This window comes from Actimicrobium sp. CCI2.3 (genome assembly GCF_035019065.1).
Lineage (GTDB): Bacteria > Pseudomonadota > Gammaproteobacteria > Burkholderiales > Burkholderiaceae_D > Actimicrobium.
In genome coordinates this window covers 1-57,671 of sequence record NZ_JASJWR010000027.1, presented here as the reverse complement: position 1 = coordinate 57,671, position 57,671 = coordinate 1, and the positions used below count along the sequence as shown (strand labels likewise).

Sequence of the window (57,671 nt, the reverse complement as noted above, 5' to 3'; positions counted from 1 at the left end):
ATCAGGACCGATCCTTCGGCATGTTTGGTGTAATGGCGCGTGATGCGCACCGGACGCAATGCATCCGCGTTACGGGCGCTGGGACGAACTGGAAACGACATAGGAACTCAATTCTTGGGAAGAATACCTGCAGATTTTTCAATGGAGCACCGAATTTCTTCGATGGCTTTTTCTATTGCGCCGTCGTCATAGATATCGACCTGACCATCGATCGAACCGGCATCGGACTGCAATGTAGGCTGGATTGTCGTGGTCATATCGCCTGGCATCAGGACGTTGGTGGTGATGCTGTTGGGGTCGGCCAGGCTGGAACCGCTTTCCCACATCATCGCCAATGCGGTGACATTATCGCTGTTCTTGCCGGCGATGCTGGTGGCGCTGTTGATCAACTCCGGAATAGCCCGCACGATCGTGTTGTTTTGCAAGCTGTGCGTCAGTACGTTATCAGGCAACACGCCCCACAAACCGTCGGAACACAGCAAGATCACGTCACCTGCCTGCAGACTGGCACGTCGCGAAATTTCGACGATGGGCAGGTTGGGCGCACCGAGACAATTGAACAGTTTGTTGCGATCGGGATGCGTGGCACGCTCCGATGGATCGGCACGGCCTTGCGCGATTAGCGTTTCGATCTGCGAATGGTCGCGCGTGCGCGCCAGAAGCTGACCATCGCGCATCCAGTACAACCGCGAGTCGCCGCAGTGCGCCCAGAACGCGGTGTTGTGCTGGACCAGACACGCGACGATGGTGGTACGCGGCGTTTCCGGCATGCCTTGCGTGACACGGTAGCGGTGGATTTCGCGGTGGGCAGCGAAGAAACTGTCTTCAAGAAAGCGTTCAGGCTTCTTGATATACGCCTTGGCAAGCTGTTGAAACAACGAACCGATCGTCTCCATCGCAATGGTCGCGGCGATTTCGCCATGCAGGTGTCCGCCCATTCCATCGGCCAGCAACAGGAGCAAGGCATCGCGCGTATAGCTGTAGCCCATCCGGTCCTGGTTGACTTTGCGGCCGCCAATCTGGCTTTCCTGAAAAACAGAGAATCGCATTGTGAGCTCACAAAAAAAGAGAGGCCGGCTTTCAGGGCATCGTATTAATTCGACGGCCCGTTTCCGCCAAATAAGCCTTTGAGACGATCGAGCGTGACACTGAATTTCCCGCTGGCTGATTTTTCCGGCACCGGCTCCTGCAACGCTTTTTGCAGCGCAAAGACACTTTGTGGCCGTTCCAGCGGATCGATCATCAGGCTCCAGCGGATCACCTGAATGAGTTCTGAAGAGTAGATACCTTCGAGCTTGTGCAGGTGACCATCCATCTTGTCGTTGAGCTTGCGCTGGTCGGCCGGCTGTGGCGGCGCGCCGACCATACACGCAAACATCGAGGCCCCGATGCTGTAGCTGTCCGTCCACGGACCCAGGTTGCCGTTCCTCGAATACAGCTCGGGTGGCGCAAAACCGGGCGTGTACATCGGATACAGCTTGGGCAGGTCGGTTTTCAACGTCTGTCGCGCCGCGCCGAAATCGAGCAGGATCGGCGTGCCATCGACACGCAAATAAATGTTGGCCGGCTTGAGGTCGAGATGCAACAGTTTGTTGGTGTGAACTTCGCGCAAGCCATTCATGACCTGGCTGAACATCTTGCGGATGAAGCGTTCCGAGACCAGGGGCTTTTCGCCCTTGTCGCGCCGGCGCAGGATGTGGTCCTGCAACGAGCGTCCGGACTCGTACGCCATGACCATGTAGACCGTATCGTTAGCCCGAAAAAAATTGATGACGCTGACCACATTCGGGTGCGAGATACGCGCCAGTGCACGTCCCTCCTCGAAAAAGCATTTCAGCCCGATACGAAAGATCGGCAGGTTTTCCGGTGAGATGATTGGTGCCAGTTCGCCGGCTTCACGCAGCGCCAGCGAAGACGGCAGATACTCCTTGATCGCGACGGCGTTACCGTCTTCGTCATAGGCGAGGTAGACAATACTGAACCCACCGGAGGCGATCTTCTTTACAATGCGGTAACCGGAAATCTCCAGTCCGTCAGGCAAAGGTGCATTGTTTTGTGCTGCCATGTTTTCCTAAAACTTTGTTGGCCGTACAGCAGCAAAAACCGCAGCCAGCAAACCGCCGGACCGCCGCCAGGTTCGGTAGATTGTGTGGACTTATCCCTTATTTGTAAAGTACAACCGAGGACTCAATTTGGCTATCAGCAGCATGACCGGTTATGCCGTCGTCACCCGTGAAACGTCCGGTGGCACCCTGACCATCGAAATCAAGAGCGTCAACTCGCGCTTTCTCGACCTGCAATTTCGCATCAACGACGACCTGCGCGCCTTCGAGCCGATGTTGCGCGAAGCGATCATGGGTCGCCTGACGCGTGGCAAAGTGGAATGTCGTGTCAGCTTCGGCCGCAAGGCGGCCACCGGTGCAGCGCAACGCATCAACACCGAGCTGCTCAAATCGCTGGCGCTGTTGCAAGCGGAAGTGCGCTCGCAGGTTTCTTCAGCCACGCCCTTGTCGGTCGGAGAACTGTTGCGCTGGCCCGGCATGATTGAAGACGCCGAACTCGGTCAGGATACGTTACAGGCGGATGCGGCCGTCGCGATTGCCGATACGATCACCGCCTTCATCGAATCGCGCGAACGCGAAGGCGCCGCGCTGGCCACGACACTGATCACGCGCATCACCGCGATGGATGACATCGTTCATCGCATCGCGCCGCTGATTCCGAAAGTCATTGCCCAGTTCCAGCAGAAGTCCATCGAGCGCCTCGAAGAAGCGCTCGGCCTGGCACTGCAACAACCCGGCGCCGTCGCTAACCTGTCACGTGATGAAGTCATCGAGCGCATGCGTCAGGAAGTGACGTTGTACGGTATCCGCATTGATGTGGCCGAAGAACTGTCCCGCCTCGCCGCCCACCTCGACGAAACCCGGCACATTCTGAAGAAAGGCGGTCAGGTCGGCAAACGACTCGATTTCATGATGCAGGAACTCAATCGCGAAGCCAACACGGTCGGATCGAAAGCGGCACTGAAAGAACTGGCCGATGCCGCCATGGAACTGAAGCTACTGATCGACCAGATGCGCGAGCAGGTCCAGAATCTCGAATAAGTGTTGCCACGAGTTGGCATTCAGCATGACTTGATAGCGGGAATGACTTTCTTTCGGCCCCATATCGTGTAGCCTGAAGTGGGCTTTATTTTCATCGTGTTGCGCCCGCCATCACAACAACCGTTTTACTTTTGGAACCTATCCTATGCACGACGACAATACTTCCGCCGGTAGCCTGTTCATGGTGGTCGCCCCGTCGGGCGCCGGCAAATCGACGCTGGTCAACGCGCTGCTGGCCCGGGAGCCGGAGCTGAAACTCTCCATTTCGTACACCACGCGCCCGCCTCGACCCGGCGAACAGCACGGTCGCGAGTATTACTTCACGACGGCAGAAGACTTCCTGGTACGACGCGATGCTGGCGAGTTCCTCGAATCTGCCGAAGTGCATGGTAACTATTACGGCACCTCGCGCGTGATGATCGCCGACCAGATCCGGTCCGGCACCGACGTACTGCTGGAAATCGACTGGCAAGGCGCGCAACAGGTCAAGAAGCAATTCCCGTACGGTGTCGGCATCTTTATCCTGCCGCCGTCGATCGATGCGCTGGAAGAGCGACTGAAAAAGCGCGGTCAGGACGAGCCACACATTATTACCCGCCGACTGCTGGCGGCAGGCAGCGAGATCGCGCATGCCGGCGAGTTTGAGTATGTTATTATCAATCAGGATTTTGCACGTGCTTTGGCAGATCTTGCTGCAATAGTTCAGGCGACCCGCTGCAGATTCTCGCAACAAGCCGCACGCAATCACTCTCTATTTGCCCAATTGGGCATTCACGCCGTCTCACATTAACACTGCATACCACTACATTTTCAGGAGCACCCCATGGCCCGCATTACCATCGAAGACTGCACCAGACACATACCGAATCGTTTTCAGTTAACGCTTGCCGCAACGTACCGCGCACGTCAGCTTTTGCAAGGTCACACACCGAAAGTCGATGCCAAGGACAAGCCGACCGTCGTTGCCCTGCGCGAAATCGCAGCAGGAAAAGTCGGTATCGAAATGCTGAAGAAAGTCCCAAACTGATCGAACTCTCCCGCAACTCGAATGACACTGGCGCAGCGAACCAATAGGTATGAATCTGACTCCTGCAGACTCCCTGATTTCGGCTTTGACTAGTCGCAATGCGCCTGAGCGCCCGGCACCCAAAACGCCGGGCGCGTTTTTCTCTCCCGACCCCGGCACCCCGGTGACACCAGGCGTGGCCTCGGTCAGCCAGCTCAACGCCAAACTCTCCGAATACATGTCTCCTTCCGACCTGAAAAAGGTCAAGGAAGCCTATCGCTTTTCGGATGAAATGCATCTGGGTCAAATGCGTGTATCGGGCGAACCGTATATTTCGCACCCGATTGCCGTCGCCGAAATTTGCGCAGACTGGAAACTGGACGCACAAGCCATCATGGCAGCGCTGCTGCATGATGTGATGGAAGACCAGGACGTCAAAAAAGAAGAATTGATCGAGCGCTTCGGTGCGCCGGTCGCCGCGCTGGTCGACGGTTTGTCCAAGCTGGAAAAAATCGAATTCCAGAGTCAGGTGGAAGCACAGGCAGAAAACTTCCGCAAGATGCTGCTGGCGATGGCACGCGATGTCCGCGTGATCCTCATCAAGCTCGCTGATCGTCTGCACAACATGCGTACGCTGGGCTCGATGAAGCCCGAGAAAAAACGGCGCATCGCCGGCGAGACGATGGAAGTGTATGTACCGATCGCGCACCGGCTTGGCCTTAACAATATTTATCGCGAATTGCAGGACCTGTCGTTTTCGCACTTGCACCCGCTGCGCTACAAGACGCTGGCCAAGGCCGTCAAGGCAGCACGCGGCAACCGGCGCGAAGTGGTCAGCAAGATCATGGAGTCGGTCAAGAACACCCTGCTGTCGGCCGACATGCAGGCGCAGGTTTACGGTCGCGAAAAAACGCTATACGGCATTTATCGCAAGATGCGCAGCAAGCAGCTGTCATTCTCGCAAGTGCTGGACGTCTACGGCTTTCGTATTGTCGTCGACAACTTCGCCCATTGTTATGTCGCCCTCGGAACACTGCATGCGCTGTACAAGCCGATGCCGGGCAAGTTCAAGGACTACATTGCCATCCCCAAGCTCAACGGCTATCAGTCGCTGCACACCACGCTGATCGGTCCGTACGGCACACCGGTAGAATTCCAGATCCGCACGCAAGAGATGCACCGTGTCGCCGAGTCCGGCGTCGCTGCGCACTGGCTCTACAAGGATGACGAGAACAACCTGACCGATCTGCAGCAACGCACGCATGCATGGCTGCAGTCGCTGCTCGACATCCAGAAACAGACCGGCGATTCGGCAGAATTCCTCGAACACGTGAAGGTGGATCTGTTCCCGGATTCGGTCTATGTCTTCACGCCGAAATCAAAGATCATTGCCCTGCCACGCGGTGCCACGGCACTCGACTTCGCGTATTCGATTCATACCGACGTCGGCGACCAGACGGTTGCCACGCGCATCAACCACGAACATGCGCCACTGCGTACGGAACTGCGTAACGGCGACATCGTCGAGATCATCACGTCGGCGAGTTCGCGCCCCAGCCCGACCTGGCTGACCTTTGTGCGAACCGGCAAGGCACGATCTGCAATCCGGCATCACCTGCGCACGATCAACCTGTCGGAATCGATCGAGCTCGGCGCCCTGCTGCTGGGCCAGGCACTGGCCGCACTCAATCTTGACTCGACCATTCCCGAGCCAACGATGGAGCGACTACTCAACGAGTCCAGCGCCCGCTCGCTGGAAGAACTGCATGCCGACATCGGTATCGGCAAGCGCATGGCAGCGCTGGTAGCGCGCCACATCATGGGCCTCAACGACACGATGGGCCAGCCACTGCAGGCGCGCATCACCGGCACCAGCAAGGACGTTGTCATCAAACTCGACCCGGTCATCATTTACGGCAGCGACGGCGTCGCGGTGCAACTCGGACAGTGCTGCCTGCCGATCCCAGGTGACAAGATCACCGGCCAGCTCAAGCGCGATCAGGGTCTGCTGGTCCACAGTCAGGAATGTGACGTCGCCAGACGCCATCGCGACAAGGAACCAGAGCGCTGGATAGACGTGGTGTGGGGCACCGACTTGAACCGGCGTTTCGATTGCCGGGTGATCGTCCTGGTCACGAATGAACGCGGCGTACTGGCGCGGGTCGCGGCAGAAATCGGCGAGTCCGACGCCAACATTACGTTCGTCGGAATGGATGAAGATCAGGACTCGATCATGACCCAATTGCGCTTCACGGTGCAGGTCGAAGATCGCGTCCACCTTGCGCGCATGATGCGTAACGTGCGCAGTATCACGGGTGTGACGCGCATACTGCGCGAACGCGGTCAGTGGAGCAATCCGACCAACTGATCGCCAGCGTCAGATCGATACCGGAGCCGGGTAAGTCACTTCCAGGATCTGTAATTCTTCGGCACCGGATGGCGTTTTCAGTGTAATTGTGTCGCCTTCGCGCGACTTGGTCATGGCCCGTGCTACCGGCGAAATCCAGCTGATCCTGCCATGCAGCGGATCGAGTTCATCAATCCCGACGATGGTGATCGTGTGCTGTTCCCCTGCACTGTTCTCGTAGCGGACAGTCGCACCGAAAAACACCTGGTCATTGCCATGATGGACGGTCGGGTCAACCACTTCGGCCAGATCAAGGCGCTTGGTCAGAAAACGAATCCGACGATCGATTTCACGCAGACGCCGCTTGCCATAAATGTAGTCACCGTTCTCGGAGCGGTCGCCATTCGACGCCGCCCAATGGACGATATGTACAACTTCCGGACGATCGACATCGATCAGGTGCAGCAACTCCGCACGCATGTTCTGGAAGCCGGCCGGCGTCATGTAGTTGCGGGTACCGGGCGGGATTTCCGGTAACGGAAGATCGTCGTCTTCGTCGTCCTCGGACTCCTTGACAAAGGCCTTGTTCATCGCGCCTCGCTTCAGACCCGGCGTGTGCCGGTATGTGCGACGGCAGTCGTTCCGGATTCGACGGTGAATCCGGCACCGCTGTCACGACCCAGTGTCTTGACCAGAAATGGCATCAATTCGTTGAGCATCGCTTCCAGCCCGAACGGGGGGTTAATCACGAACATGCCGCTGCTGTGTAAACCAAAACCATCCGGTGAAGCAGCCGCAATCGACAGCGTGACGTTGAGCCAGCCATTGGCTTGCAGGCGCTTGAGCTTGTCGGGCAACTGGCGCGATTCCATCCGGTGCAATACCGGATACCACACCGCGTACGTGCCGGTAGCGAAACGCACCAACGCATCCTGCAGCGTATCCTTGACGCGCTTGTAATCGGACTTGTCTTCATACGGCGGGTCAATGAGCACCAGTCCGCGTCGTGACGGCGGCGGCAACAACGCCTTCAGTCCAAGAAAACCATCACCCTTCTGGATCATGATGCGCTTGCCACGCACGGTGGCACGAATGCCCTGCTCGGCCGCGTGGGCTTCGACCTTGCGGAAGTTATCCTGCAGGATGCGGGCATCGGAGGGGTGCAATTCAAACAGGCGCAAGCGGTCGGCTTCGCGCATGACCTTGTCGGCCACATACGGCGAGCCCGGGTAATAGCGCAGCTTGCCACTCGGGTTCATCTTCTTGATCATCTGGATATATTCATGCAGGACAGGCGGCAAGTCCTTGCGACTCCACAACGGTGCGACACCGCTTTCAAATTCGGCATTCTTGGCCGCATACCCGCCATCCAGCGCATACACGCCGGCACCGGCATGGGTGTCGATGTACATGTAGGGCGTGTCTTTTTGATTCAGGTAACGCAGCAACTGCATCATCACGACGTGCTTGAGGACGTCGGCATGATTGCCCGCATGGAAGGCGTGGCGGTAACTCAACATAACAATAATCGATCTTGGTAAGGAAATGAAAGGATGCGCGGATCGGTGCGACGACCCTGCGGATGGCGCATTTTAACAAGTCCCGACCGCAACAAGTAATTGGTCCTGCAATCAGCGCAAGGAAAAGTGTCCGAACCGACGCCAGCGCTCCTGACGCTTTTGCAATGCGGTCGTCGCACAGAGCAGAACGAAGGAAAATGCCAGCAATAACAGGGCAAATCCGTGGGCATCCGGGTAGTTCAATTTTTGCGCTTCGTCATACAGCGCAATCGACGCCACGCGCGTTATGCCGGGAATCCCGCCGCCCAGCATCAGCACGACACCGAATTCGCCGATGGTATGGGCAAATGCAAGGATCGCTCCCGAGTAGACACCAGCTTTCGACAGCGGCAACAGCACATGCCAGAACGCCTGGCGCGGCGTCATGCCCAGCGAGTAGGCAGCGTGCGCCATTTCCGGTCGCAACATGCGAAATGCCGCCATCACCGGCTGCAATGCAAACGGCAGACTATAGACACAGGAACCGATGACCAGCCCGGCAAATGAAAACGCCAGGGTCTGGCCGAACAATTGTTGCCACCATTGTCCGAGCGCATGTTGTGGCGACAGCAGCGTGAGCAGGTAAAAGCCAATCACGGTAGGCGGCAATACCAGTGGCAGCGACATCAGGATTTCCAGAAACAAGGCGGCGCGATGGCGCGTGGTCGCCAGCCACCAGCCCAGCGGCAACACGATGCCCATCAGGATCACTGTCGAGACCGCAGCAAGCTCGATGGTCAGCCCGAGCGCCGCCCACAATTCATGGGGCAACAACCAGACGGGTGTGATCACCGCGGTGACTCTGGCAAGACAAATCCGTATTTGCGCAGAATGGTCCGACCAGCTTCGCCACCCAGAAAATCTACATACTGTTTTGCCAGTGGATTACTGCGTCCTCTGGCCGTGACGATCACGCCTTGTTCGATAAGCGGATACCAGGCCTGCGGGACTGGCCAGCTCCGGCCGGGTCGGGCCGTACCAGGCTTGAAATGCGCGGCACTGATCAAGCCAACCTGGGCATTGCCGGTCGCGATGAATTGCCCGGTCTGGGCGACATTATCGCCAAAGACCAGACGCGACTGAACTTGATCCCACACACCAGCATGCTGCAAGGCATCGCGCGCAGCGCGACCGTAGGGCGCGAGATCAGGATTGGCAATCGCAATGCGCTTGACCCGGGCATCTTCGAACAACTTCAATCCGATCGATGGATCGAGGGTCGGGTCGGCGGTCCACAACACCAGCTGGCCGTATGCATACGTACTCAGCGACGAGAGATCGGCGTGCCCCGCCTTGGCCAGCGCAACCGGATAGGCCATATCGGCCGAAAGGAACACATCGAACGGCGCACCGTTGGAAATCTGTGCATAAAAATTTCCCGATGAGCCGATGCTGGCACTGACGGTGGCACCACCGTGTATCGCAGCAAATTGCGCATTCAATTCATCGATGCATTGCGCCAGGTCAGCGGCAGCCGCGACCTGCAGGACCGGCTTCGCCTGCACCTGGCCAACGCTAAGCAACAGGCCAATGAGCACGGTGCAAATCAAACGAGGAAGCAAAGGCAGAAAAGTCATGGCAGCAAATTGAGAATGAGGTGACGGATTGTAGCAAGCACGCGCACGATCGCGGGTCATCGCTACCGGACCTGCCCGCGCAAGGCCTGCACCTGCGCGCGCAACAACTCGGGTGTGACCTCCGACGACGGCAATGGCGCACCGACGACCAGCCGCAATGTCGAACGCAGGCCACGCTGGAAAACGCGATCAAACGGGTTGTCTTGTGCATGCGAAAACACACTGCCCCACAACCCGCACAAGGCCATCGGAATCACCGGCACCGGCGAACGCTGCAGGATGGTCATGATGCCGCCACGGAAGAGATTGATCTCGCCATTGACCGTCAGTTTACCTTCAGGAAAAATACAGACCAGTTCGTCGTGCGCTAGCGCCAGCTCGATGGCGGCGTAGGCTTTTTCGGTCACGACCGAGTCTTCGCTGGCGGGCGCAATCGGTATTGCACCGGCGCTTCTGAACAGCCAGGACAACAACGGGAACGCGAAAATTCGGTGGTCCATCACGAAGCGGACCGGCCGCGGACTGGCTGCCAGAATCACGATCGCATCGACATAGCTGACATGATTGCAGACCAGCATCGCCGCACCCTGCAACGGAATATGCGCCACGTCGACGGTGCGCACCCGATGGATGGTGTGGATCAGCAACCAGGCCAGAAAGCGGATCAGAAACTCCGGTACCAGCCAGTAAATATAAAGCGCCACCAGCGCATTGAGCAGTGCTGTCACCAGAAATAATTGCGGCACGGTGACGCCATTTTTCAGCAGCACCATCGCCAGCAAGGCCGCCGCCACCATGAACAGCGCGTTGAGAATATTCATGCCGGCAATCGTGCGCGACAAGTGACGCGGATCGCAGCGGGTCTGGATCAGTGCAAACAGCGGCACGATATACAGCCCGCCGGAAACCCCGATCATCAGGCAGGCAAACAGAATACGTAGGCTACCTGTTTGCGCCAGAAAACCGGCCGCATCGACCGGCAAAGTGTTGGTGTAAGCGAGGCTGGCAAGGAAGAGTTCGATACCGAACATAGACAAGCCGATGGAGCCAAATGGCACCAGTCCGATCTCGACACGGTGGCTGGAAAGCTTCTCGCACAACAGCGAGCCAGCGCCAATGCCGAGAGAAAAAACCGTCAGCAGCAAGACGAACACGCCGTGATCGCCTTGCAGATAATTTTTTGCATACAGCGGAAATTGCGCAAGGAAAATCGCGCCATAAAACCAGAACCAGGAATTGCCCAGCAAGGACAAAAATACGGCCCGGTTCTGACGCGAATAATTCAGGTTGCGCACGGTTTCCGTGAATGGATTCCAGTTCACTTTCAGCTCCGGCACCGGTGCCGGCGACGGCGGAATGGCGCGGCTGAACCACCAGCCGAGTACGGCCAGTGCCAGCGTGCCAGCGGCAACCACTTCGACACCCCACGGCTTGCTGACAATGAGCAGCGCACCCAGCACTTCGCCCAGCACAATGCCGACAAAGGTACCGCTTTCGACCAGCCCGTTGCCGCCGACCAGTTCGGACCGCTGGAGGTGCTGCGGCAAATAGGCGTACTTGACCGGCCCGAACAAGGTCGAGTGCAAGCCCATGCCGACGAGGGCCAGCACCAGCAGCGGCAGGTTGTGCGTGATCCAGCCGAAGCCGGCGAGCGCCATGATCGCGATCTCCAGCAACTTCACCAGTCGCGCCACCCTGCCCTTGTCGAACTTGTCTGCCAGTTGCCCGGCGGTTGCCGAGAACAGCATGAATGGCAAGATGAACAGACCCGGAATCAGATTTGTGAGCAAGACCGGATCGAGCGTGGTCCAGCTCAAGGCGTCGTAGGTCAGAATCGTCAGCAGCGCCGTCTTGAAGACATTGTCATTGAGCGCGCCAAGAAACTGCGTCCAGAAAAACGGCGCAAAGCGGCGCTGTCCCAGCAGCGCAAACTGGCTTTGTGCAGGCACCGCCGGCCGCTCGGAACTCAGGCGATCAGCGCAGCCAGCGCGGCTCCGCTCAGGTAGGCATTTTCGATCTTGCCGGCACCTTCGAGTCCGGCAGAAAACCAGTCACCGCACGCACCGATCCGTAATTTTTTATTCCACAGGCAATCTTCTTTCAGCGGTGCTGCCGCTTTCGAGTAACGCCAGCGATGCACCGTCGCAAACACCGGCTGGACATGACTGCCGGTGGCTTCATGAAAGGCCTTCAGCAGTTTTTCCCGGACCCGGTCCGGCTCGTCTTCCAGATGCTCGATGCTCCATGCTGCGGAAGCCTGACCGATCCAGTGTTCGCCCGGACGGCGTCCCGGCTTGGAGGCATCATGCGCCAGCCAGGACAGCCGTGAGTTGCTGACCCAGGCGCCATCGTAGCCCAGCTCCAGCGAATTCTGAAACGCGGCCATCAAAGTCCAGCACGGCACCAGCAACGCCTTCTTGGCTGCCTTGGCAAAGGCTGGTACGACCGCCAGCAAGGTCGTCGCCTGATCGGCCGGTACGGCTACGATGACGGCGTCAAAGGGTCCGGCGCTGGCGGCAATCGGCACCGTATCGCAGTGCACGGCCAGCACCCATTGCTCGCCCTTGTCTGTTTCGATGCGTTCGATGTGTCCGACCTGCTGTCCGGTGCGTACATCCAGTCCTTGCGCCAGATGCACTCCGACCGAGCGCATGCCGGGCACACCGACATGGCGATTGCCCGACTTGCCCGCTGGTGTTGACTTGCCGTGATCGAGCGCAACGAACTTGCCTTTCCATGGCGCGACCCAACCGGCTTTGGTCCAGGCGGCCACGTCACTCTTGAAGGCGGCACTGCTGGCCGTAAAGTACTGGGCACCATGGTCGAAGCCACCGAAGTCGGTCTGGCGCGTACTCATGCGGCCACTGACTGCATGACTTTTTTCATAGACGGTGACGCAGTGGCCCTGGTCCTGCAAGCGACGTGCGCAAGTCAGGCCGGACAGACCGGCCCCGATGATGGCGATATGCATGATGCTAGCTCCCTGTGCGGACGATCAGCATCGAACGTCCTGGTACAAATAAACATGCCGCTACAGACTGCTTTGTTCAGGCAGCCAGTAGCGGCTCAATAACGGCGCTGCAAAAACTATCCGGTAGAAAATTATTCGTCACCTTCGACAGGCCAGTCGCGGATGTAGGCCTTCAGCATTTTATTTTCAAAACTCTGGGCTTCGACGACGGCGCGGGCGACATCGTAAAACGAGATCACGCCCAGCAGCGTCTTGGCATCGAGTACCGGCACGTAACGCGCATGACGCTCCAGCATCAGACGGCGCACTTCATTGATGTCGGTATCCGGCGTGATCGTGATCGGGTGGTCATCCATGTGCTTGCGCACCAGGCTCTTGCCGATTTCACCGCCGTTTTCATGCAGCGTTTTCATGACTTCGCGAAAGCTCAGCATGCCGACCAGTTCGCCGAACTCCATGACCACCAGCGAGCCGATATCTTTTTCGGCCATCGTGATGACCGCTTCGAGCATCGCTGTTTCGGGAGTGACGGTGTAAAGGATGTTTCCCTTGACCTGCAGGATTTCAGATACTTTCATTTTTCGTGTCCCGACTCATTGTTGTTCTCGTGAGTGCAATGTAGCGTAAGCAGGTGCAAAAATCTAGCGCACTCCCACGCAGTTTCAGCGCAGCCAGATGCAAGTGCTAGGATTCAATCCTTCCCGACAGGAGATATAGCGCAATGAGTGGTCCACATTACCCCGGTTTCGATACCCTTGCACTGCATGCCGGTGCCGCCCCTGATCCCGCCACGGGTGCGCGTGCCACACCGATCTATCTGACCAGTTCGTTTGTCTTCAAGGACTCCGACCATGCCGCGTCGCTGTTCAACATGGAGCGTTCCGGTCATGTGTATTCGCGCATCTCGAACCCGACCAATGCGGTGCTGGAAGAACGCATTGCCGCACTCGAAGGCGGTGTCGCCGGTATCGCCACCGCCAGTGGCCAGGCCGCGATGCATCTCGGACTGGTGACCATTGCCGGTGCCGGTTCGCACATCGTCGCCTCGCGCGCGCTGTACGGTGGCTCGCATAATTTACTGGGCTACACGCTCAAGCGCTTCGGCATCGAGACCACCTTCGTCGATCCGCGCGACCTCGACGCCTGGCGCGCCGCGATCCGGCCCAACACCAAGGTGCTGTTCGCCGAAACCCTCGGCAATCCGGGACTCGATGTGCTCGACATCGACCGCGTTGCGGCGCTGGCGCATGAACACTATGTGCCGCTGATGGTCGATGCAACGTTCACGACGCCGTATCTGTTGCGTCCGTTCGATCACGGCGCCGATCTGATTTTCCATTCCGCGACCAAATTCCTGTGCGGCCACGGCACCGCCATCGGCGGCTTGCTGGTCGATGGCGGCACCTTCGACTGGCAACAGGCGTATGAAAAAACCGGCCGCTTCGCCGAGCTGTGCGAACCCTATGACGGCTTCCACGGCATGGTGTTTTCGGAAGAATCGACGGTCGCGCCATTCGCGTTGCGGGCGCGACGCGAGGGCTTGCGCGACTTCGGCGCGGTGATGAGTCCGCACAATGCTTTCGCGATTTTGCAAGGCATCGAAACCCTGGCCCTGCGCATGGACCGGCATGTCGCCAATACCCGCAAGGTGGTCGACTTCCTGCTCGCGCAACCGGCCGTGGAATCGGTCTCGTATCCCGAGCTGCCCTCGCATCCTGACTACGAGTTGGCCAAAACATTGCTGCCCAAAGGTTGCGGTGCAGTCTTCACGTTCAATATCAAGGGCGACCGTGCAGCCGGCCAGCGCTTCGTCGAAGCACTGAAAATTTTCTCGCACCTGGCCAATGTCGGCGATGCGAAATCGCTGGTCATCCATCCTGCTTCGACCACGCATTTCCGCGTACCGACCGACCAGCTGCTGGCGGCCGGGATTACCGAAGGCACGATGCGTCTGTCGATCGGACTCGAAGATATCGACGATCTGATCGAGGACCTGGCCATCGGCCTGAAGGCCTCGCAACGTAGTCCGAAAGGAGCCTGACATGCTGCTCGATGTGCACGGCCACGCGGCCTATTGCTACACCGGCGGCAAGTCGTTCGATGCCGTCTTGCCGACTGCTGTGTTCATCCATGGTGCGCAGCACGACCATTCGGTCTGGATTCTGCAGACCCGGTATTTTGCCCATCACGGATTTGGTGTACTGGCGATCGACTTGCCGGGCCACGGTCGCAGCAAGGGTGCGCCACTGGCAACCGTGGAAGCGATGGCCGACTGGCTGCTGGCAGTGCTCGATGCGGCTGGCGTGACGCGCGCGATACTGATCGGTCACAGCATGGGCTCGTTGATCGCGCTGGAAACGGCGCGCCGCGCGCCGGCGCGGGTCGACAAGCTGGCACTGCTGGCGTGCGCGTATCCGATGAAAGTTTCCGATGCACTGCTCGAGGCGGCATTGCATGACGAGCCGCGCGCGATCGATATGGTCAACGTCTGGTCGCATTCCGGAATCGCGCAAAAGCCGTCCTCACCGGGGCCGGGATTTTCGGTCACCGGCGGGAATCAGCGGTTAATGCAACGGCTCGCCGCCGGCAATCCGGCTGCGCTCTTCCATACGGATTTCGTGGCTTGCAACAGCTATGCGCAGGGAATGGAAGCAGCGGCGGCCGTGACTTGCCCGACGCTGTTCTTGCTTGGGCAACAGGACCAGATGACACCAGCGCGCGCCAGCGCTGCATTGATCGCGGCAATCCCGGCGGCGCGGGTCGAGCGCCTGGCCAGTTGTGGCCATGCGCTGATGGCCGAGCAGCCGGATGCGGTATTGGCTAGCTTGTTCGGATTTGCCGGGTTGAAGGCGTGACATTGCCACGTGAGCGCGATGACATTGGAACAGAAAATCTAAGAGCAACGTTTGTGGATCACGGCACAAGGATCTGGCGGCACTGGCAGCCAAATCGATAAGCAAAATCGATTTTTCTGACCTTGTGCCAACGACAGGGCAGGATTGGCACGCTACAGTACGCGGGCAGTTTTATCGCCGGACTTGAAGGGCATCAGCAAACAGCCGACCGCAAAAAAAGCCTGTCTCGATGTAATAATTTGGTAGAACGACGACGCTGTAATTTCTGGCGAGGCATGCAATGAAGTTTCCTGTACGGTCATAAGACCCGTTAATGGCGACATGGTCGACGGCAGTACTGCTGTTTTGCATTGGAATGACAGGTAAAACAAAAACATGAACATGAACATGAACGTAATGAAATCGCCTCCAGACGGATTTTTGGATATAGTGGCATTGATCACTGCTTCGCGTATTCGCGCTTATGCTGCGGTGAATACGACGTTGATCGATCTTTATTGGCACATTGGTGCGTTTATCAGCAAAAAAATTTCGCGCGCGGAATGGGGTGACGCAGTGGTCCCGGAACTGGCTGCGTATATTGCACGCACAGAGCCAGGGTTGCGGGGCTTCACGCGAGCCAATTTATTCCGGATGCGTCAGTTTTACGAAGCCTATCAAGGTAATGAAATTCTCGCACCACTGGTGCGACAATTACCATGGACTCACAAATCGCGAAGGAGAGCGAGAGATTCAAGGTCGATTGCCAACTTCCAAACTTAAAAGCCAAATGACCAACCAGCCACCGCCACAATCCCGGTTGAATCGACTTGATGCACGCTCCGTTGTAGACACCGGCCACCCGCAATCACCCTGCATTACCTTTCCCCGTCAATCACAAACCACCGGACTCCGTCGCCGCAGTCAGCTTGAACGGCCGCACCGGCTCATGATCGAAATACGCCGCAAGGCTCTGGTCGAGCCCACGTTCGATGGCGCTTTCGACATGCGTTGCCAGTGGTGACGCACTGAACGCATCGAACACGAACACCTGATAGACATCGCCCAGCTTGAGCTGCTGCGGGTTGGCCAGCAAGGTCCAGCGGTCGAGGCTGCCGTTATCCGATTTTCCCCAGCGCAGCCGCCGCTTGGGTTCCTCGTTGCGGATGCGCCCTACCCAGCCGGCATCGAGCATCTGCTGCAGCAATTGCTCGGACTCGTCAAAGCCCAGATGCGTACCGTTACGAATCATGGTCGCGTTGACCTCGGCGGAATCGCCGACGCTGCGCGCCCGGTACAGCATGCGCAGGATATCGATGGCATCGACAAACGCACTGCCCGGTCGCGCGACATGCCACCAGCGTTCGTATTTGACGACCGGCAAGGCCGCCGCCAGCAACGCGCCTCCAAGCGTGATCATCCAGAACATGTAGATCCACAACAGGAAAATCGGCACCGCCGCGACCGATCCGTACACCATCGTGTAGGTCGGGAACCGCACCACATACGTGGCGAACAGACGCTTGGCAATTTCAAACGCGACACCTGCCAGCAAGCCACCCCAGAGGGCATCGGGCCATGCCACAGCGCGGTTCGGCACCGATACGTACAACAGCGCAAAGGCACCAGTGGTCAGTGCCACCGAAATGATCGTGTAGGCCACCGCACCGATCAGCGGGATGGTCAGCACCGCGCCATTGGTTGCCTTGAACAGGTAGGACGTCAGCGAAATCGAAACGCCAATGAGCAGCGGTCCGAGCGTGACAATGGCCCAGTACACCAGCACCCGCTGCAGAAAAGGGCGACTCACGCGCACGTGCCAGATGCGGTTGAAGACCCGATCGATGGTCGACATCATTGCCACCGCAGTGACGATCAGCACGCCGCCGCCGATAGCGGACAGGCCAGTCGACTTGGCGGCAAACTGGGTCAGGTATTCGAGGACGGTATTGGCGATCGCCCTGGGCATCAGGTTCTGGGTGAAATACGCTTCCAGCGAAGTACGAAAAGTATTAAACAACGGGAACGCGGTAAAAATTGCCAGCGCAATGGTCAGCAAGGGCACCAGCGCGAGCACCGTGGTGAAGGTCAGACTGCCAGCGACCTGCGGCAAATGTTCTTCGTCCAGCCGGCGCGCTGCAAAGCGGAACAGGTCGCGCAACCGCGCCCAGGTCAGGCCGCGTAGTAGGGAAAAACGGAGGGCTAATATCATACAAAAAAACTCGTTCCAGGTGGCTGGCAGCAGCATGCGCGGTATGCAAAACGGGATGCAACGCGAGATGCCGAGCGAAATGCAAAGCGCCCTATAATATCGCGGATGAACTCACCTAACTTGTCCATTCTGGTTTTGTATTACTCCCGTCACGGCTCAACCCGCAAGATGGCGGAATTGCTGGCGCAAGGCATCGAAAGTGTCGCCGGTTGCGACGCGCTGTTGCGTACCGTGCCCGCAATATCCACCGTGACCGAAGCCACTGAACCCGAGATACCCGAACAGGGCGCACCGTACGTCGAATTGCAGGACCTGGCCGATTGCGCAGGTCTGGCATTCGGATCACCAACCCGCTTCGGCAACATGGCCTCGCCGCTCAAGTATTTCTGGGACGGCACCAGCGCGCAATGGCTGGGCGGTGCGCTGGCCGGCAAACCGGCCTGCGTGTTCACCTCAACGGGTAGCCTGCATGGCGGCCAGGAAACGACGCTGCTGACGATGATGATGCCGCTGCTGCATCACGGCATGATGATCCTCGGCCTGCCGTACACGCACCCGGAACTGATGACCACCACCTCCGGCGGTACGCCTTACGGTGCCAGCCACTGGTCTGGCCTCAACGGCAGCCATCCGATCTCCGACGATAGCCGGACCCTGACCATCGCGCTGGGCCGGCGACTGGCCGAAACGGCACAAAAACTGCGATCTCGCTGATGCAAACTTCTTTCCAAAAATACTGCTACCAGTCCGCCGTCGCCAGCCTGGTTGGCCTGATCGTCCTCGGCATCCTGTGGGAATTGTGGCTGGCACCACTGCGTCCGGGCGGCTCATGGATGGTGCTCAAGGTCATCCCGTTGTTGCTGCCTTTGCGCGGCGTCATCAAGCGTGACGTCTACACACTGCAATGGTCATCCATGTTGATCCTGATCTATTTAACCGAAGGTCTCGTGCGCGCAGCAAGCGACAGCGTGCCGCTTTCTGCGACACTAGGATGGGTTGAAGTCGCCCTGGTCAGTCTCTACTTTTTCTCGGTAATTTATTACCTGAAACCGTACAAGAAAGCCGCCAAAAAGATCGCCCGCGAAACGATTGCCAAAGCCACCGAAAAAGCAGCCAAATGAATGAATTTCTTGAGCAATGCCGCAGCGCCATCGGTACCCAATACGTCATTGACGAATCGGCCGACATGGCCGGTTACCTGACCGACTGGCGCCGCCGTTTCACCGGCAAGGCGCTGGCCGTGCTGAAACCCGGCAGCACCGATGAGGTCGCTGCGCTGGTTCGCCTGTGTAATACGCACCGCGTGCCACTGGTACCGCAAGGCGGCAATACCGGCCTGGTGCTGGGCAGCGTGCCCGACGAAAGCGGCAAGGCGGTGGTGCTGTCGTTGACGCGACTCAATGCCATCCGCGCGACCGACCTGATCAACAACACCATGACCGTCGAAGCCGGCTGCATTCTGCAAACCGTACAGGAAGCGGCCAGCGCGGCCGACCGCCTGTTTCCGCTCTCGCTAGCGGCCGAAGGCAGCTGCACGATAGGCGGCAATCTCGCTACCAATGCAGGTGGCACGGCGGTTCTGCGCTACGGCAACATGCGTGACCTGTGCCTGGGACTCGAAGTCGTCACGGCACAAGGCGAAGTCTGGAGCGGCTTGCGCGGCCTGCGCAAGGACAATACCGGCTTCGACCTGCGCGACCTGTTCATCGGCGCGGAAGGAACGCTGGGGATCATCACCGCGGCTGTCCTGACACTGTTTCCGCAACCCAAAGCGCGCCTGACCGCGCTGGCAGCAATGAATACGCCCGAAGATGCGTTGCGTCTGCTGACGCTGGCGCAAGGGTATTGCGGCGCGACGCTGACCGGCTTCGAGCTGATGTCGGATTTCTGCCTGCAACTGGTGGCCACGCATTACCCGCAAATGAAACTACCCTTTGCACAATCGTCACCGCAGTATGTATTGCTGGAATTGTCCGACAACGAATCGGCCGAACACGCCGAAGCATTGCTGGAACACCTGATGAGCGATGCACTGGAGCAGGAAGTGATCCACGATGCGGTCGTGGCCTCATCCATCGCGCAATCGAAAGCCTTGTGGCAGTTGCGCGAACACATCCCGCTCGCCCAAGCCGACGAAGGCAAGAACATCAAGCATGACGTGTCGGTGCCGATCTCCGATATCGGCGCGTTCATCAGCCGCACCGACGCGCTGCTGGCTGATGCGTTTCCGGGCTGTCGACTGGTCACCTTCGGCCATCTCGGCGACGGCAACCTGCATTACAACGTCTCGCCAGCCGCCGGCGAGGCAGGCGATGCACTGATTGCCTGCCAGGCCGACATCAGCCGCGTCGTGCATGACAGCGTTGACCATTTCGGCGGCTCGATTTCAGCGGAACACGGACTCGGGGCGATGAAGCGCGATGAAATCCGGCGCTACAAATCGCCGGTTGAAATGCGCTTGATGGAAAGCATCAAGAGCGCACTCGATCCGCTCAATCTGATGAATCCGGGCAAAGTGGTCTGATCATGGCGCGCACACTTCAACTACGACACAGCGTGTTGGGCCTGCTGATGTTCGCCTCCTGTATGTCGACTCACGCCGCGTTCCGGTGCGACACGCAGGGCAAGGTGACGTATAGCGACGTTGCCTGTGATGGCGCAGTCGCGATGCCGGCCACCGACCTGCGCCCGCCCGCCACGATCAAGGCAGAACAGGATGAGGCGCGGCGTCGGGCTGCGGCAGAGAAGGTCCAGTTGCAACAACTCGAAGCGGCACGCAACAAGGCCGAGCATGCGGAGCGCAAGGAACGCCTGCATGCCAGCGCCGTCGCCAGTGCCTACCGCCGCAAGTGCGAGACGCTCGCGCAGCGTCGCAAATGGGCCACCGAAGACGCTGCGACCGCACCGAACCGGCACGTCGAAAAAGCCAGTCGCAAGGCGCGCCGGATCGCCGAACAATACGTACTCGAATGCGAATCCTGACACCAGCAGCATCGTTGCCAGGACAACCAATCACCGGTTCGCCGCTGCCTGGCGACACGTCTGATGCCTCCTCCCGCTCACCGCACCCAGGATGACCATGCCAAAATTTGCTGCCAACCTCACGATGATGTTTACCGAAGTTCCTTTTCCGCAGCGTTTTGCGGCGGCCGCGGCGGCAGGGTTTAGCGCGGTCGAATTCCTGTCGCCGTATGACTACCCACCGGAGCACGTCGCGGCATGGCTGCAGGAAAACAAGCTCGAGTGCGTCTTGTTCAATTTACCGACCGGCGACTGGGCTGCAGGTGAACGCGGTATCGCCGCCCTGCCCGGTCGTGAAGCGGAATGCCGTGCCGGTGTTGCCCGTGCGATCGAGTACGCGCGAGCGCTCGGCACAAAGCGCCTGCACATGATGGCAGGCGTGATGCCTGCCGGTGCCGATCCGGCCGTGCACCATGCGACCTATCTGGCCAATCTGCGCCACGCTGCGCATGCGGCCGATCAACATGGCCTGATGCTGCTCATTGAGCCAATCAACCCGCGCGACATTCCAGGCTACTTCCTGCAGACGCAAGCACAGGCACACGCGCTGCGGGAAGAGTCCGGCGCGGCCAACGTCAAGGTGCAGATGGATTTTTATCATGCGCAAATTGTCGAAGGCGATCTGGCCGCGACATTCAAACAACATCAAGCTGACATCGGCCATGTACAGATTGCCAGCGTCCCGGGACGCAACGAGCCCGATGAGGGCGAAATCAATTATCCCTACCTGTTCCGTTTGCTCGATGAACTCGGATACGACGGCTGGATCGGTTGCGAATATCGCCCACGCGGACGCACCGAAGACGGGTTGGGCTGGCTGGCGAATGCCCGGTCGGGTCAGTGATGGCTTGTCGTTTGAAAAATCAGCGCAGACGCCACGACAAGTTCGCGCGCACGCGGTGAACCGCTTCCTGGATTGTGATCACGGTGCCGACAAGTTCAACGACCGACAAAGTTAGGCCGCCGTTTGCTGAAAAAAGCATCCAGTGCTTCAGCGAAATCGACCGTCGCAGTACTGTCGCGGAAATTGTCGCGCTCGAGATCGAGCTGGGTAGGTAAATCATTGTCGAGCGACTGACGCAGCAGACGCTTCAAGCGTCCTATCGCCTGCGTCGGACCCTCTGCCAATCGCTGCACCAGCGCGGCCGTCGCCGACTCCAGTTCCGTTGCCGGCACGATGCGGTTGAGTAACCCCAGTCGCAAGGCCTCGGGCGCATCAAACGTGTCGCCCAGCAATGCGATAGCCATCGCATTGCGCAATCCGACCAGACGCGGCAAGTGCCACGAGCCGGACAAATCACAGTTGGCCGCGACATTCACGTGAGCCAGATTGAAGCGTGTGTTATCGGCAGCAATCGCCAGATCACACGCAATCGCCAGGCTCAGACTGCCGCCAGCCACGGTGCCGTGCAGGCAGGCGATGACCGGCGCGGTCATCGACGTCAGCAGCAGCACCGATGCATGCAGCGGCGCAATCAGCGCCATTGCCGTGGCCGTCGAATCGGTTCGTAGTGAGGCAAGGTCGCCACCGACACCAAACGCCTTTCCGGCACCCTTGAGCACGACTGCCCGCACGCTGTCATCGGCAGCCAGTTCGGTACAGCAAACCAGAAAGGCCTCGGCGGTAGGAATGTCGAGTGCGTTCAGGCTGCCAGGACGATTGAGGATGAGCGTGGCGATAGCACCATCGCGTTGCAGGAGAACCAGTGGTTCGGAGGATGTCATGAAAGTCCCTGATGTAATGAGCAATGATGGCAGGAGATGAGGCGGTCAGTATGCGAGGTTCCTCCGAGGAGGGCAACGCTGGCCGGGCAGGATTTCATCCCGCATGATCCTGCCTCCATTTCTACTGGAAGCATGTCGCCGCGCCCAGCCTCTTGCTTACCTATTAGGCTATGACGATACTGTAGAGTAACCTGGAGACAGTTTTATTCGAATCATTGCGCAAACGGTTTATTTTCCTTGAAACGAGTGCGCGTGAAAATGCACATGCAGGTCGCTCAAATATGATGTGGGGAGGAAGTGTGAGTGACTGGTCTGCCCTACTGGAATCGAACCAGTAACCTATGCCTTAGAAGGGCATTGCTCTATCCAGTTGAGCTAAGGGCAGATGGAAATAGACAGGATGGATGTGTGCGGCAAGTGCTTCGCTTCGGACGCTGCACTGACTGCAACTTGCATGCGCCAATGAGCTTACCGTAAACGAAAAAAAGCGGGTTGTCGTTAAACAACCCGCTTTATATTTCTGGTCGGAGTACAAGGATTCGAACCTTGGACCCCCTGGTCCCAAACCAGGTGCGCTACCGGGCTGCGCTACACTCCGATAGACAGAATCATAGCGGGCGAGCCTCTTTTGGTCAATGGTTTGACCGCTTAAATTTGCAGTCGGGATGTCCATGGCATTTTTTTAGCCTGCTCAGTCCCGGCTGGCATCGAGCATATAACCGACACTTCGCACGGTCTTGATATAGCTCGCGGCGACACCAAGCGATTTTCGCAAACGCATGATGTGCACATCGACGGTCCGTTCTTCGAGGAAGGCTTCATCACCCCACACTTTGTCGAGCAATTGGGCGCGTGAAAATACCCGCTCGGGATGCGCCACCATAAATTTAAGCAACCGGAATTCAGACTGATCCAGCTTCACCACCGCATCCGCGACCGTCACCAGATGACGACCTGAGTCGATCACGATCAGCCCGCACACGTCCACCAGACGCGCTACCTCGGGGCGAGAACTGCGCAGCAGGGAGTGGATACGCGCAATCAGCTCACGCGGAGAAAAAGGCTTCGTTATGTAATCATCGGCCCCAGCATTCAAACCACAAATCTTGTCTTCATCCATCCCGTTTGCTGTCAGCAGAATGACTGGCAATGTCGATGTGGTCGCACTGCGGCGCCACTCCTTGAGTAACTCCAGACCTGAGCCATCCGGCAACATCCAGTCCAGCAAAACCAGTTCCGGACATTGGACGGCAATGGCTGCGCGGGCATCCTGAACAGTGGCGACGTTGTGTGACGAAAAACCGGCATCGGCCAGCGTAAATTGCAATAGCTCGGCAATACCCGGCTCATCTTCGACGAGCAGGATTTGGTAGCGGGGATTATCCATTCTCTCCTGGCATGCGTGGCCGTAGCCTTGAGTGACTAACGTGTCGACGAGGATCTGACATCAGGGCGATTGCGACTGGCAAATCCTGGTTCGCCCATCACCCGTCTCGACCCGGATCAGGCCGGCATCACCTTGTCGGCAATCCTGCGCGCCATCCCTTCCGCCAGGGCGGCAGTCTTCGCTTCGACCATCACTCGAATTAGCGGTTCGGTTCCGGATGCTCTAATGAGCACACGACCGACATCACCCAACTCGTCCTCGACGGCGTCTTTTTCAGCCACCATCGCGACACTGTTGAGCCAGTTAAATCCGGAGGCAACACGGACGTTGATCAATGACTGCGGATACATCGCAATATCTTCGGTGCACTGCGCCAGCGTCTTGTTACTGCGTTTAAGGGCTGACAACACTTGCAATGCAGAGACGATACCGTCGCCTGTGGTGTGCTTGTCGAGAAACAGCAGATGGCCCGAGCCCTCGCCACCCAATGTCCAGCCGCGTTCCTGCAAGACTTCAAGTACGTAGCGGTCACCAACCTTGGCGCGGACGAACTCAACCCCAAGCTCGCGGAACGCGACTTCGAGTGCCATGTTGGTCATGAGCGTACCAACCACACCAGGCACTTCCTGAGTCAGCATGCGGTCCCTGGTCATGACATACAACAGCTCGTCGCCGTTATAGATCCGTCCATTGGCATCGACCATGACCAGACGGTCCGCATCACCATCCAGTGCAATCCCGAGGTCCGCACGATGGGAACGCACCGCCTGCGACAACGCCTCGGGTGAGGTTGCACCTACCTTGTCGTTGATATTGATACCGTTGGGCTGATTGCCAATCGCAATGACTTCCGCACCGAGTTCATGCAACACATGCGGGGCAATGTGGTACGCCGCGCCATGGGCGCAGTCGACGACAATCGTCATGCCCCGCAAATCCATCGCGTTCGGAAATGTGCTTTTGCAAAATTCGATGTAGCGCCCTCGGGCATCATCAAGGCGCTGTGCCTTGCCGAGCTTCTCGGAAGAGACACAACCAAGCGGCAACTCAAGTTGCGCTTCGATGGCTTCTTCGACCGCATCGGGCAGCTTGTTGCCTTGGGACGAAAAAAACTTGATGCCATTGTCATAGTACGGATTATGTGACGCCGAGATCACCACGCCGGCAGAGAGTCGCAAAGCGCGTGTCAGGTAAGCCACTGCCGGTGTCGGTACGGGCCCGGCAAGCATCACGTCGACTCCTGCCGCTGCAAACCCGGCTTGCAGTGCGGCTTCCAGCATGTAACCGGAAATCCGCGTGTCCTTGCCAATCAGTACTGTCGGCTTACCGCTATCCGAGGCAGTCAACACTTTGCCCGCAGCATATCCAAGTCGCATGACAAACTCGGGCGTGATCGGTGACTGGCCAACCTTGCCGCGCACACCGTCGGTGCCAAAATATTTACGTCCCATCGTTATCCTTTGTAATCACTTCTATTAAGTCGCTGCGCGCCAGACTTTCAAGGCGTCGATGGTTTCTGCGACATCATGTACACGCAACATCGCCGCGCCATTCGCCGCAGCAACCAGCGCGGCAGCCAGGCTACCGGCCAAACGCTGCTCGACTGGCCGACCGGTAATACTGCCCAACATCGATTTGCGAGACATCCCTGCCAACAGCGGCAGGCCCAGGCTCGCGGCAATTGGCCGAATATGTTTCAGCAAGGCGAGATTATGCTCCAGCGTTTTGCCGAAACCAAATCCCGGATCAATACTCAGTCGCTTGCGCTCGATTCCACAGGCCTCCATACAGGCGATTCGCTCACGCAAAAAATCGGTGACCTCTTGCACGACATCCTGATAAGTCGGATCTTGTTGCATGCGTTGCGGATCGTTCGCCATGTGCATGATACAAAGTGCACAGTCACTATCCTTGACAGCAGTCAATGCGGCTCGATCACTGAACCCGGAAATGTCATTAATCATGTCGGCTCCTGCGGCAAGGGCTTCAACCATTACCACCGGTTTGTACGTGTCGATCGACAACGGCTTGCCACAATCACGCAAGGCAAACACGACAGGCAAAATGCGACGCAATTCTTCGTCTACAGGTAAGGGTGTGGCACCCGGGCGGGTCGACTCTCCGCCAATGTCAATGATGTCGACGCCCGCCTCGATCATTTGCTCGGCGCGAAAAATAGCTGCTTCAAGGGAGTGGAAACGGCCTCCATCGGAAAAAGAATCAGGCGTGACATTCAGGACGCCCATGATCAGCGGCATCCCTCCTTCTGTTAGCGAGAAGCGGTAACGACCGCAGTGGAACATCGTTGCATTCATAATTTCAGACGAAATAAAAGGGTGAGGATTGCTCCTCACCCTTGTTGGCTATCAACGGATAACTTAGGCTGGTGCGGTGGCTGTTGGCGTCACATCACCACCGGTAGGACCATCCGAAGTCTGGCGACGTGGTGGCACGCCAGCTTTTGGCAGTCGTGGCTCGCGACCTTCCATGATGTCGTTGATCTGGTCTGCGTCAATGGTTTCCCACTCAAGCAGAGTCTTTGCCATCAGTTCGACTTTTTCACGATTCTCTTCAAGCAAGCGTCGCGACAGGGCGTACTGACCATCGAGAATACTGCGGATCTCAAGATCGACTTTTTGCTGCGTCGCTTCCGACACGGTCTTCGCCGACATCCGGCCGAAATAGGCATCCTGCTCGGTATCTTCGTAGACCATCGTTCCAAGGCTTTCCGACATACCGTAGCGCGTCACCATCGCACGAGCCAGTTTGGTGGCACGCTCGAAGTCATTTGATGCACCTGTTGACATCTGGTGCATGAAAATTTCTTCTGCGATACGACCGCCAAACAGAATCGCAATCTCTTCGAGCATCTTGTCTTTGTACAAGTTGACGCGGTCATGTTCCGGCAACTGCCACGTCAGGCCCAGCGCAAATCCACGCGGCATGATCGTAACTTTGTGCACCGGATCAGCTTTCGGCAGCAACTTGGCAACGACGGCATGACCCGATTCATGGAACGCGGTATTGCGGCGTTCTTCCTCGCGCATCACGGCAGACTTGCGCTCCGGACCCATCACGATCTTGTCCTTCGCATCTTCAAAGTCCTGCATTTCGACCAGACGCTTGTTACGGCGTGCAGCGAACAGCGCTGCCTCATTGACCAGGTTAGCCAGATCGGCCCCCGAAAAACCAGGCGTTCCACGGGCAAGGATGTCGGCCTTGACATCCGGTCCGATCGGCACTTTACGCATGTGCACATACAAGATCTGCTCACGACCACGAATGTCCGGCAAGCCGACAACTACCTGACGGTCGAAACGACCTGGACGCAGCAGCGCTTTGTCGAGGACATCCGCACGGTTGGTCGCTGCAATGACGATCACGCCGGCGTTTGCCTCGAAGCCATCCATCTCGACGAGTAACTGGTTCAGCGTCTGTTCGCGCTCATCGTTACCGCCGCCCATACCGGCACCGCGATGGCGACCAACAGCGTCAATCTCATCGATAAAAATGATACATGGCGATTGTTTTTTTGCGTTCTCGAACATGTCACGAACACGTGAAGCACCGACACCGACAAACATTTCGACGAAATCGGAACCTGAAATCGTGAAGAACGGGACTTTTGCTTCACCAGCAATTGCCCGTGCCAGCAGCGTTTTACCAGTACCCGGAGGACCAACCATCAGCACGCCACGAGGTATCCGGCCACCGAGTTTTTGAAACTTGGTCGGATCGCGAAGGAAGTCGACAATTTCCTGAACCTCTTCCTTTGCCTCATCGCAACCAGCGACATCGGCAAACGTGACGGCGTTTGTCGTCTCATCCAGTTGTCGCGCCTTGGACTTGCCGAACGAGAATGCCCCGCCCTTGCCTCCGCCTTGCATCTGACGCATGAAGAATACCCAGACACCGATGAGCAGCAGCATCGGGAACCAAGAGATGAAAATCTGCGAAAGGAACGACTGTTCTTCAGGCTGCTTGACATCAAACTTGACGCCGTTGTTCACCAGATCACCGATCAGACCGCGATCGAGATAGGTTATTGCTGTCCTGATTTTTTTCCCATCCGTAGTCGTCGCCGTCAGGGTGCGATCTTCAATGGTGGCGTCTTTAATACGCTTGGATTTCACCTCATCCAGAAAATCTGAATACGGCACAACTGTTGCACCGCCTGAAGCCGTGCGACTGTCGAACTGTTTGAACACCATGAAAAGCACCATGGCGATGACGACCCAGATGGCGGCCTTGGAAAACATATTATTCACTAGAACTCCTTGGACGCGCGTAGCGCCATATGCCTGATGTACAGATTTTATTCTACCCGTAATAAAGAGTACCCACTACGCACGACATTGGGATAAAGCCCTTCAAAATCAAGGGTCCAATGGCAACTTTTGTAATGAAACTGGATTTTTTACACCTTTGCCAAGTAAAAAGATTTCCGATGATTTGTCTTTACTTGCTTTGGGCTTCTTGGGAGACACCGTTTTGAATTCGCTGCGGAATTTCTCAACTATCTGACTATACCCTGATCCGTTAAAACATTTGACGAGCAAGGCGCCGGAAGGTTTCAGGTGCGCTTGAGAAAACTCGATGGCCAAATCAATGATGTGCTCCATCCGCGCTGCGTCAGCACTTGCAATGCCGGACAGATTAGGTGCCATGTCAGACAGCACGACATCGACCTTACGACCAGCCAGAATAACTTCAAGCTGTCGCAGTACCTTGTGATCCCGGAAGTCACCAAGAATGAAGTGAACATCGGCAATGGGTTCCATCGGCAGCATGTCAAGACCGATGATAATCCCGTCGATACCGCCACCGGCCTTGCCGGATAATTTGTTACGCACGTACTGCGACCAGCTGCCCGGCGTCGAACCAAGGTCGACAATAATCTGACCGGCCTTGATGAGCTTGTCGCCTTCATCGATTTCCTTGAGTTTGTAGACAGCGCGGGCCCGGTAGCCTTCTTTCTGCGCCAGCTTGACATACGGATCATTGATGTGATCGTGTAGCCAGTTTTTGTTTAATTTGTTCTTTGCCATTCGCGTAGAATACTGCTTTTAAGGGATTTTTTATGTTGAAACTCACACCATCGGAGCGTAGTGCGCTTCGTGCCGAAGCGCATGCGCTAAATCCGATTGTCATCATCGGTGAGGCGGGACTAACTGAACCGGTACTCAAAGAAATTGACAGTGGCCTTGATGCGCATGGTCTGATCAAGGTCCGCGTTTTTGGCGATGATCGCGAAGCGCGCATCGGCATGTATGAGACGATTTGCGACAAACTCGGTGCCGCGCCCGTACAGCATATCGGGAAACTCCTGGTGATGTATCGCGCTAAAAAAGAAGCCGTCAAGGAATTGCGCAATGATGGAAAAAAAGGTCGTGGCATGCGCGAAGTTACCATCGTCAAGCCAAGCCCGAGTGGTACCAAGCGTCCATCGGTCACCAAGGTCATGGTCAAGGGCAATGAGCGTGTCACGCAAGGCGGCTCCATCAAACGTGCCAAGCCTCGTCAAACCAGCGCCAAGAAATCGTCGCTCGGTCAGTAACTATTACAGCGGACGGGTTGGCCTGAGTACTCCAGTCCCCCGTCATCTGTATTAAGTTGTCGTATTAAGTTGTCGTATTAAGTTGTCGTATTAAGTTGACGTACTAAGTTTTCGCCTCGGACTGGTCATTCTTCAAGACCAATATAATCCCCGCTATGCTCTGTATCAGATACAGGCCGCTCGCAACGCCATGCAGCATGCCGAATTGCATGCGCGCCTCTGCGGAAAACACGCCGCCCGGTGCTGCTTCACGCAACGCGGCCATCATCGGTTGCAAACCAAAATAACCGGTCACCGTACATCCGAACATGATTGCAGTCAGTCTGAACATCCACGTGCGCGCACGCGATGCAACGACGGTTCCGGCAGTCAGGGCAAAGAGCAGCAAGGCCATCGCCACCGACAGCCATGCTTCGACCCGAAATAATTTTCCGGCAATGGTCCCCGCCAGGGTGCGGTCTGCCAGTGTCATGAATAAGGTCGGCGCAACCAGGTAGCCGATCGTCAAGAGACTACCGACCCACAGGACAATGACCAGCAAACGCAAACGCGTGGCAATCATCATCGGTTAGACGTAACGCACTTCCAGCACTTCGTATTCACGCACACCGGCAGGTGCCTGCACACCAACCACGTCACCAGCAAATTTGCCAATTAATGCGCGTGCGATCGGGGAGGTAACAGATACTTTCGAGAGCTTGAGATCCGCTTCATCGATACCAACGATCTGATACGTCACCTTGGCACCTGTTTCAAGGTCTTCCAGATGCACCGTCGAACCGAACACGATTCGGCCATCGGCATCCAGTGTCAACGGGTCAATAATCTGCGAAGAACCCAGCTTGCCTTCGAGGTCGGAAATACGACCTTCAATAAAACTCTGTCGCTCCTTCGCCGCATCGTACTCGGCATTTTCCGACAGGTCGCCTTGGGCGCGCGCTTCGGAAATGGCATTGATGATGGAGGGGCGTTCTTTGGTTTTCAGGCGATGCAATTCTTCTTTCAGAAGTTGCGCGCCAAATTTTGTAATGGGTACGGTACTCATAAGTCTCTTTTTTAATCAGTTAAAAATTACAGAGGCCACAAACGGGCCCGGAAAATCCGTGCGCCTTCTGTGACCTCTGGAATGGTGTTCAGGTCGTTCCTGCAGCAGCCTCAGTGTAAGGTCTTATGCAGTCCCTGTAAATCATAGACATGCAACTGATCCAGATGTGCCATGCCCGCTACGGCAGCCTCAGCACCAGCGATCGTGGTGTAAGTCGTCACCCGTGCCGCCAATGCCGATGTCCTTATCGCGCGGGAGTCCGTGATGGCGTTACGCTTCTCTTCGACCGTATTGATGACCAATGCAATTTCATTGTTCTTGATCATGTCGACCACGTGTGGACGGCCTTCGACCACCTTGTTGACGGTAGTCACAACAATACCAGCATCGCGAATCGCCGCCGCAGTTCCTTTGGTCGCCGCAACAGAGAAACCAATTTTCACCAGCGCTGCGGCGATCTTCACCGCGCGCGGTTTGTCGCTGCCCTTGACGCTCAGGAAAACCTGACCCGAGGAAGGCAGCTTGACGCCGGCTCCGAGCTGCGACTTCACAAACGCCTCGCCAAAGGTTTTGCCAACCCCCATCACTTCACCTGTCGATTTCATTTCCGGACCGAGAATGGTATCGACACCAGGGAATTTCACAAACGGGAACACCGCTTCCTTGACGCTGAAATAACCAGGCACCACTTCATCATAGATACCCTGACTGTCAAGCGATTGACCCACCATGCAGCGCGCAGCAATCTTCGCCAGTTGCAGGCCGGTTGCTTTCGAGACGAATGGCACGGTGCGCGACGCCCGCGGATTGACTTCCAGCACGAACACGACATCCTGCGACACGCCATCAATCACCTGCTGCTGGATCGCGAACTGAACATTCATCAAACCCACCACATTCAGGCCTTTGGCCATCAACGAGGTCTGACGCTTGATTTCATCAATCGTCGATTGCGATAGCGAGTACGGCGGCAGCGAGCAAGCCGAGTCGCCCGAATGAACGCCAGCCTGCTCGATGTGCTCCATCACGCCACCGATAAACGTACGCGTTCCATCGGAGAGGCAATCCACATCGACTTCGATCGCATCATTGAGGAAGCGATCCAGCAGTACCGGAGAGTCATGCGAGACCTTGACCGCTTCGCGCATGTAACGCTCGAGGTCACGTTGCTCATGGACGATTTCCATCGCGCGCCCACCCAGCACATATGACGGACGCACCACCAGCGGATAGCCAATTTCCTGTGCCAGCAGCAAGGCATCGGCTTCAGTACGGGCGGTACGGTTAGGCGGCTGGCGCAAGCCGAGGTCTTTGAGCAATTGCGAGAAGCGTTCGCGGTCTTCGGCCGCGTCGATCATGTCGGGCGAAGTGCCGACGATGGGTACGCCATTGGCTTCAAGGTCCAGAGCCAGCTTCAACGGTGTCTGACCGCCGTACTGCACGATGACGCCATAAGGCTTTTCCTTGTCGACGATTTCGAGCACGTCTTCCAGTGTCAATGGCTCGAAGTACAGCCGGTCCGAGGTGTCGTAATCGGTCGACACGGTTTCGGGATTGCAGTTGACCATGATGGTTTCATAGCCGTCTTCGCGCATTGCCAGCGCAGCATGCACGCAGCAATAATCGAATTCGATACCCTGACCGATACGGTTTGGACCGCCGCCCAGCACCATGATTTTTTTCTTGTTGGTCGGTGCCGATTCGCACTCTTCTTCGTACGTCGAATACATGTAGGCCGTGTCGGTCGAGAACTCGCCGGCGCAGGTATCAACCCGTTTGTAGACCGGGCGAATATTGAGCGCATGGCGTTTCTCGCGCACGATCTTGTCGGTGGTCTTGAGCAATTTCGCCAGACGACGATCGGCAAAACCTTTTTGCTTGAGCTTGAACAGCGTGGCTTTATCAAGGTCATCGAGCGCCTTGGTTTCCAGCCACAACTCGAGGTCGATGATCTCTTTGATCTGGATCAGGAACCACGGATCGATGTGCGTCAGCTGATGCACTTCTTCCATCGTGAAGCCTTGGGCGAACGCATCGCCGACATACCAGATCCGGTCCGGCCCCGGCTCGCCGAGTTCTTCCTCAATGGTTTCGCGGTCGGTGGTTTTTTCGTTCATGCCATCGACGCCGACTTCGAGTCCGCGCAAGGCTTTCTGGAACGACTCCTGGAAGGTACGGCCAATGGCCATGACTTCGCCAACCGATTTCATCTGGGTGGTCAGATGATGATCGGCCGTCGGAAATTTTTCAAACGTGAAGCGTGGAATCTTGGTGACGACGTAGTCAATGCTCGGCTCGAACGAGGCCGGGGTCGCGCCACCGGTGATGTCATTGCGCAATTCGTCGAGCGTGAAACCGACCGCCAGTTTGGCCGCGATCTTGGCGATCGGAAAGCCGGTGGCTTTCGATGCCAGCGCGGACGAACGCGAGACGCGCGGATTCATTTCGATGACGATCATGCGGCCGTCGACCGGATTGATCGAGAACTGCACGTTCGAGCCACCGGTATCAACACCAATTTCACGCAGCACCGCAAGCGATGCGTTACGCATGATCTGGTATTCCTTGTCGGTCAGCGTTTGTGCTGGCGCGACCGTGATCGAGTCGCCGGTATGCACGCCCATCGGATCGAGGTTTTCGATCGAGCAGACGATGATGCAGTTGTCCATCTTGTCGCGCACAACTTCCATCTCGAACTCTTTCCAGCCGAGCAGCGATTCTTCGATCAGCAGTTCGGTGGTTGGCGAAGCTTCGAGGCCACGCTTGCAAATGGTTTCGAATTCTTCGGAGTTGTAGGCGATACCGCCACCGCTGCCACCCATCGTGAACGACGGCCGGATAACGATCGGAAAGCCAAGTGTTTTTTGTACCGTCCAGGCTTCATCAAGCGTGTGAGCGATACCGGAACGGGCCGAACCGAGGCCGATGCGCGTCATCGCTTCCTTGAACTTGGAGCGGTCTTCGGCCATGTCGATGGCTTCGGGCGAGGCACCAATCAGTTCGCAGTTGTACTTGGTCAGCACGCCATTGTGATGCAAATCGAGTGCGCAATTGAGCGCCGTCTGGCCACCCATCGTCGGCAGGATCGCATCTGGCCGCTCTTTGGCGATGATGCTTTCGACGACTTGCCAGGTGATCGGTTCGATGTAGGTTACATCGGCCATCTCCGGGTCGGTCATGATGGTGGCCGGATTGCTGTTGACCAGGATCACGCGATAGCCCTCTTCACGCAGTGCCTTGCAGGCTTGCGCGCCGGAATAATCGAATTCGCAGGCTTGACCAATGATGATCGGACCCGCACCAATGATCAGGATGCTTTTGATGTCAGTACGCTTTGCCATTATTGTTTTTCCATTCTTGCGTTAGCCCGGGCGCTTTTCATCAAATCGACGAAGCGATCAAACAGGGGCGCAATATCATGCGGCCCGGGCGATGCTTCAGGATGACCCTGGAAGCAGAACGCCGGTTTATCGGTACGGGCGAATCCTTGCAGCGAGCCATCAAACAGCGACACGTGCGTGACGCGGCAATTGGCTGGCAGCGATGCCGGATCCACCGCAAAGCCGTGGTTCTGGGAAGTGATCAGTACCTGCCTGGTCTCGAGATCCTGCACCGGATGGTTGGCACCGTGGTGACCGAACTTCATTTTCAGGGTGGTCGCACCGGAAGCCAGCGCCATGATCTGGTGACCCAGACAAATGCCGAAAGTCGGAATACCAAGTTCGATCAGTTCACGCGATGCAGCGATCGCGTAATCGCACGGCTGCGGGTCGCCGGGACCATTCGACAGGAAGATGCCATCAGGATTGAGCGCCAGCGCATCGGCGGCAGTCGCCTGCGCCGGCAGCACCGTCACCTTGCAGCCGCGCTGCGCCAGCATCCGCAAAATGTTGAACTTGACGCCGTAGTCGAACGCAACCACATGAAACTTCGGGGTGTTTTGCTGGCCATAGCCGACACCGAGTTGCCATTCTGTTTCGGTCCATTCGTAGGCCACCTTGGTCGATACGACCTTGGCCAGATCCATGCCATTGATGCCGGCAAACGAACGGGCCAGCGCCAGCGCCTGGTCGGCCGTCACATCGGCGCCGGCGACAATCGCGCCACTCTGCGCGCCTTTTTCACGCAGGATGCGCGTGAGCTTGCGCGTATCGATACCGGCGATAGCGACGATCTGTTCGGCCTGCAGATAGTCTGTCAGGCTTTGCTGCGAACGGAAGTTCGATGCCATCAGCGGCAGATCGCGAATGACCAGGCCTGCGGCGTGAACCTGCGACGATTCAACATCTTCGGCGTTGATCCCGGTGTTACCGATATGCGGATAAGTGAGCGTCACGATTTGACGGCTATAGCTTGGGTCGGTCAGAATTTCCTGATAACCGGTCATCGCCGTGTTGAAGACGACCTCACCGATCGTGTGGCCGGCAGCGCCGATGGAAAAGCCCTGGAAGATCGACCCGTCGGCAAGGGCGAGGATGGCTGGAACTGCGGGGCCAGAAAAGAATGGCGGCAAGGGGTAACTCCTGATGTGGTTACCGCCGCGCTGCATCGCGCCAGAGTGCCCGCGCGCGTCTTACCACGGCTAGGCGCGCGGAAAATGGCGTGGTCAATCAGGGGCGTAAAAGAGGTGTGCGCTACGGCGGAATAAAATGGGCTAAATCGCCGGATTATAGCCTACAAGGAGGCTGGGGCAAACCGGAAAAACGCCGGCGAGCAAGATTTTCTCGCCGGACCGGACCACGCGTCCGGTATTAGCCCAGCAGTGCGGCAATCCCTGCCTTGGCGACTTGCGCATCTTCCGACGACTTGACACCGGAGACACCGACCGCACCGAGACATTGACCGTCAATCATGATCGGTACGCCGCCTTCGAGCATGCCTTCGAGTTTTGGTGCCGTGATGAACGACATCCGGCCATTGTTGATCATGTCTTCGTAAATCTTCGATTCGCGACGACCCAGTGCTGCGGTACGGGCCTTGGCCGGAGCGATATCAGCCGAAATCGGTGCGGTACCATCGAGACGCTGGAACGACAGCAAGTGACCACCATCATCGACAATCGCAATGGCGACAGCCCAGTTATTGGCAACGGCTTCAGCTTCAGCAGCAGCGGCAATTTTTTTGACATCAACGAGGGACAATATTTGCTTGGATTGCATCACAACTCCGGAAGGAAAAAAGAGAACCGATTGTACGATAGACCGCCCGGGCAAATCAGATCGGAGAGGAATAACTTTTGACAGGTTTTGATGATTCGGTTACCTTCAAATCTCGAAAAAAAACCGCGCCCAATTTTGACGACAACCAGCCCTTTCCGCCGAGTCTTCCGCCATGTCGTCGCCAGCGTCCTGTTCGCTGCCGCCTGCGCATCCTCCACGAACGGCTTGGCTGCCGATATTTCCGAACCACCAAAAAACGTCGCCTTGGCTCGTCTGCAAACCCTGAGTAACCGGGCGTCCGAACTGGCAATGAGTGCACTGGGCCTGATCGGCATCCGCTACCGCATGGGTGGCAACACCGCAGAAAGCGGACTTGATTGCAGCGGTCTGGTGCGATTGGTGTTTCAGGAAGCGTGGGGCGAGACATTGCCCCGTACCTCCGAAGAAATCAGCCGGGTCGGCGAAAAAGTAGAGAGCCATGACATGCAACCCGGTGACCTCGTGTTCTACAACACCTTGCGTCGCGGCTTCTCGCACGTTGGCATCTACCTTGGCGATAACAAGTTCATCCATTCGCCGTCAGCCGGCGGCCAGGTTCGGGTCGAGAGCATGGATCTCGGTTACTGGAAAAGTCGCTTCAATGGCGCACGCCGCATCAGCGATCCCGAACATCCCTGAACGAACACTGAATCAATGACGAGGCCGCATCACTTACGATGCGGCTTTTTTCCAGGCCGTATCACTTACGATGCGGCTTTTTTCCAGGCCGCATCACTTACGATGCGGCTTTTTATTACTCGCGCCTGGCCCGCAACTTTTCCCGCAGTTCGGGCAGCATCAACGTGGTGGCTTGTTCACCAGCCAGAATCGCCAGATTACGACCGGCGAAATCGTTGCCTTTCATGCTGCCCAATTTCGGCACGATCACGACATCGGCATCCTTGAGTTCAACCCGGTTGATGCTCTGGCCCATGATCGCAAAGGTCTGCAATACGACATCAACCGAACTGAGTGCTGCCTGCACATCCGGCTGGGTAGAAATATTGACTGCGATGACAAAATCAGCGCCCATCTCGCGTGCAAATCGTACCGGGACCGGCGACACCAGACCGCCATCGACATACGCATGGTCACCAATACGTACCGGCTGGAATACACCCGGCACGGCTGACGAAGCACGCACGGCCAGCCCGGCATTGCCTCTCCTGAACAGGATGGGCAAGCCGCTATTGAGGTCGGCTGCAACGGCACCAAAAGGGAGTTTGAATTTTTCAATCGGCAGATTGCCCACTGACTTGTTGACGTAGTTCTGCAGCGCCTCGCCCTTGAAGACGCCGCTGGCCTTCGCAAACAGCGGCACGCTCCAGTCGGAAATCGCCGCCTCGTCCATCTCGAGCGCCATTTTTTGTAACGCGTAGCCATTGTTTCCTGCCGCGTACAGCGCACCGACCAGACTGCCGGCGCTGGTGCCGACGACAATATCAGGAAAAATACCTTGCGCCTCCAGCGCCTTGATGACGCCGATGTGTGCAAAGCCACGGGCTGCGCCGCCGCCCAGCGCCAGCCCGATCCGCACCGGTCGCTGTGGTCTGGGCTGAGCAATCGGCGCAACGGGCGTGGCCGGCACGGACAGACAACCACCCAGTAACAAGGCCGTAGCGAGCAAGGCAAGACGAGTCGACAAATCGAAAGACATGAATTAATTGTAGGCAATAGATGATGAGGCGGCGATCATACTGCGAAAGCAGTCTGATTATTTCGATACACAAACAATGTCACACTCTGTGGCTTCTTCACTCACCAGGAAAACCGACCATGGCACGCCTCCCCTACGCTGATCCAACCCATCCTGACATCGCCAGGCAAGCGGCCCAGATCGCTGCCGAACGCGGCGGCAGCGTCATCAACTTGTACAAGATGCTATTGCAAAGTCCGCCGCTGGCCGATGGCTGGCGCCAGTTGCTCACGGCGATCCGCCAGCAATGCATTTTGTCGGCACGCTATCGCGAACTGGCCATCATGCGGATTGCCGTGCTCAACGAAGCCGATTACGAATTTGCCCAGCACGTGCCGTTTGCACTCAAGGAGGGTTACACCGATGCGCAACTCGCGGCCTTGAAAACCGCCGGTTATCGTGATCACTTCGATGCGCTGGACCTGCAAGTGATCGACTATACCGATGCGATGACGACCTCGATCCGCGTGCCGCAAGCCGTGTTCGATGCCGTGAAGGCCAACTTCAGCGATCGCGAAATGGTTGAACTGACCGCCACCATTGCGGCTTACAACATGGTGTCGCGGTTTCTGGAAGCACTGCAACTCGATCACGATCAGTAAGTTCTCACCTGGCACGCAGGGCAGGTCCGTAGCCAGTCCGGCAATGCGTTACTGATTGACTGCGCTAGCCGGAAACCTGACCTTGAACAAGCTACCCTGCCCTGGCGTCGATTCGATCGCCAGCACGGCAGCATGGCGCAGCAGCACGTGCTTGACAATGGCCAGACCAAGTCCGGTTCCCTTGGTCTCGCGCGAACGACTTTTATCGACGCGATAAAAACGCTCGGTCAGGCGCGAAATATGTTCCGGAAGGATGCCGATGCCGCTGTCCTGTACCGCAAATACCGGACCGGTGACACCCTTTTGCCAACTGATCGCAATCGTGCCGCCGGCCGGCGTGTAACGCACGGCATTCGATGCGAGATTGCTGAAGGCGCTACGCAACTCATCCGTGCTGCCACGGACATCCGGCCCGTCGATATCGAGTGTAATGACATGATTGCCGGCCGATAGCGCCTCGACCTCCTGACGGATATGTTCCATCAGACTGTGTATGTCGACACGCTCGGGCCGCATCGGGAATTCAACCGATTCGAGTCGGGTCAGGGTCAGCATGTCTTCGACCAGATTTTGCATGCGCAGTCCCTGCTCGGTCATCAGCGTGAGGTGCGACGTGCGGGTGCGGGCATCGAGATTGGGCTGCATCAATGCGATCTCGAGGAAGCCGTTGATCACCGTCAATGGCGTACGCAATTCATGCGAGGCGTTGGCGATGAAATCGCGCCGCATCATTTCGATCCGGTCCGTCTCGGTCGCGTCATGCGTGACCAGAATCTGGCGTCGATTTTCAAACGGAATGATCTGCATGATCAGCTTGCGGTCTTTCAGTGCCAGCGTCAGCGGCTGCTCGTAGCGACCGAGGATGATGTAATCCATGAAGTCCGGATTACGGATCAGGTTGGTCACCCGCATGCCTTTGTCACGCTCGTTCTGCAAACCGAGATGCCGTTCGGCTGCCGGGTTGCACCACTCCAGAAACAGCACGTCATCCATGATGACCACCCCATCGGGCAACAGCGTCATGGCCTGACGAAAACGTGCCAGCCATTCGATCAGCTCGATCTGATGTTTTTCATCGCTGCGACGTAACCGGTACAGGCGCGAAAACACATCGGTCCAGGAACCCCAGCCGTCGGGCAGCTTGGCGCTGTCGGGATGATCGAGCCAGACATTGAGGAGTTGCAGGTAACTAATCTGGATGCCAAGGATCGCGCACAGTACAACAATGCAGACGACCAGCCCGACAACATGCCCAAAAAAATAACCCAGCACGCCCGACACCAAAAACACGCCGACTATCCGCAATACCGCGGGCACCCAGAAGAGCAACTGTGGATTCATGGCCGGACTTTATTTTTCTGAAAGCATGTAGCCCACGCTACGGACGGTGCGGATCAGATGCTCCGCCTCTTTCAGTGCCTTGCGCAAGCGCAGCACATGGACATCCACGGTCCGTTCTTCGATGACCGCGTGGTCGCCCCAGACCTTATCGAGCAACTGGGTGCGACTGAACACCCGGTCAGGGTGCGCCAGAAAAAATTTCAGCAACTTGAATTCGGCATGACCGATCTCGATTTTCTGATCGGACAGGCTCACGCTGCAACTGATCGGATCTAGCGTCACCGGACCGGCCTTCATCATGCTCTGTGCATGCTCGGGACTCTTGCGCCGCAGTAGCGCCTTGATCCGGGCTGTCAGTTCACGCGGTGAAAATGGCTTGGTCACGTAATCATCGGCCCCATTGTCGAGGCCGGCGATCTTGTCTTCTTCCATGGTCTTGGCCGTCAGCATGATCACAGGAATCGCTTGCAACTGGCGATCACTGCGGATGCGCGACAGCAATCGCAAGCCACTCTGATCCGGCAGCATCCAGTCCAGCAGGATCAAATGCGGCGTGCGCCGCTGGATGTACTCCCAGGCCTCCGCAGTCGTATTGACCGCCATCGTGTTCCAACCGGCGTCGCGTAACGTATAGCTGACTAGTTCGACAATGGAAGGTTCGTCTTCAACGATCAGGATGGTGGTTTTATCGACTGCCATAGGGTCTGCTTAGTCTTCCAGTTTGGCCGAAGCTGCATAGTCGGTGTGACGGATATCCTTGCCCTCGACGATGTAGATCACATATTCGGCGATGTTCTTGGCATGGTCACCGATACGCTCGATGGCCTTGGCCACCCACAACGTATCGAGTGCCGATGAAATCGTGCGCGGGTCTTCCATCATGAACGTGATCAGGCTGCGCATGATCGAGCGGAATTCATGGTCGATTACCGCATCCTGCGCAATCAGGCGCAACGCCTGCTTGGCATCGAGACGCGCAAACGCATCGAGTGCATCGTGCAACATGTCAGCGGCGCTGGTGGCGATCACACGCACAGTCTCGTAGTGGTTGATCGACATCGTGCCGCGCTCGTGCAGGTTTGCAGCGGTGCGGGCAATTTTGCTGGCTTCATCACCGATACGCTCGAGGTCGGTAATGACCTTGACCGTCGCCATCACGGTACGCAAGTCATTGGCGGCAGGCTGACGGCGCACGATCAATTGACTGCAGGTTTCATCGAGCTGGACTTCGAGCTTGTTGACGTTTTCATCGGACTTGATCACGGCAAAGGACAGTGACACATTACCGGTGCGAAACGACACCATCGCATCGCGCAACTGGCTTTCAACCAGTCCGCCCATCAGCAGTACTTTCGACCGGATCGATTCGAGATCAAGGTCGTATTGTTTGGAAGAGTGTTCGCCTGTCATAAGAATTGTCCTGATCTGATTCGCTAGGTGATTAGTAAGGGGCGGGTTGTGTTAGCCGAAACGGCCGGTAATGTAATCCTGCGTTTCTTTTTTGGCAGGATTCATGAAAATCTGGTCCGTCTCGCCATACTCGACCAATTCACCCAGATACATGTAGGCGGTGAAGTCGGAGCAGCGTGCCGCTTGCTGCATGTTGTGCGTGACGATTGTGATCGTGTAATCGAGCTTGAGTTCACTGATGAGCTCTTCAATCTTCGCGGTCGAAATCGGATCGAGTGCCGAGGTTGGTTCATCGAGCAGCAGCACATCGGGTTTGACGGCAACGCCGCGTGCGATACACAAGCGCTGCTGCTGTCCACCGGAAAGGCTCAGACCGCTCTTGTTGAGTTTGTCTTTGACTTCGACCCACAGCGCAGCCTTGTTCAACGCCCACTCTACCCGCTCGTCCATCTCGCCTTTTGGCAGGTTTTCGTACAAGCGCACACCGAATGCGATGTTGTCGTAGATCGACATCGGAAACGGCGTCGGCTTCTGGAACACCATGCCGACCTTGGCACGCAAGGCGTTGACGTCCTGATCGGCATCGAGGATGTTCTTGCCGCGATAGATAATCTGGCCTTCGGCGCGCTGGCCGGGATACAGGTCATACATCCGGTTGAGCGTGCGCAGCAGCGTCGATTTGCCACAACCGGACGGACCGATGAAGGCGGTGACTTTTTTCTCGTGAATATTGAGGTTGATGTTTTTCAGGCCCTGGAACGTGCAGTAGAAAAAGTTCAGGTCGGAGATCGCGATAGTCGGCTTCTTGTCCGCAGGATGGTTATTGATCATGGAAGTCAGCTCTTGATTTTTTGGTTGAAGACGGTGCGCGACAGAATATTCAGGCCCAGCACGGTGAAGGTCACCAGCAACGCCCCTGCCCACGCCAGCGAACGCCAGTTTTCATAAGGGCTCATCGCAAACTGGTAAATCACCACGGGCAAATTGGCCATCGGGGCGTTCATATCGGAACTGAAAAACTGGTTATTGAGCGCGGTGAACAGCAACGGCGCTGTCTCTCCGGAAATGCGCGCCAGTGCCAGCAACGCACCCGTCATCACGCCGGCCTTGACCGCACGCAGACGGACGAAGGTCGCAACTTTCCAGCGCGGCGCACCGAGGGCAAACGCTGCCTCGAGCAAGCTGTTCGGTACCAGCTTGAGCATGTTGTCGGTCGTCCGCACAATCACCGGTACCGCGATCAGCGAGATTGCAAACGTTCCTGCCCACCCCGAAAAATGTCGCACGTTGGCGACGTAAATCGCATAGATGAACAGACCGATCACGATCGATGGTGCCGACAGCATGATGTCAGTCACGAAGCGCGTGACCTGCGCAAACCAGCTCCGATCACCGTACTCGGACAAATAAATACCGGCCAGTATGCCAATCGGCGTGCTGATCAGGGTAGAGAGACCGACCATCAACAGGCTGCCGATAATCGGATTCATCAGGCCGCCGCCTTCGCTTCCTGGCGCTGGCGTGGTCTCCGTGAACATGGACATGCTGACGGCACCGAAACCCTTGACGATCAGCGTGAATAAAATCCACATCAGGAAAAACAAGCCGATCGCCATGGCGATGAAAGACAAGGTGATGCCGACGCGATGTATCCACAGCCGCTTGCGATAAATCGGGTTCATTGGGCTATCCATTATTTGACACCTTCCTTGCTTTCCATACTTGCCAGCATGACTTTGGCCGCACCCAACACGATAAACGTGATCGCAAACAGGATCAGGCCAAGCGCGTACAGCGATGACACATGCAATGTGGTCTGTGCTTCAGCAAACTCGTTGGCCAGCGTCGACGCAATACTGTTACCGGCAGCAAACAAGGACCATGACAACTTGTGGGCATTGCCGATCACGAACGTCACTGCAAGGGTTTCACCAAGTGCGCGTCCCAGACCCAGCATTACGCCACCGACGACACCCGCCTTGGTGTAAGGCAGCACCACTTTGCGGACCACTTCCCACTTGGTGCAGCCAAGCGCGTAAGCCGATTCCTTCAGAACGTCAGGCACCACTTCAAAAACATCGCGCATCACCGACGCAATGAAAGGAATGATCATCACCGCCAGGATCAGCCCCGCAGTGAGGATACCGATCCCCATTTGCGGACCACTGAATAGCACGCCAACCACTGGTAACGTGCCTAGCGTGGAAGCCAGAGCAGGCTGCACATAGTCAGCAAACAGTGGCGCAAAAATAAACAGCCCCCACATGCCGTAGATGATGCTCGGCACACCGGCCAGCAACTCGACCGCCGAACCGAGCGGACCGCGCAACCACGACGGACAGATTTCAGTGAGAAACAGGGCGATCCCGAAGCTGATCGGGAAGGCAATCATCAACGCAATGAAGGAAGTCGACAAAGTACCGACAATGGCGATCATTGCGCCGTATTTATCATTCACCGGGTCCCACTCGACAGTGGTGATGAAGCCCAGTCCAAATTCGTGAAATGCAGGCCAGGCACCGATGGCCAGTGACCCGATAATACCGGCCAGCACCGCCAACACGCTAAATGCAAAGCCGAACGTAATCTTGTGAAACAGGTAGTCTTGCCAACGCTGCTTGCGCATTGTCGACGACATTTTCTTGGCGTCGAGCGCGGCTGATGCTGCGCTCTGCTCCGGTTCGGTAACCGGCAAAGGCAGGGATGGATTGTGTGCGCTCATGGATGCAGTATTCAATATGCACTGCTCCCGGGGGGCAAAATAGCCAACCGGGAGCAGCGCTTGTTATACCAAAGTCAGTTGGTAGTTACCAGATTGCCTTGCCTGACGGATCTTTCAACTCTGCTTTCCAGGACGCTTCAACCAGCTTGACGACCGCAGCAGGCATCGCGACGTAGTCAAGTTCGGAAGCCATTTCGCCGCCGTTCTTGTAAGCCCAGTCAAAGAATTTCAAGACTTCTGCACCCTTGGCTGCATCGGCTTGTGCTTTGTACATCAGGATGAACGAGGCACCCGTGATCGGCCAGCTTGATTTGCCAGCCTGATTGGTCAGCAAGACAGCGAAGCCAGGAGTCTTGGACCATTCGGCACCAGCAGCAGCCGCCTTGAAACTGTCGTCGTCAGGTTGCACGAACTGGCCATCCTTGTTCTTCAGTCCGGTGTGGGACATCTTGTTTTTCTTGGCATACGCGTACTCGACATAACCGATCGAGTTCTTGATACGCTGAACGTTGGCGGCGACGCCTTCGTTACCCTTGCCGCCCACACCGACTGGCCATTTGACCGCAGTTCCGGCGCCGACGGTCGTCTTCCACTCAGCATTGACTTTCGACAAGTAATCGCTGAACAGGAACGACGTACCGGAGCCATCGGCACGGTGAACGACGGTGATCTCTGCGTCTGGCAGTTTCACGCCTGGATTGAGCGCGGTGATTTCAGCGGCATTCCACTTGGTGATCTTGCCCATGTAAATACCTGCCAGCACATCGCCGGTCAGCTTCATCTGACCAGCAGCAACGCCTTCGAGATTGACGATTGGAACGACACCGCCCATGATGACCGGGAACTGTACCAGACCAGATTCATCGAGTTCTGCGGCTGTCAACGGCATGTCGGAAGCACCGAAGTCAACAGTCTTTGCTTTGATCTGCTTGATACCACCACCGGAACCGATGGACTGGTAGTTCAATCCATTGCCAGAAATCTTTTTGTAAGACTCGGCCCATTTGGAATAGATAGGATAAGGGAAGGTTGCACCAGCACCAGTCATATCGACGGCTACTGCGCTCGACATCACCATTGCTGTACCAGCGGCAAGTAGTAATGATTTGATGATTTTATTTAATTGCATGAACGACTCCTCAGTTGGCATCAGTTGACCAGCCGAACTGTAACTACCAAATATGACAGGTTTATGACACCATGGAAAAGCATGTCATACAAAATTTGGTACAGTGCGCCCGTCATTAACTTGTCATGCGGCATGCTTATAATCGCGACCAATTGAAATACACAACAACTCACATCAGATGATCACGCCACCCAAACCAGAAACCAAAACCACTGACACCAAAACAGCCCCGATAACGCAGCCGGTTGTCGCGGTTGGTCCGCTGTTACTGAATCGGGAATTATCCCAACTGGCGTTCAATCGGCGAGTTCTGGCGCAAGCCGAAGACAAAACTGTGCCGCTGCTCGAGCGCCTGCGCTATTTATGTATTGCCAGTAGCAATCTGGACGAGTTTTTTGAAGTGCGCATTGCCAGCCTGCTGGCCAAAAGCCGGCTCGACGGTGACATCAAGGAACCGGCGACGCTGAGCAACGCGCTGGAACTGACCAGCACCGAATGCCATGCCATCGTCGAACGCCAATACGAGGTACTGAACAACTCCGTCTTGCCAGAGCTGTCCGCGCAAGGTATCCACCTGTTGCGCGACCAGGATCGCAATGAAGCCCAGCGCGCCTGGGTCAAAGCCTATTTCGACCGTGAGGTGCGCCCGCTGCTGACACCAATCGGGCTCGATCCGGCCCACCCCTTCCCGCAAGTGGTCAACAAAAGCCTTAATTTTATTGTTGAACTATCCGGCAAGGATGCGTTTGGTCGCGGCACGGCGATTGCGATCCTGCGCGCCCCGCGCGTCCTGCCACGGGTGATCCGCTTGCCCGATGAATTGTCGACCAACGGCGGCGTGTCGTTTTGCCTGCTGTCGTCGGTGATCCATGCACACATTACTGACCTGTTCACCGGCCGGCAAGTCATCGCGTATTCGCAGTTCCGCGTCACACGCGACAGTGACTTGTGGGTCGATGAAGACGAAGTCAAAAACTTGCGTCAAGCCTTGCAGGGCGAATTGCAGGTACGCCAGTTCGGCGTTGCGGTCCGTCTCGAAGTCGCAAAAAATTGTCCCGATCACCTGGCCCAGCTGTTGCTCGACCAGTTCATGATTTCGCGCAATCGGCTTTATGCGGTTGCCGGCCCGGTCAACATGGTGCGGCTGTCGGAACTGATCAATCTGGTCGAGCGTCCCGAATTGCGCTTCCCGACTTTCACGCCGCAATATCCGGTGCAACTGGCCAACGGCGATATTTTTGCGACACTAAAAAAGCAGGACGTCCTTCTGCACCATCCGTTCCAGTCATTCCAGCCGGTCGTCGACTTCGTGCGCAGTGCCGCACTCGATCCGAACGTGCTGGCGATCAAGCAGACCATTTACCGCACCGGCATGAATTCCGATCTGATGGAATCGCTGATCCTGGCGGCGCGACGCGGCAAGGAAGTCACCGTCATCGTCGAACTGATGGCACGTTTTGATGAAGAAGCCAACATCAACTGGGCCGACAAGCTTGAGCGTGCCGGTGCGCAGGTAGTTTATGGGATCGTGGGCTTGAAGACCCATGCCAAGCTGGCGCTGGTACTGCGCCGCGAAGAAGGTCAGTTACGCTACTACGCCCACCTCGGCACCGGCAATTACCATCCGACCACCACCAAGATCTATACCGATTTCGGCCTGCTGACCGCCAACACTGCGCTGGCCATCGAGGTCAATGAAATCTTCATCCATCTGACCAGCCTGACCAAACCGAAAAAACTCAGCAACTTGTGGCTGGCGCCCTTCGCGTTGCAAAAAGAGTTCATTCGGGCGATCCGCAATGAAGCAGCCATTGCCCGCGCTGGCCGCCCTGGTCGCATCATCGCCAAGATGAATGCCTTGCTCGATGAATCGGTGATCAATGCGTTGTACGCGGCCTCGGCCGATGGCGTAAAAATTGACCTGATCATACGGGGCGCGTGCGCGCTGCGTCCTGGCGTTGCCGGCCTGTCGGAAAACATCCGGGTGCGCTCTATCATCGGTCGCTTCCTGGAGCACACCCGCATCTATTATTTCCGCAACGATCTCGCCCACGATGTGTTCCTGTCGAGCGCCGACTGGATGAACCGCAACCTGTTCCGACGCATCGAAGTGGCCTTTCCGGTGCTCGATCGCCTCCTGAAAAAACGCATCATCGCCGAAGGCCTCAACCCCTACCTGAAAGACAATACCCATAGCTGGGAACTCGATGGCGAGGGTCAGTATCACAAGCGCAAGCAACGCGCGAAACAGGCGAAGTTCAGTGCGCAGGCCTACCTGATGAACCTGGTTACCAAACCGGACAGCGAGTAATCCCGATGGATTTAATTTTATGGCGCCACGCAGAAGCCGAGATCGGCGAGCCCGACGAGGATCGCAGACTGACCGCCAAAGGACACAAACAAGCCGCCAGAATGGCTGACTGGCTTGATCGTGTTCTGCCCAACGGATGCAAGATCCTCGTCAGCCCGTCGATGCGCACGCGCCAGACCGCGCAAGCACTGGATCGCAAATTCAAGATTCATCCTGGCCTGGCCCAGGATGCGACGACAGCCAGCCTGCTGGCTGCAGCCAACTGGCCCGAGAGCCGCGAACCGGTCGTGCTGGTCGGTCATCAGCCATCACTGGGGCAACTCGCCGCCCTGCTGGTGTCCGGTACCGAACAGAACTGGACTATCCGCAAGGGCAATATCTGGTGGATCGCGCAGCGCGAACGCGATGATATCAACACGCCTTTTCTGCGCGCGGTCATGACGCCGGATTTACTGGTCAAATAATTAGCGGGTACCAAAAATCCGGTCACCGGCATCACCGAGGCCAGGCAAGATGTAAGCATGGTCGTCAAGACGATCGTCGAGCGATGCCACATACAGCTTGACGCCCGGATGCGCCGCCTGAAATACAGTCACCCCTTCAGGTGCGGCCACCAGTGCCAGGAAAATAATCTGCGCATCCACTACCCCGCGATTTTTGAGCACGTTGACGGCATACACGGCCGAATTCCCGGTCGCCACCATCGGATCACACAGGATAAACGTGCGCTCGGCCAGATCCGGCAGGCGCACCAGATACTCGACCGGCAAGTGGGAAGCGGGGTCGCGGTAGACGCCGATATGACCGACGCGCGCTGACGGAATCAGATCCAGCAAGCCGTCACTCATGCCAATGCCGGCACGCAGCACCGGCACGACCGCCAGCTTGCGTCCGGCGATGACTGGCGCGTCCATCGTCTGCATTGGTGTCTCGATACGGCGGGTGGTGAGTGGCAAGTCGCGGGTAATTTCATAGCCCATCAACAGCGTGATCTCGCGCAGCAACTCGCGAAAGGTACGAGTCGACGTGTCTTTCTCGCGCATGTGGCTGAGCTTGTGCTGGATCAGCGGATGGGTCAGCACGAACAGATTCGGAAAACGCGGGTCCTGGATATGCATGGTCATGCTCCTTTCAAAGGGCCATTATCGTGTGTCAGTGCGGGCGGGCTCATGCGCATCAGCAAGAAATACACCACCGATGAAATGCCCAGGCCAACAAACCAGGCGTAGGTATAGAGCGTCTCGAAGACCGGTGCAATGCCGCTGATGAAACCGGCTGCGGCCAGGAATCCCGGTAAATTCGGCAACACGCCGATGATCAGCGCGACCACTGCCCGCCAGTTCCATCCCGAGCGGTAGCTGTAGATTCCGTTGGCGTCAAACAGCGCATCATGATCCAGCTCGGTCTTGCGAATCACGAAATAATCAACCAGCATGATGCCGGCGACCGGTCCGAGCAAGGCACCGTAGCCGATCAGCCAGGTAAAGATATAGCCTTTGGTGGTCTCCAGTATTTTCCATGGAAACATCGCCAGCCCGATCGCTGCCGTGATGTAGCCGCCCATCCTGAATGAAATTTTACTCGGTGCCAGATTGGAAAAATCATACGCCGGCGAGACCACATTAGCCGCCAGATTGGTCGTGATAGTCGCAATGATCAGCGCAATCAGCGCCAGCACCACCGAGATGCCGCCCATCTTGCCAGTCAGAACAACCGGGTCCCAGATCGCTTCGCCATAAATCACCACCGTCGCCGACGTCACCAGCACCGCCACCAGCGCCAGCAAACCCATCGGCACCGGCAAGCCGATCGCCTGACCCAGCGCCTGATCACGCTGGCTGCGCGCAAAGCGCGTGAAATCCGGGATATTCAACGCCAGCGTCGCCCAGTAACCGACCATCGCCGTCAGGGATGGCCAGAACACCAGCCAGAATTGGCCGGCACGCTTGCCGCCGTCGACGAATTGCGACGGTGCCGCCAGCATCGGTCCGAAACCGCCCGCCTTGGCATAAGCCCACCAGACCAGCGCAATGCCGGACAACAGCAGCAACGGCGCGGCCGCCGTTTCCATCCAGCGAATCGAATCGGTCCCCTTGGTAATGAAATAAATATGCAGCGCCCAGAACAGCAAAAAACAAAACAGCTGCCCGCCGCTAATGCCCAGCAACGGCAGCGCATTGCCTTGCAACGCGTTGCCGCTGATGACGTTGAGAATCGTATAGATCGCCTGCCCGCCCAGCCAGGTCTGGATGCCAAACCAGCCGCAGGCAACGATGGCGCGCAAAATGGCCGGCAGTTGCGCACCGCGTACGCCGAACGACGAGCGTGCCAGCACCGGGTACGGAATCCCATGCTTGGTGCCGGCATGACCGACCAGCACCATCGGCACCAGCACGATCAGATTGCCCAGAAAAACCGTCAGCACCGCTTGCCACCAGTTCATGCCCTCGGTCATCAGGCCGGAGGCCAGCATGTAGGCCGGCACGGACACGGCCATCGAGACCCAGAGCGCGGCGTAATGGGTTGCCGTCCAGGTCCGTTGGGCCGGGCTGGTCGGTTCGAGATCGGCGTTCCACAGGGGATTGGTAGCGGTGCGATTGGACATGAAAAGTGCCGGTGAAGAAGACGGCGCTCATGGTAGTTGATCGCCGGCCTTCCGTGCGACGAATTACAACATCAATGCTACCGAGTGCAGGATTAACCCGACCAGCCCGCCGACGACCGTGCCATTGATCCGGATGAACTGCAGATCACGACCGACGTACTGCTCGAACTTGCGCGAGACAGTCTCGCCATCCCACTGCCGGATCACCCGTTCGACCAATGACGCGATGGTGCCACGACGCTTGACCACGGCGTCCGCCGCAAACGTGCGCAGCCAGTCATTGAGTTTCACGCGCACCGCGTTGTCGCTCGCCAGTGCCGCACTGACCGCCTGCAGCGCCTGCGCCAGACCGGCAGTAATACGCGAATCGGTCGCCGTGACATCATCGAGCAGACGCTGGCGCAAATCATGCCAAATCTGGTCGACGTAGTTGCGAAACACCGGATGCTGCAAACCACTTTGCACCAGCGCCGCCATGCGCACTTCATAGTCGTCAGAGACCCGCAATTGCGCCACCAAGTCTTCAACCGACTCCTGGAAACGTTCACGCCACTGGCTTTCCGGCTGCTTCATTTCTTCCAGCACCTGCTGCAAACCATTGAGCAATCGCTCGAAAAACTGGTCATCGAAGACGCGTGGCATCCAGCGCGGGCTGTTGTCATGGATTTTCTGGCGAATGAAATCCTGGTTCTTTTCCAGCGCGCCAGCCACCATCACCAGCAAATGATCGAACAATTCCTGATGCCGCCGGTCCGCCACCAGGATCGTCAGCATATCGGCCAGCAAGGGTGCAAAGCGCACGTGCTCCACCAACCGGTCAATCCGGCCGTGGATAAAGCGGCGGATATCGTCGTCCTCGACCAGTCGCAGGACCGTTGGCAACCCCTCCGACAATTGCTGCGCGACGGCCTCGCTATTGGCCGGCACGGCCAGCCAGCGCGACGCCGCACCGGCAAAATCGATCCGTCCGAATTCGGCACTGACAACCGCCTGTGTCATGAAATTGTTTTCGAGGAAAGCGGCAATGCTCACGCCAATCCGGTCCTTGTTCTTCTGGATGATCGCGGTATGCGGGATCGGCAACCCGAGCGGATGACGGAACAGCGCCGACACCGCAAACCAGTCGGCCAGCGCACCCACCAGGGCGGCTTCGGCAAAGGCGCGGACAAACCCCAGTGCCGGGTGCAGCAGTTCGTACTTGCGTGCCAGCACGAACACCACGGCCATCAGCACCAGCAAGCCAGTAGCAATGCGACGCATTTTATTGAGAGGAGCAAGCGGATCGGTTTCGGACATGGGCGGGGAACCTTGATGAGAAAGACAACGGGCCGCAACAGACGGACAACGACACGATACAACGACTCGGCAGACATGGAACCAACGGCGGGCAGTTGCTACTCATCACGCATTCGGACTTCAACTGACGCGCGACTGTGTTGATTGAGGTGTCCTTTGATTACCACTTGCAGGGATGTGCCATGTCTTATCCAAAAATTCTACGACCCCGCCTTCATCAAGCCCGTGAGATTGACGAATTAAAGAAACCTTTGATTACCAATCCGAAAAATTCCCCTGTTGCGGATAAATACGTAGCCGCAGAGAGAAAACAAAAAAAATCTCAAATCAGGGAATACAAAAAAAAATCATTATCGAAACTGTCAAAACAAAATTATCTGGCACGCTATGGCGTGGGCATAGGTAGCTTCCGCATCAACGCCATATTAAATAAATCGAAGATTACGGGACAATTAAAACTTTTTTTTTATACCTATCAGACAAAAGATCAAAATATAGGACGTGTTGCTCGCAAAGAAAAAGTAATTGGCAAACTGGGTGAAGATCGCATTAACTATTCGAGAGCAATCCCCGATAGCGAATTTCAACCGCGTCACATCGGCAGAGATAAACCGAAATTACCGGCTGAATTACAATATCAAGTAAATAATATAAACCAACTGGATGGACACGAATATAAAAATAAATTTTTAAATAGAATGCACTGGGAGAAATCCGAGGAAATACCCAATTATATCCAACTCGCTGATCCAAACGACGATCCGGAATTGCTTAAAAAACTGAGCGGGATCAGTAACGAGTTGAACAAGAAATTAAAGACCAAAGCAGAAGTTGAGGCCGAAGCAAAAATAAAGGCGGGAGCCAAAGCCACAAATCCACGGATTCCAGAAAAAGCCCCACTGGCAACGAACTACATGTTGATGCTCTCGTTTGCCATACACAGCGCTTGCAAAGACGAATTCAATACTACTGCAGGAGAAGAAAAGGACAGAATTTCACAGGAGACTATTTGTGGTGCACTGGATCACTTGACAAAGTTGCCGCTTTTGGGATCGGTCCTTGCTGACAAGGACCGATTTCATGGCACGAATTCCCTGGAGGTCAAGCTTGCCTGGCGTATTGCCTACAAAATGGCCGCGACGCCGATGGGCTTCGACATGCTAAAAAAACTTAATACGGCACAAAGTGAAACGCACTATACCAATCCAACATCGTCTTCGCTCCCGGAGGGTGCCATCAAGGAGCAAATAGCGACTGCTGCAGCGGAAGTCGCACGGCAAAAACGTAAAAATTTGCGCCGCGACGAAAACATTCGTCTATTCATGCAAGGCGCAGACGCCATGCTTCAGGAAGAAAATCCAGAAAAACTGGGCAGTACCGACCCGACCTCGCTACTACTCTTTAGCAAAAGCAAAGATCGGGGGCGTGAATCTCGACCCAACGCACTCCTTATCCACGCGCTACCGGGACTGCAAAGGATATTGGAAGAAAACGAACAGGACAGTGCCCCTGAACCGAAAGCTGACTCGTTAGACACGGTGGAGGTTAGCCTCGGTGGCAGCAAGCCACATCAGCCCTTGTGGGCCGCTAATGCACTGCGAAACGGATTTTTTACCGATGCGGGAGGCTCGCCATTTGACAAGGCCAATCAACGCCTGGAAAAAGTAGCGTTGCAAGTGACCCGCGGATTAAGAAATCAGAACCATGCAGAAACAGAGGGTGATAGACAGGTTCTGAAGCTTGTCGAGCAAAAAGAAGTGACACCTGTCTTGCCGAGAATGTTTAAACGCAATAGAGGAAAGACGCCGTTTAATCGAAGTGTGAAAATTGATATTGCTGCAAACAGCATCTTGTTGCAGCGTGAAAAAATGATCGCCGCATTACGATTACTCGATAAAATATTATTAAATAAACTGCCTGCCGGCCTTGCAGATGAGAGCGGTTTTAACGGCGATAAATTTGAAGGCATCAAAAATAATGAATTCGTATTAAGAAAAATCGCTCAGATTATTTATATTCGAGCTGCAGGAACTGTTAACCTTTCCGAGATTCTTGATGGCCGTGCACTGCCGAATAGCATCGCAAAAAAATTGTATACGGACGAATACCTTCAAGATCTGATGAGGCTCGAATCAATCTCCGCAGCCGATACAGAAAGTAATTTTAATAAACTAAAATACTATATTACAAAAATTGTAAAAACCCCATTAACACCAGAAACTCTCAAGGGTTTTTTTGAGGACGTTGATACAGCCAACGTATCCGGCATCCCACCCATTGATAGCGACAAGAATACGGCCGAGACAAACAATATCAAGGACATTCCGGATTTGGAAAATATCAAGTCCATGAGTCCGAAGCAATGTGTCGATGCCTTTGAACGTGCAAAAAATCACCTCATCAATGGATATGATGCCAAAGACAAAGAAATTGTTCTAGACCCGCTCCTAACCCGTTCTGTTATTGCGGAATATCTCAATAAACAAATACAACGGATGCGACTGGCCACGTCCATCAAGTTCAGCGATGGTGCTTCTGCCGGAGGCGGGATAGCGGGACTGACTGCTGTCGTTGCCCGATTTTTTTGGGGAGGAGTATTCGGAGGACGCGCGAACTTCAGTTATCGGCGATCTCGCATTGCAACGATGGAAATTGGCGTGAGCACCGCCAGCGGATTTGCCCGATTCGGAACCGAAACCAACCATATCAACCGCATCGGCGCGGGTGCCTCGGTCGGCTGGTCGCTCGCCAAATTCAGGAACCTGACCGTGGGTGCGGGTGGCTATGTCGATGGCAAGCTGATCAATGATCCGGGCTCATTTACTGGCGTCACATTGCGACTGGACCGGCTGGGGGCAGATATTACCGGACGTGAAGGCCAGATTCCCGGCGTACCCGGTGATGCAAACATGATGGTTGATCTTGGCAACGTCGTTGAACAGGTCATCATGGGACGCAAAACACACGGCAAGTTGCTGGAAGAACTGCTTGAAGAGACGCCACACCTTTCCGTGTGCTGGGTGGGCGAGGGAGATAGTACGACGCGGGATCAAGGCCACATCGTGCAAGGCGGTGCGCTGCTTGGTGCCTTTGTCAAGGGCGTAGGTGTTGGGTCGGCAGCGACCCTCGCGCGAACCCGGAAATATCAGAAACAGGAATACGAAGAACAAACCGGTGCACTCCGATCACGCGGCATTGTTGAAGGAGAACGGTCCAGCCTCTCCGGACAAGTTACCGCACTTGGCGCAACCAATCTGGCGACGCTCAGCGGGCAATCGATTCTCGCCAAAGAAACAGTCGCGATCGGCGAACTACTCGGTGCCGAATCAGAAATCTATCGCGACGGCACCAGGGAAGAAATACGGACGATCGAACATCATGGCGAACTGCAGCCGCGCAGCTACAAGCTGATCATCCACGCCAACGCGGAAGGGTTCGCCAGCAGTGTCGAACCGAACCTTGAGGAATGGGCGCAACGTTTCGTCCAGGTCAAGGAACACAAAAATTATTCCTATAACGACCACGACATTGCCAGCGATCCCGACATCGTAGAGAGACAATTGAAGGCAACGAAAGAACAAGCGGGCGTCGTGCGGGACCTGATCCAGGAAATGCGGGAAACCGCCGATCCGAATACCAGCTATATCGAATTTCTGGAAATTGAAGAAGCCACAACCATTCAGATCAACCGCTATCGAAGCATGGCGAAGATGGCCGGACTTGCCGGTGCAGCTGGGAATAAGGATCGAGAAATCCTGGAAGAAGCTGCCGAACGGTTGCTCAAAGACCCAAAAAGTTATGTCCGGCGCTTTCTTTATAGCAGCACGACCAGGGTAGCCGATGAGGGTCGCCAGTTTAACTTTCTCGGCAGCTTTTCCTCGACGAGCTCGGTCGCTGAAACCGTCATACGTAACGGCTACTCGGGATAACGCCTCACTGGAAACGTCGGCAAACCAACAGGTATGCGGATGTTTCCTGATAGTACTATGAAGACTTGTGACCATAAGTTACCCTAATAAAACCGCTTTTTACGTCGCGTCATCGGGATAGTTGATCGAGCAGAAGTTCTCGACTGACAACCCGACAACGACCGCGGACATTGTTTTCAAGAGGCTTACTCATGGCACTTTTTCATCCTTCCTTATTGTTGTGTATCGAGCCGGCACCGCTGCTTGAGCGCGTGTTGCGAGTTGCTCAAGCGATGGCGGTTCGACTCAAGCAGATTCCGATCACCGAAGTGGCGCAGGAAATCGCCTTGCGTCCGGCTGTCCGTATTCTGGTTTGCCAGAACGATACACAATTTGACAAGGTCATCGAGCAATGCGGTCGCATTGGCGCATCGACCCAGCAAAAACTGGTGCGCCTGGTCGACGGCAATGATTACGCCACCTGCGTGGCGACCGCCAGCGTGTGCAAAGCCATCAGCATTCCCGCTACCGACAGCCGTCTGCGGGAAGTCCTGCAGCAATTGCTGGAATTTTCTGCCATCGCTGGAGACGAGCTGCCGCACCCCGATGAGATCGCCCCCGCGCCGCATCATCACAGCAACAATACGTTGCCACCCCAGCCTGCTGGCTCAGCCAGCGGCGCACCGGTCATCGCCGATATCAACCATGAAATTTACGCCACGGCGCGCCGCATCGCCGCCACCGATGTCGATATCGTGCTGGTCGGCGAAACCGGCACCGGCAAGGATTGGCTGGCCCATTACATCCATGATTACTCCGGTTCGCAAGGACCGTTCGTGGCAGTCAACTGCCCTGCCATTCCCGAGACCCTCGCGGAAGCCGAATTGTTCGGCGTCGATGCCGGTGCCTACACCGGTGCCACCAAAAGCCGCCCCGGACGTATCGAGTCCGCCAATGGCGGCACGCTCTACCTCGATGAAATCGACAGCATGGCGCTGACCTTGCAGGCCAAGTTGCTACGCGTCCTGCAGGATCGCGGCGTGGAGCGCGTCGGTTCTACGGCGTTCCGGCAACTCAGTTTTCGGGTCATCGTCTCGACCAAGGTGCCACTGGCGAAACTGGTCGAGGAAGGCAAGTTTCGCACCGACCTGTATTACCGCCTCAGTGTGGTCGAACTGGCGCTGCCGGTGTTGCGCTCTCAACCGGCGCGTGCGCTCGACCTGTTCTGGCGCTACGTGGATCATGCGGCGCGACAATTCAAATTGCCACCGGGTGCCAACGTCAATCCCTGTATCGAAGCACAAATCCTGTCGCATGGCTGGGACGGCAACATCCGCGAATTGCGTGCGGCGGCGCAGCGATATGCGCTGGGCTTTCCGGCCATCGGCGGTGATACGGAAAAGCAGCATGGCGGCTCGCTAAAGGATTTGATGCATCAGTTCGAGCGCACCTTGCTGGTAGCAACGCTGGAGCGCTGCAAGCGCAATGTGGCGCGTGCGGCAAAAGAACTCGGCGTTGAACCGCATGTCCTGTACTACAAGTTAAAGACACTCGACATCCACAACGTCGGACGCGGCGAGCTCGACAGCCACACCGCGGAGCCAAGGCTGGGCTTGCTGGGAATCGAGTCGGACACCACGCAGGGCAAAAAAGGCAAGCGCGAGGCGCGCTGATACCGGACAAGCCGTACATCAACATGCGTAGAACATCGCAACAGCATCTACGAATCTCCCGCAGTGGCACCATCCTGCAAAGGCCGCGATCGGCGGCCCTATCAGTTTTCCCGATTGGTTGATCCTGACTCCCGGTCATCCACGTTCAATGCATAGCTAGTGCTGCGCCCACCCGCCCCGGACTTGCTCAACATGCCGCGCGCAAGCAGGTCGCTGATGTCGCGCAATGCCGTGTCCGGCGAGCACTTCGCGATGGCTGCCCATTTGCTGCTGGTGAGCTTGCCATCGAATCCGTCGAGCAGCCGATTGACCAGTTTGACTTGCCGTTCGTTGAGCATTGCGGTGGACCAGCGCTGCCAGAAACGGGTTCTGGTCAGCACCGTGTCGAGGGTGCGCTGGGCTTCATCGATTGCCCGGTGCAAGGTGGTCAGGAACCAGGCTAGCCACGCGGTCACATCGAGACTGCCCTTTTGCGTCTTTTCGAGGATGGTGTAGTAGGCCTTGCGGTCACGCTGGATTTGCGCTGACAGGCTATAAAAGCGTTGCGGACTGGCATCGGCACGGGCCAGGAACAAGTCGCCGATGGCACGGGCTATGCGGCCGTTGCCATCGTCGAACGGGTGCAACGTGACGAACCACAAGTGCGCAAGGCCGGCCTTGATCAGTGGCGGCAAGGGTGAGCTGCCGTTGGCCCAGTCGAGGAATAATGTGCATTCTGCGTTGAGTCGTTCTGACGGCGGCGCTTCGTAGTGCACGCGCTGTCGCCCGATCGGGCCAGAGACAACCTGCATCGCGCCAGCGGCATCATCGCGCCAGCCACCGACCTTGATGCGCGACAGGCCCGAATATCCACCGGGAAAAAGCGCTGCATGCCAGCCAAACAGACGCTCACGCGTGAGCGCGGCGTGGCAATTACCTGTCGCGTCGAGCACCATGTCAACGACGCCTTCGACATGACGATCAACCGGAGCGAGGGCACCGATGTCGACACCCATGCGGCGCGCAATGGACGAACGTACCGAACCGGTATCGAGATGCTCTCCTTCGATTTCGCTGGTCTTGACCACGTCGTCGGTGAGCGTCGCCAAACTGGTCTGGTCGCGCAAGCCCACGCCAATATCGGCAAGTCGCCCCATCAACCGGCCTTGCGCATGACTGACATCAGCCAGGCCGTGAACCAGTTGCGCGAGGTCGACACGCCAGCGCGGCCAGTCGCTGGCTTGCCAGATATAAGTGGGATCGTCGGTTTTCATACAAGGAGTATCCGTGACAATCTCCGCATGGACAAGTTATTCTCCGCAAGATTTGCGGCGAATAAGGCGGGTATTCACCGCAACACGGGCACGCCGTCCTCCTAGCCTGAATTTTGCATAAAAAAGGGCAAGAATGCCGTAAGTGATTGATAAAATGTGAGTTATCGAGAAACACACTCATC

Annotated in this window: 54 protein-coding genes and 2 tRNA genes (1 of these 56 running past the window's edge); 19 read left to right on the top strand and 37 right to left on the bottom strand. The window is 56.7% G+C overall.

Going from position 1 to position 57,671, the window contains the following annotated elements:
• The 3 genes in view from rph to QN370_RS15310 are tightly spaced (at most 57 nt apart) and all read right to left on the bottom strand, a layout consistent with a single transcriptional unit that may run on beyond the window.
• A protein-coding gene (rph, locus tag QN370_RS15320) for a ribonuclease PH (RefSeq protein WP_416172149.1) crosses the window boundary here: on the bottom strand, nt 1-50 show its 5' end (the start). Its footprint begins 634 nt before the window's first position; only the first 50 of its 684 coding nucleotides appear in the window; its start codon is at nt 48-50; its stop codon lies off the left edge, out of view.
• Nucleotides 51-107: 57 nt separating this feature from the next.
• A complete protein-coding gene (locus tag QN370_RS15315; protein ID WP_322127939.1) occupies nt 108-1,049 on the bottom strand; it encodes a PP2C family serine/threonine-protein phosphatase in 942 nt (313 codons plus the stop codon).
• A gap of 44 nt (nt 1,050-1,093) precedes the next feature.
• Nucleotides 1,094-2,065: a serine/threonine-protein kinase gene (locus QN370_RS15310; protein ID WP_322127940.1), complete on the bottom strand. Its 972-nt coding sequence runs from the start codon at nt 2,063-2,065 to the stop codon at nt 1,094-1,096.
• Between the two features lie 142 nt (nt 2,066-2,207).
• On the opposite strand from QN370_RS15310, the gene QN370_RS15305 reads away from it, so the two are divergent.
• The 4 genes from QN370_RS15305 (at nt 2,208) to QN370_RS15290 (ending at nt 6,478) form a co-directional block, all read left to right on the top strand.
• Entirely contained in the window at nt 2,208-3,104 is an 897-nt protein-coding gene (locus QN370_RS15305) for a YicC/YloC family endoribonuclease (protein ID WP_322129158.1), read from the top strand.
• 145 nt (nt 3,105-3,249) lie between these two features.
• A complete protein-coding gene (gene gmk / locus QN370_RS15300) occupies nt 3,250-3,894 on the top strand; it encodes a guanylate kinase (protein WP_322127941.1) in 645 nt (214 codons plus the stop codon).
• A 33-nt stretch (nt 3,895-3,927) separates the two neighbouring features.
• A complete protein-coding gene (gene rpoZ / locus QN370_RS15295) occupies nt 3,928-4,131 on the top strand; it encodes a DNA-directed RNA polymerase subunit omega (RefSeq protein WP_322127942.1) in 204 nt (67 codons plus the stop codon).
• A gap of 49 nt (nt 4,132-4,180) precedes the next feature.
• Nucleotides 4,181-6,478: a bifunctional (p)ppGpp synthetase/guanosine-3',5'-bis(diphosphate) 3'-pyrophosphohydrolase gene (locus QN370_RS15290; protein ID WP_322127943.1), complete on the top strand. Its 2,298-nt coding sequence runs from the start codon at nt 4,181-4,183 to the stop codon at nt 6,476-6,478.
• Between the two features lie 9 nt (nt 6,479-6,487).
• Here QN370_RS15290 and greB read toward each other — a convergent pair whose 3' ends face one another.
• The 7 genes from greB to QN370_RS15255 all read right to left on the bottom strand — a co-directional run bounded on the left by greB (nt 6,488) and on the right by QN370_RS15255 (nt 13,142).
• Nucleotides 6,488-7,048 (bottom strand): transcription elongation factor GreB, encoded by a 561-nt coding sequence (greB, locus tag QN370_RS15285; protein ID WP_322127944.1) that lies wholly within the window; start codon nt 7,046-7,048, stop codon nt 6,488-6,490.
• An 11-nt stretch (nt 7,049-7,059) separates the two neighbouring features.
• Nucleotides 7,060-7,977, bottom strand: a complete 918-nt coding sequence (locus tag QN370_RS15280; RefSeq protein ID WP_322127945.1) for a 23S rRNA (adenine(2030)-N(6))-methyltransferase RlmJ — start codon at nt 7,975-7,977, stop codon at nt 7,060-7,062.
• A gap of 111 nt (nt 7,978-8,088) precedes the next feature.
• Entirely contained in the window at nt 8,089-8,808 is a 720-nt protein-coding gene (modB, locus tag QN370_RS15275; RefSeq protein ID WP_322127946.1) for a molybdate ABC transporter permease subunit, read from the bottom strand.
• Complete coding sequence (modA, locus tag QN370_RS15270; RefSeq protein ID WP_322127947.1) at nt 8,805-9,593, bottom strand: molybdate ABC transporter substrate-binding protein; 789 nt, start codon at nt 9,591-9,593, stop codon at nt 8,805-8,807. The genes modB and modA overlap by 4 nt, the downstream gene beginning before the upstream one ends.
• 62 nt (nt 9,594-9,655) lie before the next feature.
• Nucleotides 9,656-11,542: an MFS transporter gene (locus QN370_RS15265; RefSeq protein WP_322127948.1), complete on the bottom strand. Its 1,887-nt coding sequence runs from the start codon at nt 11,540-11,542 to the stop codon at nt 9,656-9,658.
• A gap of 17 nt (nt 11,543-11,559) precedes the next feature.
• A complete protein-coding gene (locus QN370_RS15260) occupies nt 11,560-12,564 on the bottom strand; it encodes an NAD(P)/FAD-dependent oxidoreductase (protein WP_322127949.1) in 1,005 nt (334 codons plus the stop codon).
• 131 nt (nt 12,565-12,695) lie between these two features.
• Nucleotides 12,696-13,142 (bottom strand): CBS domain-containing protein, encoded by a 447-nt coding sequence (locus QN370_RS15255; protein WP_322127950.1) that lies wholly within the window; start codon nt 13,140-13,142, stop codon nt 12,696-12,698.
• A 143-nt stretch (nt 13,143-13,285) separates the two neighbouring features.
• Here QN370_RS15255 and QN370_RS15250 point away from each other — a divergent pair, with 143 nt between their 5' ends.
• From QN370_RS15250 to QN370_RS15240, 3 genes are all read left to right on the top strand, one after another.
• Nucleotides 13,286-14,605, top strand: coding sequence for an O-acetylhomoserine aminocarboxypropyltransferase (locus QN370_RS15250; RefSeq protein ID WP_322127951.1), 1,320 nt, complete (start codon nt 13,286-13,288; stop codon nt 14,603-14,605).
• A gap of 1 nt (nt 14,606) precedes the next feature.
• On the top strand, nt 14,607-15,419 hold the full coding sequence (locus QN370_RS15245; RefSeq protein ID WP_322127952.1) for an alpha/beta hydrolase: 813 nt from the start codon (nt 14,607-14,609) through the stop codon (nt 15,417-15,419).
• Between the two features lie 387 nt (nt 15,420-15,806).
• Nucleotides 15,807-16,181: a DUF1016 N-terminal domain-containing protein gene (locus tag QN370_RS15240; RefSeq protein WP_323581745.1), complete on the top strand. Its 375-nt coding sequence runs from the start codon at nt 15,807-15,809 to the stop codon at nt 16,179-16,181.
• Nucleotides 16,182-16,293: 112 nt separating this feature from the next.
• Here the strand turns inward: QN370_RS15240 and QN370_RS15235 are convergent, their stop codons facing one another.
• Entirely contained in the window at nt 16,294-17,610 is a 1,317-nt protein-coding gene (locus QN370_RS15235; RefSeq protein WP_322127954.1) for a YihY family inner membrane protein, read from the bottom strand.
• A 105-nt stretch (nt 17,611-17,715) separates the two neighbouring features.
• On the opposite strand from QN370_RS15235, the gene wrbA reads away from it, so the two are divergent.
• From wrbA to otnI, 5 genes are all read left to right on the top strand, one after another.
• On the top strand, nt 17,716-18,324 hold the full coding sequence (gene wrbA / locus QN370_RS15230) for an NAD(P)H:quinone oxidoreductase (RefSeq protein WP_322127955.1): 609 nt from the start codon (nt 17,716-17,718) through the stop codon (nt 18,322-18,324).
• Complete coding sequence (locus tag QN370_RS15225) at nt 18,324-18,731, top strand: DUF2069 domain-containing protein (protein ID WP_322127956.1); 408 nt, start codon at nt 18,324-18,326, stop codon at nt 18,729-18,731. The genes wrbA and QN370_RS15225 overlap by 1 nt, the downstream gene beginning before the upstream one ends.
• The gene (locus QN370_RS15220; protein WP_322127957.1) at nt 18,728-20,134 is read left to right on the top strand and encodes an FAD-binding oxidoreductase; all 1,407 of its coding nucleotides are present in this window, start codon (nt 18,728-18,730) and stop codon (nt 20,132-20,134) included. Before QN370_RS15225 ends, QN370_RS15220 begins: the two co-directional genes overlap by 4 nt.
• 2 nt (nt 20,135-20,136) lie before the next feature.
• The gene (locus tag QN370_RS15215) at nt 20,137-20,592 is read left to right on the top strand and encodes a hypothetical protein (protein ID WP_322127958.1); all 456 of its coding nucleotides are present in this window, start codon (nt 20,137-20,139) and stop codon (nt 20,590-20,592) included.
• A gap of 97 nt (nt 20,593-20,689) precedes the next feature.
• Nucleotides 20,690-21,475 (top strand): 2-oxo-tetronate isomerase, encoded by a 786-nt coding sequence (gene otnI / locus QN370_RS15210; RefSeq protein ID WP_322127959.1) that lies wholly within the window; start codon nt 20,690-20,692, stop codon nt 21,473-21,475.
• 95 nt (nt 21,476-21,570) lie between these two features.
• On the opposite strand, the gene QN370_RS15205 is transcribed toward otnI, so the two are convergent.
• The 8 genes from QN370_RS15205 to QN370_RS15170 all read right to left on the bottom strand — a co-directional run bounded on the left by QN370_RS15205 (nt 21,571) and on the right by QN370_RS15170 (nt 28,791).
• Complete coding sequence (locus tag QN370_RS15205) at nt 21,571-22,356, bottom strand: enoyl-CoA hydratase/isomerase family protein (RefSeq protein ID WP_322127960.1); 786 nt, start codon at nt 22,354-22,356, stop codon at nt 21,571-21,573.
• 308 nt (nt 22,357-22,664) lie between these two features.
• A tRNA-Arg gene (locus tag QN370_RS15200) sits at nt 22,665-22,741 on the bottom strand.
• Nucleotides 22,742-22,877: 136 nt separating this feature from the next.
• Nucleotides 22,878-22,954, bottom strand: a tRNA-Pro gene (locus tag QN370_RS15195).
• Nucleotides 22,955-23,047: 93 nt separating this feature from the next.
• Nucleotides 23,048-23,743 carry a winged helix-turn-helix domain-containing protein gene (locus QN370_RS15190; protein ID WP_322127961.1) on the bottom strand — a complete coding sequence of 232 codons (696 nt, stop codon included), beginning with the start codon at nt 23,741-23,743 and terminating at the stop codon, nt 23,048-23,050.
• Between the two features lie 116 nt (nt 23,744-23,859).
• Nucleotides 23,860-25,194 (bottom strand): phosphoglucosamine mutase, encoded by a 1,335-nt coding sequence (gene glmM, locus QN370_RS15185; protein WP_323581744.1) that lies wholly within the window; start codon nt 25,192-25,194, stop codon nt 23,860-23,862.
• A gap of 24 nt (nt 25,195-25,218) precedes the next feature.
• Nucleotides 25,219-26,058, bottom strand: coding sequence for a dihydropteroate synthase (gene folP / locus QN370_RS15180; RefSeq protein ID WP_322129159.1), 840 nt, complete (start codon nt 26,056-26,058; stop codon nt 25,219-25,221).
• Nucleotides 26,059-26,121: 63 nt separating this feature from the next.
• Nucleotides 26,122-28,011 carry an ATP-dependent zinc metalloprotease FtsH gene (gene ftsH, locus QN370_RS15175; protein ID WP_322127962.1) on the bottom strand — a complete coding sequence of 630 codons (1,890 nt, stop codon included), beginning with the start codon at nt 28,009-28,011 and terminating at the stop codon, nt 26,122-26,124.
• Between the two features lie 108 nt (nt 28,012-28,119).
• Nucleotides 28,120-28,791, bottom strand: a complete 672-nt coding sequence (locus QN370_RS15170; RefSeq protein ID WP_322127963.1) for an RlmE family RNA methyltransferase — start codon at nt 28,789-28,791, stop codon at nt 28,120-28,122.
• A 32-nt stretch (nt 28,792-28,823) separates the two neighbouring features.
• On the opposite strand from QN370_RS15170, the gene QN370_RS15165 reads away from it, so the two are divergent.
• Nucleotides 28,824-29,300 carry a YhbY family RNA-binding protein gene (locus QN370_RS15165; RefSeq protein WP_322127964.1) on the top strand — a complete coding sequence of 159 codons (477 nt, stop codon included), beginning with the start codon at nt 28,824-28,826 and terminating at the stop codon, nt 29,298-29,300.
• A gap of 103 nt (nt 29,301-29,403) precedes the next feature.
• Here QN370_RS15165 and QN370_RS15160 read toward each other — a convergent pair whose 3' ends face one another.
• The 5 genes from QN370_RS15160 to QN370_RS15140 form a co-directional block, all read right to left on the bottom strand.
• Complete coding sequence (locus tag QN370_RS15160; protein ID WP_322127965.1) at nt 29,404-29,865, bottom strand: DUF4149 domain-containing protein; 462 nt, start codon at nt 29,863-29,865, stop codon at nt 29,404-29,406.
• A gap of 3 nt (nt 29,866-29,868) precedes the next feature.
• Entirely contained in the window at nt 29,869-30,345 is a 477-nt protein-coding gene (gene greA / locus QN370_RS15155; protein WP_322127966.1) for a transcription elongation factor GreA, read from the bottom strand.
• Nucleotides 30,346-30,455: 110 nt separating this feature from the next.
• Entirely contained in the window at nt 30,456-33,686 is a 3,231-nt protein-coding gene (carB, locus tag QN370_RS15150; protein WP_322127967.1) for a carbamoyl-phosphate synthase large subunit, read from the bottom strand.
• Nucleotides 33,686-34,858, bottom strand: coding sequence for a glutamine-hydrolyzing carbamoyl-phosphate synthase small subunit (carA, locus tag QN370_RS15145; RefSeq protein ID WP_322127968.1), 1,173 nt, complete (start codon nt 34,856-34,858; stop codon nt 33,686-33,688). The genes carB and carA overlap by 1 nt, the downstream gene beginning before the upstream one ends.
• A 238-nt stretch (nt 34,859-35,096) precedes the next feature.
• On the bottom strand, nt 35,097-35,504 hold the full coding sequence (locus QN370_RS15140; protein WP_322127969.1) for a heme-binding protein: 408 nt from the start codon (nt 35,502-35,504) through the stop codon (nt 35,097-35,099).
• A 225-nt stretch (nt 35,505-35,729) separates the two neighbouring features.
• Here QN370_RS15140 and QN370_RS15135 point away from each other — a divergent pair, with 225 nt between their 5' ends.
• Nucleotides 35,730-36,182, top strand: a complete 453-nt coding sequence (locus tag QN370_RS15135; protein ID WP_322129160.1) for a C40 family peptidase — start codon at nt 35,730-35,732, stop codon at nt 36,180-36,182.
• Between the two features lie 115 nt (nt 36,183-36,297).
• Here the strand turns inward: QN370_RS15135 and QN370_RS15130 are convergent, their stop codons facing one another.
• Nucleotides 36,298-37,200, bottom strand: a complete 903-nt coding sequence (locus QN370_RS15130; RefSeq protein WP_322127970.1) for a patatin-like phospholipase family protein — start codon at nt 37,198-37,200, stop codon at nt 36,298-36,300.
• A gap of 119 nt (nt 37,201-37,319) precedes the next feature.
• Between QN370_RS15130 and QN370_RS15125 the strand changes: the two genes are divergently transcribed.
• A complete protein-coding gene (locus tag QN370_RS15125; protein WP_322127971.1) occupies nt 37,320-37,841 on the top strand; it encodes a carboxymuconolactone decarboxylase family protein in 522 nt (173 codons plus the stop codon).
• Nucleotides 37,842-37,889: 48 nt separating this feature from the next.
• Here QN370_RS15125 and phoR read toward each other — a convergent pair whose 3' ends face one another.
• The 7 genes from phoR to pstS all read right to left on the bottom strand — a co-directional run bounded on the left by phoR (nt 37,890) and on the right by pstS (nt 44,443).
• Nucleotides 37,890-39,182 (bottom strand): phosphate regulon sensor histidine kinase PhoR, encoded by a 1,293-nt coding sequence (phoR, locus tag QN370_RS15120; RefSeq protein WP_322127972.1) that lies wholly within the window; start codon nt 39,180-39,182, stop codon nt 37,890-37,892.
• Nucleotides 39,183-39,191: 9 nt separating this feature from the next.
• Nucleotides 39,192-39,881 carry a phosphate regulon transcriptional regulator PhoB gene (gene phoB / locus QN370_RS15115; RefSeq protein WP_322127973.1) on the bottom strand — a complete coding sequence of 230 codons (690 nt, stop codon included), beginning with the start codon at nt 39,879-39,881 and terminating at the stop codon, nt 39,192-39,194.
• A 9-nt stretch (nt 39,882-39,890) separates the two neighbouring features.
• Nucleotides 39,891-40,592, bottom strand: a complete 702-nt coding sequence (gene phoU, locus QN370_RS15110; RefSeq protein WP_322127974.1) for a phosphate signaling complex protein PhoU — start codon at nt 40,590-40,592, stop codon at nt 39,891-39,893.
• Nucleotides 40,593-40,643: 51 nt separating this feature from the next.
• Nucleotides 40,644-41,423: a phosphate ABC transporter ATP-binding protein PstB gene (pstB, locus tag QN370_RS15105; RefSeq protein ID WP_322127975.1), complete on the bottom strand. Its 780-nt coding sequence runs from the start codon at nt 41,421-41,423 to the stop codon at nt 40,644-40,646.
• Between the two features lie 5 nt (nt 41,424-41,428).
• Nucleotides 41,429-42,286: a phosphate ABC transporter permease PstA gene (gene pstA / locus QN370_RS15100; RefSeq protein WP_322127976.1), complete on the bottom strand. Its 858-nt coding sequence runs from the start codon at nt 42,284-42,286 to the stop codon at nt 41,429-41,431.
• Entirely contained in the window at nt 42,286-43,314 is a 1,029-nt protein-coding gene (gene pstC, locus QN370_RS15095; protein WP_322127977.1) for a phosphate ABC transporter permease subunit PstC, read from the bottom strand. The genes pstA and pstC overlap by 1 nt, the downstream gene beginning before the upstream one ends.
• An 85-nt stretch (nt 43,315-43,399) precedes the next feature.
• Nucleotides 43,400-44,443: a phosphate ABC transporter substrate-binding protein PstS gene (pstS, locus tag QN370_RS15090; protein WP_322127978.1), complete on the bottom strand. Its 1,044-nt coding sequence runs from the start codon at nt 44,441-44,443 to the stop codon at nt 43,400-43,402.
• A 178-nt stretch (nt 44,444-44,621) separates the two neighbouring features.
• Here pstS and ppk1 point away from each other — a divergent pair, with 178 nt between their 5' ends.
• Nucleotides 44,622-46,754: a polyphosphate kinase 1 gene (gene ppk1 / locus QN370_RS15085; RefSeq protein ID WP_322127979.1), complete on the top strand. Its 2,133-nt coding sequence runs from the start codon at nt 44,622-44,624 to the stop codon at nt 46,752-46,754.
• 5 nt (nt 46,755-46,759) lie between these two features.
• The gene (locus QN370_RS15080) at nt 46,760-47,218 is read left to right on the top strand and encodes a SixA phosphatase family protein (RefSeq protein ID WP_322127980.1); all 459 of its coding nucleotides are present in this window, start codon (nt 46,760-46,762) and stop codon (nt 47,216-47,218) included.
• Here QN370_RS15080 and upp read toward each other — a convergent pair whose 3' ends face one another.
• The 4 genes from upp to QN370_RS20715 all read right to left on the bottom strand — a co-directional run bounded on the left by upp (nt 47,219) and on the right by QN370_RS20715 (nt 51,967).
• Nucleotides 47,219-47,872 carry a uracil phosphoribosyltransferase gene (upp, locus tag QN370_RS15075; protein ID WP_322127981.1) on the bottom strand — a complete coding sequence of 218 codons (654 nt, stop codon included), beginning with the start codon at nt 47,870-47,872 and terminating at the stop codon, nt 47,219-47,221.
• Between the two features lie 2 nt (nt 47,873-47,874).
• Nucleotides 47,875-49,359 carry an NCS1 family nucleobase:cation symporter-1 gene (locus QN370_RS15070; RefSeq protein WP_322127982.1) on the bottom strand — a complete coding sequence of 495 codons (1,485 nt, stop codon included), beginning with the start codon at nt 49,357-49,359 and terminating at the stop codon, nt 47,875-47,877.
• A 63-nt stretch (nt 49,360-49,422) separates the two neighbouring features.
• Nucleotides 49,423-50,655, bottom strand: coding sequence for a DUF445 domain-containing protein (locus QN370_RS15065; RefSeq protein WP_322127983.1), 1,233 nt, complete (start codon nt 50,653-50,655; stop codon nt 49,423-49,425).
• Nucleotides 50,656-51,850: 1,195 nt separating this feature from the next.
• Nucleotides 51,851-51,967 carry a twin-arginine translocation signal domain-containing protein gene (locus QN370_RS20715; protein ID WP_416347709.1) on the bottom strand — a complete coding sequence of 39 codons (117 nt, stop codon included), beginning with the start codon at nt 51,965-51,967 and terminating at the stop codon, nt 51,851-51,853.
• Nucleotides 51,968-51,995: 28 nt separating this feature from the next.
• Between QN370_RS20715 and QN370_RS15060 the strand changes: the two genes are divergently transcribed.
• Together QN370_RS15060 and QN370_RS15055 are read left to right on the top strand one after the other, a co-directional pair.
• Nucleotides 51,996-54,584, top strand: coding sequence for a hypothetical protein (locus QN370_RS15060; protein ID WP_416172151.1), 2,589 nt, complete (start codon nt 51,996-51,998; stop codon nt 54,582-54,584).
• A 191-nt stretch (nt 54,585-54,775) separates the two neighbouring features.
• Nucleotides 54,776-56,236: a sigma 54-interacting transcriptional regulator gene (locus QN370_RS15055; protein WP_322127986.1), complete on the top strand. Its 1,461-nt coding sequence runs from the start codon at nt 54,776-54,778 to the stop codon at nt 56,234-56,236.
• A gap of 101 nt (nt 56,237-56,337) precedes the next feature.
• Here QN370_RS15055 and QN370_RS15050 read toward each other — a convergent pair whose 3' ends face one another.
• Nucleotides 56,338-57,489: a Fic family protein gene (locus QN370_RS15050; protein ID WP_322127987.1), complete on the bottom strand. Its 1,152-nt coding sequence runs from the start codon at nt 57,487-57,489 to the stop codon at nt 56,338-56,340.
• Between the last annotated feature and the right edge of the window lie 182 nt (nt 57,490-57,671).

Excerpts from the sequence above, each read along its gene's own strand:
- QN370_RS15240 (WP_323581745.1), top strand. The coding sequence starts at position 15,807 with ATGAACGTAATGAAATCGCCTCCAGACGGATTTTTGGATATAGTGGCA.
- QN370_RS15130 (WP_322127970.1), bottom strand. The coding sequence starts at position 37,200 with ATGTCTTTCGATTTGTCGACTCGTCTTGCCTTGCTCGCTACGGCCTTG.
- rpoZ (WP_322127942.1), top strand. The coding sequence starts at position 3,928 with ATGGCCCGCATTACCATCGAAGACTGCACCAGACACATACCGAATCGT.
- QN370_RS15080 (WP_322127980.1), top strand. The coding sequence starts at position 46,760 with ATGGATTTAATTTTATGGCGCCACGCAGAAGCCGAGATCGGCGAGCCC.
- QN370_RS15245 (WP_322127952.1), top strand. The coding sequence starts at position 14,607 with ATGCTGCTCGATGTGCACGGCCACGCGGCCTATTGCTACACCGGCGGC.
- QN370_RS15050 (WP_322127987.1), bottom strand. The coding sequence starts at position 57,489 with ATGAAAACCGACGATCCCACTTATATCTGGCAAGCCAGCGACTGGCCG.
- wrbA (WP_322127955.1), top strand. The coding sequence starts at position 17,716 with ATGAACTCACCTAACTTGTCCATTCTGGTTTTGTATTACTCCCGTCAC.
- upp (WP_322127981.1), bottom strand. The coding sequence starts at position 47,872 with ATGCATATCCAGGACCCGCGTTTTCCGAATCTGTTCGTGCTGACCCAT.
- ppk1 (WP_322127979.1), top strand. The coding sequence starts at position 44,622 with ATGATCACGCCACCCAAACCAGAAACCAAAACCACTGACACCAAAACA.
- QN370_RS15205 (WP_322127960.1), bottom strand. The coding sequence starts at position 22,356 with ATGACATCCTCCGAACCACTGGTTCTCCTGCAACGCGATGGTGCTATC.
- QN370_RS15305 (WP_322129158.1), top strand. The coding sequence starts at position 2,208 with ATGACCGGTTATGCCGTCGTCACCCGTGAAACGTCCGGTGGCACCCTG.
- pstB (WP_322127975.1), bottom strand. The coding sequence starts at position 41,423 with ATGATCAATAACCATCCTGCGGACAAGAAGCCGACTATCGCGATCTCC.
- QN370_RS15140 (WP_322127969.1), bottom strand. The coding sequence starts at position 35,504 with ATGCAATCCAAGCAAATATTGTCCCTCGTTGATGTCAAAAAAATTGCC.
- gmk (WP_322127941.1), top strand. The coding sequence starts at position 3,250 with ATGCACGACGACAATACTTCCGCCGGTAGCCTGTTCATGGTGGTCGCC.
- QN370_RS15225 (WP_322127956.1), top strand. The coding sequence starts at position 18,324 with ATGCAAACTTCTTTCCAAAAATACTGCTACCAGTCCGCCGTCGCCAGC.
- QN370_RS15160 (WP_322127965.1), bottom strand. The coding sequence starts at position 29,865 with ATGATGATTGCCACGCGTTTGCGTTTGCTGGTCATTGTCCTGTGGGTC.
- otnI (WP_322127959.1), top strand. The coding sequence starts at position 20,690 with ATGCCAAAATTTGCTGCCAACCTCACGATGATGTTTACCGAAGTTCCT.
- greB (WP_322127944.1), bottom strand. The coding sequence starts at position 7,048 with ATGAACAAGGCCTTTGTCAAGGAGTCCGAGGACGACGAAGACGACGAT.
- carB (WP_322127967.1), bottom strand. The coding sequence starts at position 33,686 with ATGGCAAAGCGTACTGACATCAAAAGCATCCTGATCATTGGTGCGGGT.
- phoU (WP_322127974.1), bottom strand. The coding sequence starts at position 40,592 with ATGACAGGCGAACACTCTTCCAAACAATACGACCTTGATCTCGAATCG.
- glmM (WP_323581744.1), bottom strand. The coding sequence starts at position 25,194 with ATGGGACGTAAATATTTTGGCACCGACGGTGTGCGCGGCAAGGTTGGC.
- QN370_RS15235 (WP_322127954.1), bottom strand. The coding sequence starts at position 17,610 with ATGATATTAGCCCTCCGTTTTTCCCTACTACGCGGCCTGACCTGGGCG.
- QN370_RS15070 (WP_322127982.1), bottom strand. The coding sequence starts at position 49,359 with ATGTCCAATCGCACCGCTACCAATCCCCTGTGGAACGCCGATCTCGAA.
- QN370_RS15220 (WP_322127957.1), top strand. The coding sequence starts at position 18,728 with ATGAATGAATTTCTTGAGCAATGCCGCAGCGCCATCGGTACCCAATAC.
- QN370_RS20715 (WP_416347709.1), bottom strand. The coding sequence starts at position 51,967 with ATGTTTTCGTCGCGGCGCAAATTTTTACGTTTTTGCCGTGCGACTTCC.
- QN370_RS15055 (WP_322127986.1), top strand. The coding sequence starts at position 54,776 with ATGGCACTTTTTCATCCTTCCTTATTGTTGTGTATCGAGCCGGCACCG.
- pstA (WP_322127976.1), bottom strand. The coding sequence starts at position 42,286 with ATGGATAGCCCAATGAACCCGATTTATCGCAAGCGGCTGTGGATACAT.
- QN370_RS15215 (WP_322127958.1), top strand. The coding sequence starts at position 20,137 with ATGGCGCGCACACTTCAACTACGACACAGCGTGTTGGGCCTGCTGATG.
- pstS (WP_322127978.1), bottom strand. The coding sequence starts at position 44,443 with ATGCAATTAAATAAAATCATCAAATCATTACTACTTGCCGCTGGTACA.
- pstC (WP_322127977.1), bottom strand. The coding sequence starts at position 43,314 with ATGAGCGCACACAATCCATCCCTGCCTTTGCCGGTTACCGAACCGGAG.
- folP (WP_322129159.1), bottom strand. The coding sequence starts at position 26,058 with ATGAATGCAACGATGTTCCACTGCGGTCGTTACCGCTTCTCGCTAACA.
- QN370_RS15065 (WP_322127983.1), bottom strand. The coding sequence starts at position 50,655 with ATGTCCGAAACCGATCCGCTTGCTCCTCTCAATAAAATGCGTCGCATT.
- QN370_RS15260 (WP_322127949.1), bottom strand. The coding sequence starts at position 12,564 with ATGCATATCGCCATCATCGGGGCCGGTCTGTCCGGCCTGACTTGCGCA.
- QN370_RS15255 (WP_322127950.1), bottom strand. The coding sequence starts at position 13,142 with ATGAAAGTATCTGAAATCCTGCAGGTCAAGGGAAACATCCTTTACACC.
- QN370_RS15125 (WP_322127971.1), top strand. The coding sequence starts at position 37,320 with ATGGCACGCCTCCCCTACGCTGATCCAACCCATCCTGACATCGCCAGG.
- QN370_RS15170 (WP_322127963.1), bottom strand. The coding sequence starts at position 28,791 with ATGGCAAAGAACAAATTAAACAAAAACTGGCTACACGATCACATCAAT.
- QN370_RS15060 (WP_416172151.1), top strand. The coding sequence starts at position 51,996 with ATGCTTCAGGAAGAAAATCCAGAAAAACTGGGCAGTACCGACCCGACC.
- QN370_RS15165 (WP_322127964.1), top strand. The coding sequence starts at position 28,824 with ATGTTGAAACTCACACCATCGGAGCGTAGTGCGCTTCGTGCCGAAGCG.
- QN370_RS15190 (WP_322127961.1), bottom strand. The coding sequence starts at position 23,743 with ATGGATAATCCCCGCTACCAAATCCTGCTCGTCGAAGATGAGCCGGGT.
- phoB (WP_322127973.1), bottom strand. The coding sequence starts at position 39,881 with ATGGCAGTCGATAAAACCACCATCCTGATCGTTGAAGACGAACCTTCC.
- QN370_RS15315 (WP_322127939.1), bottom strand. The coding sequence starts at position 1,049 with ATGCGATTCTCTGTTTTTCAGGAAAGCCAGATTGGCGGCCGCAAAGTC.
- greA (WP_322127966.1), bottom strand. The coding sequence starts at position 30,345 with ATGAGTACCGTACCCATTACAAAATTTGGCGCGCAACTTCTGAAAGAA.
- modA (WP_322127947.1), bottom strand. The coding sequence starts at position 9,593 with ATGACTTTTCTGCCTTTGCTTCCTCGTTTGATTTGCACCGTGCTCATT.
- QN370_RS15290 (WP_322127943.1), top strand. The coding sequence starts at position 4,181 with ATGAATCTGACTCCTGCAGACTCCCTGATTTCGGCTTTGACTAGTCGC.
- QN370_RS15310 (WP_322127940.1), bottom strand. The coding sequence starts at position 2,065 with ATGGCAGCACAAAACAATGCACCTTTGCCTGACGGACTGGAGATTTCC.
- QN370_RS15280 (WP_322127945.1), bottom strand. The coding sequence starts at position 7,977 with ATGTTGAGTTACCGCCACGCCTTCCATGCGGGCAATCATGCCGACGTC.
- phoR (WP_322127972.1), bottom strand. The coding sequence starts at position 39,182 with ATGAATCCACAGTTGCTCTTCTGGGTGCCCGCGGTATTGCGGATAGTC.
- QN370_RS15250 (WP_322127951.1), top strand. The coding sequence starts at position 13,286 with ATGAGTGGTCCACATTACCCCGGTTTCGATACCCTTGCACTGCATGCC.